Source organism: uncultured Fibrella sp., assembly GCF_964250085.1.
Classification (GTDB): Bacteria; Bacteroidota; Bacteroidia; order Cytophagales; family Spirosomataceae; genus Fibrella.
Genome location: NZ_CAXUEC010000004.1, coordinates 115,119 through 172,789, shown reverse-complemented (window position 1 = coordinate 172,789; position 57,671 = coordinate 115,119). Strand labels below are relative to the sequence as shown.

The following is a 57,671-nucleotide window of genomic DNA, read 5'->3' as shown; positions in this document are numbered from 1 at the left end:
CATAGCCAGTTCCAGACTTGGCTCGTCATTACGAATACTCAGCGTGAACGCAGCAGTGGAATCAAGCAGAATACTTCGTTTAGCAGCGTCAAAGCGGACCTTGAAGTCGGCTGGCAATACGGCTATTTCTTTACTGAATAAGACATCTCCATCGGGGCCAACGCTTCTGATCTTGAATCTGCCCAGCAGACTGCTTGTATCAGCTACGGTTTGCCATGCTTTGTGCTGATAACTTTTGTACTGGATTGTATCTCTGGACGCAAGTGTGAAACCGCCTGACTTGTGCACTCTGCGAATTCGTGGAAACCCCAGGAAGTTATTGGCGTTCAGTTTCTGAAAAAAGGGTAGGCAATGGCCATTCGTCTGTGGGTGAAGAGCCACATAGAAATTGTCGTCGGTTGGTTGTGACAATCGCACTCGGAACAACTGATCGTCTTGCTCATCGCGAAGCATACAGGTAGCCGACAGTTCGTAAACTGTTTGGCTTTCTGAAAAAGCGCCCAGCTTTTTAACGGCTCCTTCGGTAGCATCAACAATAAACGATGCAGGGCACACGACAATCGCCCGGCTCGATGATAACCGGGTACTGCCCACACCTTTCAGCGTAGCCGCACCCTCTTCCTGAGCGGCAAATACCCAAGGCATTGCCGGATCGAGACCGTCGGAGTAGGGCAAATCGATGGATGCCTGGTTGTCTGTCTGACCATCCGCAATAATCAGGCGCCAGGGTTTTGCGTAGATGAGGCCAGGAAGCGTTACGTTGCTCAACCCACTCACCGATACATCGCCGTTGCCATTTTTAAATGCATACCCCAGGAATGTCTCCGTCGTATCGGCCGTGACTTTAATATGCAGCTTTGTAGAAAAACTGGCCAGCGTCGCTTCGTCGACCTGAATGTGGGCTGGTTTATATAGTCCGTTGGGAATGTGGAGGGCTGTCTTAATCATCCAGACATCCTGCACTTGACTAAGCCTATAGCTAACTCCGATTTTAGACACTTCCTGCCTGGAAGCTTTAGCCACATCGACAAGCAGGGAGTCAAGAAAAGCACTGGCCCCATCGTGGTCATCGATGCGGAGGGGCAACGCTTCACGCCAGTTGGGTACGTTCTCGTTCAGGTACGTCAGCGGCTGCTCTCGACTCCCCAATTGGCAGGTTGTCTTGAGGTGAAGTAACGCTTTGATGACCTTATAGATCAAATCAAAAAACGGATCAACGTTCAGCGCATTAGGGAGTTGGTTCGAGCGGGCTAGGTCCCTGATGCAGTCAAACGTATCGGCACGCTCGGTGCTATACGTTTCTAAAAACGAAAACGATTTAGTGATCAATCCTTTGATGTAACTCTCGTTGGTCAGTACGCCAACGGGAATTCCAGACTCGAAAAACAACGTACCCAACAGCGAGTTGTTGCCGTTCTCGTGTTGGAACAACTGCCGCCCCCAATACCGGCAACCACTGTTCATGAGTTGGTTTCGCTTGCTTTGACTGCCCCAGTCTGGCCGCTGAATTTCGTTGAAAACAGGCTCCCATTCCCAGTGGCCACCGTCATAATTACGCCGCCACCATTCAGTAGCAAACAGCATGAAACAGGCCGATGTGGTGTCGGCTGAGGCGGATGCCCGTACCAGGAGCGTTCGTAGCTGTTCATACTCGGTACGACTGATTTTGTAGGTATACAAGGGCATGCCCGTAGGCCGTGTGAGTTGTCTGGTTACCAGGAATTGTTTTAAAAAGTCGGTGCTAGGGAGCGGGACAAGCATAAAGAGGATGGAGTTAGGAATAACAGGTACGTTGCAAGCAGTGTGCCAGCTCAATATATGCCCTTTTAAACCTTATATCCGAAAAAAATAGGTCAAATGTTGATTTTTATATCAATATTTGACCTATAGTTAACGTGCTTATTTATCCGAAAATACTAAGTGTATTTAGTTAACGAAAGAGCTCTTCTATGTGCGTGATAGTGACTTTCGCGTTGCGGTGGTAGCTACGCGAAAGCCATCTGTCGTAATTCTACGTTTCCTCTACCGACAAGCCCAGTTGGCTAGCCCCTTCGATGATTATCTTATACTCTGGCGACGTTTCGGTCAGGGGTTTGGCAGTGGTTGATTTTCCCTTGATTCGAATCTCGATCTCAACGCTATTTTGCGCCAGTGGCATGATGAACGTCGTAAAGACCTGACTGTACTGTGCAATGTCGACCTTACCATGAACGGTGACCGTCTGAATGGGCCGGGGACCCGAAACCTGACCAGGTATGGCGGGAGGGGAGACAATAACAGGCGGCTCGCCTTCGCCCGAACCTGTTGCTCCCGGGAGGTCAGGATTTTCGCCACCACTGGCTGTTGTCGTAGGGGTCGGTTTTGGCTGATGTAGACTCTTGTCTAACAACCAGTAAGTAGGGTCTTGGACGTCGAAAAAAGGTACTTCTTCCTGATAAAAGATCCGCCGGAAGTCTTTTCCATCGCCTGCACCGATGGCATATTCACCAGTGCTACAGTAGCGTAATAGACTGTCTTGTAGCGCTTGAGGACCAACAATCATGTCTTTATCGTCGTAACGCAGAAAGGCTTCGTAAATCTCTTTGGTCTGTACTGCCTGCGTGGCCGTAGGTAGCAGTTGTACTTTTGATAATGTGTTTAAACTAACCCGTTCAAGCAAACAAATGTCGTGGCTACCCTCTTTTAGCAGCGGCACCAACACCGCGTTTATCTGGGCGTCGAACGTGTCGCGGAAGTTGTTAGTGGCTTCTACTTTAGTAATTCCGTTCTTGGCCGAATACTTCACCAACACCGAATACGTTGCTGCCAGGGCTTTGTCAATCTGCTGACTGGCTTCTTCGATTCGTTTTTTCAGATCAATGCGCTGATCGGCGTCTAACTGATTGCCATAGTCGGAACTAACGCGTTGGCTGGCCAGGTACGCCGTGACGCACTCGGTCAACTTACCAATGCCCGCCAGCGAAGGCAGAAGGAACAGCAACGTGTTTCGGTATAGCCGTTCGTTATTGCCGCGTTTGGTGGCCAGTCGTTCAATACGGTCCAGTGCTTTTTTCGATACGCCCTCGGCGTCGTTGGTGGCGGTCTTATCGGGTCCCAACACGATCAGCGTAGGCTTTTGCAGCTCGGGCATATCGTCGGAAGGGTCGATCAGGGTGGTGAACGACTGGATGTTATTTTTCCGTTCGTTGAGCCGTCGCATCATCTCCTGGTAAATGCCCGGCGTTGCGATCTCGTGCCGGGCGTGGTTGACCAGAATGTTCAGGTTTGGTTTGGTGAAAAACCAGTACCGACGCGGGTTGTTGCTGTAATAGAGGTAGTAAGCATTTGCCTCCAGCGCGTCGAGTACGGCGTTTACGTCGTTATGGTTGAATGATTCCGGCTTCATGACGGCCAGTTTCAGTTCGTCAACGCCAATGCCCTGTTTGGGGCCGGTAGACCCGAAACTGTTGAGGAGAATGGTGGTGGCAATGCCCTGGGTGAGGGCGTAGCGGCCAACGTCGGGCCGTTCGCTGTCGAGGCGGCCGGCATTTGACGTGGCCCCCACCACGTCGGCAGGCAGAACTGCGTCGTAGCCATTGCCATACAGCTTTTTCATCTGGCCCGTCAGCGCATCTAGGTTCGCGAAATTGACGTCTGATGGGTGAATGAGCCAGTGGGTGCCGCCCGACAAGGAGCCTTTCCGTTGCCATAAATCTGAAACGATTGACCCCAGCAGGCGTAGTACGCCCCGGGTACGTTGAAAATCGCCGTGACTGGCCCACCGCTTGTGAAACACGTCCATGAGCGTGGGATGGAATGGGTACGCTTGCCGTAATAATGCCCGGTAACTGGCCTGGGTGGCCTGGCTGGGCAGTTCTCCCGCCATTTTCTTGTACTGATTTATGTAGGCCGAGATGACAGCCTCGCGCTGGTCTTCATCCCCCATGCTTTCGAACAGCCGCCGACGAACTACTTCGTAAATCTCGTCATCGGCTACCGGCTTTGTGTCCGCTCCAACGCGGGCCATGCGGGCTTGCAGGCTACCCAGAATTTGAGCGGCATTAGGCGACGAAGCCACCTCGGCCACGCTGGCGGGAAGGGTGGCTACCAATACGCAACGATCCGACGAGGCCACGGCTTCGGTCAGTTCTTGCAAAAAACTGGTTGTCTGGTCAGATAGGGTAAGCGCACCGACCGAAATGCCCGACGCTGAAATGCAATAATCGGCTAGCTCATCGACCAGCAGAAGAGCGGGTTGCGACATGGCCAGTACTTGCTTAAATAACCCTTTGGGTGCGACCCGTTTTTCGTCGTTTTCCCGAATGAGCTCATAACCCGCCCGGCCACCTAACTGATAGGCCAGCTCGCCCCAGATGGTGTGCAGGGTAATGTCTGATTCTACCTTGCGTCCCTGCGTTGGGTCATTGGTAGTGTTGGTGAAGACCGCAATGTTGGCCGATTCGAAGGTGGGAACGCTGAGCTTCTCCAGCAGCGCTTGAGTGGCCTGGTAAGTCGCTGCTTTATTTCCCATCTTAGCCAGATGATACAGGCTGATCAGGGTGTGGGTTTTGCCACCGCCAAAGCCAGTTTGCAGCGAGATAACCCGGTTGTCGGCTGATTGCCCGCCGTTAAGGCCGTTGATAACCCGCCCGGCTACCGTGCGTAAACCAGCGGTTGGGTACGTCTTCTCGAAAAAAAGCAGCGCGTTGCGATACACCTCAGGACCCAGGTCCTGAGCCACGTCGGCCAGGTTGGCGGCGAAAACGGATTCATCGAGGTGACCTTGCCGGATATCCTGGTGCGGAGTGACCACACCAAACCACGGGCCGGGCGTAGGCGTGGCGCGAAAGGTACCCCGCCCTCCGGCGGCGGGTGTGGCTTCGCGCTCCAGGCCCTTCGACAGGCTCAGGGTGACATCAGCGTCAGTTCCTGTCACCCTGAGCCTGTCGAAGGGCCCAGCGTCAGCAACGGACGCGTCAGCAACAGATGCGTTTGCAACATTCTCAGGTACGTTACCGGTCTGCGTTCCGCCAGTTTGCAGGCGTTTCAAGCTCTCTTTCAACTCGCTCATGCCGGTTTTGTCGGCAACACGGGTCATGTTGAAAAAGGCGTTGGTTACCTCGTCGGGCGTTAATTCCGTATTGAAGTGGGCCAGTTTGTTACGAACCGTCGTGATGTCATCCAGCCAGGTGGCCAGGCTGTTTACGTCTTTACCAAAATCGGCTTTCAGTAGGTCTTTACAGCCGAGAGCAAAGCTCTTTATGTTGCCGAAATCAATGAGCTGCTCGGGCGAGGTGCCATTTTTTAGGCCTTTGTCCCAGGCGTCGCGGGGACCCATGCTCAATTTTTTGGCGTATTCGGCGGGCCATTTATCGCCTTCGGTCTGCGACAGGAGGGCGACGGTATAGGCCCTGAATGCGTCGATGAAGAGGCCAAGGGCTTTAAACAGTGATTCGTTATGCGAGGTCATAAAGGTGTATGGAAAGTCGGTTGTTTTTCAATTTGTGATGAGTAATTGCTAGGTACGTTGTTGGATGTGGTATTGCTTCGCGTGCGGGCCCTTCGACAGGCTCAGGGTGACAATGCACATCAGAATCGTAGCCAGAGCCTTGTGTTAGGCTGTCACCCTGAGCCTGTCGAAGGGCACGACTCGCGAAGCAATACACACGCGAAGCATCATTTAAAACCCTAACCCCAACTGATTGACGTTGGTAGTGCCGGGTTGCTGACCGGCGGCGCGGGCTTCGCGGATGAGGCTGTCGCGGCCCGAGAGCAGGCCCTCGGCGGCGCGGTGGTCTTCGGTGCCTCGGGGGAGCAGCTCGAACAGCGAGGCCAATACACGCCAGAAAGGGTCTTCGGGCGTGGGGGCCGTTTGCCCGATGTACTGTACCAGCGACCGACGATCGGGACCAGCCCAGCGGAACATGGCCTGATGCAGCTTGTCGATCATGGGGTCTGCGGTGTCGGCGCCGAGGCGGTTGCCGGAACGGGTGCGGTCGTTGACGGTGGCCAGCGTTTGGCGGTTGCCGTTTTGCATGAGTAGCCGGTGTGCTTCAATATCGGCCACGTTGACGCTAAGGCCTACCTGCACCAGGCGGCGCACGTCGTCGTGGTCGGCTTCGGCAAAGCCGTTGAGTTGCAACCAGGCCAGGTAAAAGCGGGTGTACTCGTCGGTGTTGATGTCGCTGACAATAGCGTTGAAGGCCGACTCGCGGGCCAGTTCGAGCAGTTCGGCCACGGTGACTTCATCGCCGTTGGGTTTCTCAACCAGCCGGTATTGGCCGAATACCGATACCGTTTGCCCAAAGCAGGCCGTGAGCAGATCGGCACCCCGGAAGCCCAGTGCCGTAAGGGTACGTACCTCCTCACGTACCGCCCGTTCAATATCCCGTTTCACCTCCCGAAACTCGCCAATACCAGCCTGCGCCGTTGGCCGACAGGAAACGGTAACGGACGATTCGAGGGCGGCGTTCCCAATGCCTACCATGCGATTGCCCAGTTCGGTATCGATCGCCCAACTGCCGGTAATGTTCATGCGGCTACCCAAAATGGAATTACACAGCGTAGTCCAGGCCTCGGTACTTTGATGAGCAAACATGATGCTAACAACACCTGACGTTTGCTGCTCGATGGCACTGAAAATCTGCTTTAATTTATCGGTGAAGTGCTTTTTTGCAGCCACTGCGCTGCCATTATGGTGGTGTTTGAGTGCAGTGCATTCTTCTGTTTTAGGCGTTTGCGGTAATGCAAACGTCATTGGGTATACGTCACTTAACGAACGTTTGAGCCAAGCGTAGAAGAAATCTGACAAATCAGCGTATGGAATTGCATCGTAGTAGGGTGGATCAGTTATTACAGCGTTGATGTGCTTGGCGTTGAATTGGTTTACATCACCACTGGACGAGTTTTGGCAATTCACAGTAAACAAATTTTCGGACTCTTCCTCTATGTACCTAGTTATCCATTCTAATTGATTTGTAATACTTCCTGTTACTCCACTGAATGAATTTGCTTCAGGATAATCGAAAGTCATTGCTATTGCTTGTCGAGAAAAGGGGTGTTCCAACTTTTCTCCCGAAATGTGCCATCTGCCAAAAGAAGTATTTAACATACTGGCCCGGTCAAGCCATATTCCCAAATACGCGCAAACGGCTTCTTGATAGTCGTTAAGGTTTAGAAACATTCCGGTCCCACCCCATTCTTTTTTGAGTTGGTCTAGTTTCTCAATTAGTGTTTGCAGGGTTAATAATTGACGTTTTGAGAACATATCCCCAACGGCAGTGAAGCCCCAAGGGCAGAGGTCAAACTGTTTGGTGTTTCCAATGGCTAGTTGCTCGGGCAGGGTGAGCGTAGGCGTGGGCAACGTACCTACGAGTGCTTTTTCTGCGTCGGTAGGTAATCGGTACGCCTTGCCGTCGTCACTGCCTTCAATCACGGCAAGCAATCGTTCCGTGTAGGTTTTGGCGAGAAACTGCCGTTTCAGTTCTGCGTTGGTGGTGGTGTTTCCACAAACGGGGCATTTCAGGCTCTTACGGCTTACTACGTAGCCCTCGTCAGAGCAGGAACCAGTACGTACCTGAAAATCAATTTGTTTGCCTGTAATGACTGGCTTTAGATAAACCTGCTTGCCAGGTTTGTTACAGAGGTAAAACTGTTTTAGCAGCGGCACTTCGGCGCGGCAGGAGGGGTTGGCGCACGTACCTACGCGGGTCCAGTAGTAGGCAATGGGTTTGCGGCCGTTTACGGTCGGGTAATATTGCCCTACGGCGGCTTCAGCTTCCTTCAATATCCTCTTTGCATAGAAAGATATGTCATGGCTGAGACGGTTTTTCAGGTGTACGCTGCTATCCTGCATCACCTGTCCCTGCTGCTGCATGGTCAGGTACGTGTCGGCCCCGTAGAGGCGTTCAAACTCGGCGCGGCTGTAGGTGATGGGCTTGCCGTAGCGTTGAGGAAACTCCAGACTGCCCCGCTGAATAAGGTGGGCCACCGGATTAATGTCGTTGCCATAGGTGCGGCAACCCAGCCGGGCCGCTTCGAGCGGTATGGCCCCGCCTCCTGCAAAGGGATCAAACACGCGTGGCATCCGGTCCAGAAAAGCATCGATGGCGGTTTTCAGTCGAGCTTCTTTGGCGTCATTTTCCAACGTACCCAGGTGGCGGTCGGGCGTTTGGTAGAGGTCACGTTCGGCGGTTTTAATGGCAGCGTAATGTTCATCAAATGCCCTCAGCAGCTCCAGGACTGTCCCTGACTACGTCAGGGACAGTCCTGGAGCTGCTGTATAGTGGGCTACCCAGATTAGTTTGCGGGCGATGCCCAGGATGGTTTCGTTGTTTTTGTTGTCCCACTTAATCAGGCTGTGTTCGCTGATTTGCCCGCCCGAGGCGGTTGACTTACCCGCTTTTTCGTTGGCAATAAACGTATCGGAGTATTTGCCAATAAACGTCAGCAGGCGGTTGCGCCGGGTGTCGGGCACGGCTGGGCGGGCGTTCCCGTCAATAGCCGAGGTGTAGGGAATATCCTCGTAGGGTTTATAGGGGTCAACAAGTCGCCCGCCCGTCGTTGTGCTGGGTTGGGGGCCAAGCAGCGTATCAACTGCTTCCTGAAAGAGGGGCGGGCAGTTTGGGTCGTCGGGGTCGGGCACGAGGCTGGCAAACACCACCGCGCGGCAAACGGGCAAAGGTCGCCGTGCCCACCATAGGTGCAACGTGCTGATGTGCCCGTGGCGGATTGATTTGTCGCGCACGCTCTCGGCCGATACCTCGCGCACGGGCATGGCTACTTCAATGAGGTATTTGTATGAATTAGGCATTAGTTGTTGGTTGTTAATGGGTCATTCAGCCCCTGGCGGAGGTGTTGAACCAGATTGAGTACGTGGTCTAGCGGGTCGGCCCGAAACTGTGCCGTCTGCAACTGACGAATGACCACTCCGCCCGGTCCGGCCGCAATGGCCCGATCCAAAATGTCGGTCAGTCGTTCGCGCAGTGGGGGCGAAGTGGCCAGCAAGGGGCTGATGTGGCGACCCAACAGGCGGGCGGCGGTTAGCGCTAGCGAAACAGAGGTTTCGAGCAGGTCATAATGGTGATCATACAAGTCTTCTTCTGCAATATCGAGGTAGTTTTTCAAAATAAAACTAACGTCGGTCAGGTCTTTCAGGCGGTGTTCTGGGCGGTCGTCGTAGGCAATTAGTTTCAGCAATACCATACCGGGCAAGCTGCAAACCCGGAAGGTAAACTGATCATCAAGTGTAACCAATTGGGTGCCAAAGTTGTACACTTCGGTAAAGCCCGTTACAGATAGTCGGGCAACACCTTCACCCCGGTTTAGCATCGGCGTATTGGTCAGTTCCATGCCGCCAAACGGAAGCAAATCCACATCGGTCAGCCCAGCATATTTTAGTGTGAACGGCATGTCTCTTACCTCAGCAAAGTTGCCCTGATCAAGCAGCACGTTCTTCAGGCGTTGGTAATCGGCCTCGTCCGGTATCAGTACGGCCAGGTCCAGATCGCGCGTAACCCGTGTCGACTCAAGTCCATGAATGGCCATAGCAATGTCGCGGGCTACGGCTCCTACCAGGTAGAAGTCAATACCCGTCTGCTGACAGGCCCGTTCAACCTGCTCGAAAATGGGCTTGAAGCGTTCTCGGTGAAAGTCAGTCAAGGAGACGTTGTACATGCGATTCGTATAGTTTTTGCGCTACTTCGCCATTTCGCGGGTCCTGACTCGTCAGTAAATCAGCGTATACCAACAGTGGGTTTACGAACGTACCTGGCTCATCCTGAGGCCAAAACTTTTCATACACCTGAATAGGCCCCTGTTCGGGGTCGGGTAAAAGGCGTAGCTGGTCGGCTACTTCCTTGGCAGACTGGCGCGTGTAGATCGTCCATTCGGCTGGTCGTAACAGCCCGGTTAGGCCATCGGCGGCTGGCTCTCCGCCCCATTGGGTCATCGGCGTATCGAGCAGTTTTGTGGTCCAATCATTCGTCGATGCGCTCTTTAGCTGACGATAGCGCCGAATGAGCAAGCTCGGTTTTAAGCGGGTGGCGTAGGCTTCAATCCATTTATCGATCAGTGTTTTTCGGTTAACCAAGGCCCATTCTTTCTTACGGATCTCCATAATAAAGCCACGCTGTTGCAAGCTGCTTTTAGCCCGGTGTACGGTTTCCAGGCTGGCTCCTGCCTGTTGGGCAATGGTGCGCATCGGTTCGTTGATTTGGTCTGGGTGGGTCAGTAACCAGTACGTGACGCGCAGGCCTGCTTTGGTAAAGGCATGATCGGCCTTTTCTTCAGCCCGTTTAACAGGCTTTCGGCCTTCGATCCAGACCAGGAACGGAGAACCTAGTCCGTCTATCCGTAGGTACGTGTTCCCGGCAGTGTCTATGTAGTTGATTCCATTAGCCCGAAGCTTTTCGCTCAGGATTGGATTTACATAGTCAGTCAACAGCGTCGGGTTCACAGCTCCGCTGAGTTGCTGCTGCAACTGCCCCATCACTAGCCGTTGGGCGCTGATTTTCAGTTCAACCGCTAGTGTTACCGTTTTTTTGCCAAGCTGAATGGTAACGTCAGTATCGTACAACTGCTTGTCCAGCGGCGTCGGCGTTGCATTGATCACGCTGTTCGGTAGCAGTTCAGAAAGCACGTTGAGTCCAGTTTGTAGTAGCTGCTCTGCCATGTTTATGTTCGATATAATATGATGTTTGATAAAAACGAACAAGCTAATATATCGAACAAAAGGCAAAAGATCAATTCATGATTCAGTGAAAAGAGGTGTTAGTTGCCCGGTTTTCTGTTTCCATTCCGCTTCGGGGAGCAAGTATTGAATGCCGCGGGTCTGTTTCTGAAACTGAAGCGTAGCCGCCGGATTCTGGAAAACAAATAGTTGCGGGTTGCTCTTGCAGTGCGTCACAATGTAGAGCCAGGCCGCGTTGCCCAGTTGCGCCAGCCTCGACATTTCGTTGTCAGAAAGCATCACGGCACCATCTACACTTCGCCCTTTCACTTCGATATACCGTTTCAGTCCATCGGTATCCTGACTGCGGATATCGTAGCCTACATTATCGGCCGAGACGTCGACCGGGAAACGGCCCTGTTCCTCTTCAAACTGCATGGTTGTTGTCATGGCAATCTGTTCGGCCTCGTCGTCGCGGCTCATACCAAAATGTCCTTTGAATTCCAGTTGAGTAAGTGGCATCACATAGGCGCAGCCCAGCACCTTTGGCTCTTTCAGGGTAAGGTTCGAAAGCCCATCCAGATCGCTCATACGCTGTTTTTTACGGTCGAGTAACTGATTAATGCGTTCCTGTTTCTTGGCTATTTTTTCCTGCGCCCGGTTGTCGCCCAACGCCCATTTACCCTCTAATTCACTAATATCGGCTGTTAGTTGAATGATCAGGTCCGTAAAGGCTGTTTCCAGATATTGACGGCGTTGTGTGGCGTCTTGCTGAATACGCAGATCGGTTTCTGCCAATTGCGGTTCAGTGATGTGCATAAAACTCCAGTCAATCACAGCTTCGGTCGTGATGCCGGTTGGTGGGTCAATGGGTTTGGCAAACACCGCCGGTGGCAGCAGATCCAGCAGTTTAGCCGCCGAGGTGATCGACAATTCGCCGGCCTCATCTTCACATACCAGCAGCAGGCGCTCGTCGGCTACCTGGGTTGTGTTGGCCTGATTCCCCGCCCGTCGGTGATACGTTACCTGCGACTGCACCAGATAGGCCGCGAATGGAGCCGTGTCTTCGGGCGAAACGAGTAACGTACCCCTGAGTGCATCGGGGCGGCACCGGTGCTGGATAAGTGCGACCAACGCATCGAACAGGGCATTACCCGGATTGACGTAGATCGTTTTGGTAAGGCTACTGGTCTGCCGTTGCTGATCCAGAAAAACGGATTTATCGAAACACAGATAGAGTTTGGTCGGATCGATCAGCAGGTCATACTCCGTGCGCAGCAACGTACCCAGCTCGTCGGGCAGCGTTGTCATTCGGAACAATTGGGTACGTTCCTCGGTCAGCACACCACCCAGAAAGGTAAACGCTTTCTCGAAAAACTGCTGGATATAGATCGGCTGCAACCGTTTCTCGTCCGAGTCCTCTTTCAACTGCCTGGCTTCGCGGTAGTTGATGCCGCTGTAAGCCAGTTGATTCCGCTGGTCGTTGATTCGCTGTGTCACCACCGATTCATTCAATTGCTGCTGAATAACCATATCGAAGGCCGTTTCCTGTCCGTTAAACACAGAGTTGATAATGTCATCGAGCCCTACGTTTTCAAACACGTCGGAGATCACGTCATACACCCGGTCGTTGCCCATCTGGTTACGGATTTCGTCCAGCTTCAGCAGGAGCCGTTCCATCACCGCGCCTTCACGCGTGTTTTGGGCTACCAGGTTAAACACCATTACGTTTTGTTGCTGACCGTAGCGGTGAATCCGCCCCATGCGTTGCTCCAGGCGGTTAGGATTCCAGGGAATATCCCAGTTGATGAGCAGTCGACAGAATTGCAGGTTGATTCCTTCGCCAGCCGCATCAGTAGCTATCAGTATCTGGGCATTGCGGGCAAAATCGATCTGGGCTGTCCGGCGTTCGTCAACGCCCTTTCCTCCATGAATCGTAACTACTGAATAGCCGTTGTTTTGCAGCCGTTTTTCCAGGTAGTCGAGCGTGTCTTTATGCTCGGTGAAAATGACCAGCTTCTCGTTGTTATCTCGAACGCCCTGAGTGCTCAATAGCTCACGCAGCTCAATAAATTTCTGTTCTTCCTGTTCCGACGTATACAAGGCTTCCGCCTGATCGAACAGAATCTTCACCTGGCGGGCTTCTTCCCGAATCTCAGCCGGGCTTTTCGCCGTGGTGAACAGCCGAAACTTGCGCGGATCAGACAGGATATTTTCCAGTCCTTCGCGTTCCTGATCATCGAGTTCATCGTAATCATCAATTGAATCAAGGCCGAGTGTGGCCATTGTTGGGTCAATTCGCTGGCGCTGACTCCACAGATTAGGATTGTTGGTCAGTTCGCTCAGCAGCCCCTGCAATGCCTGATGCCGATGCCCCAGTGTACGTTTAATGGCGTATATGGAGCTGGTTAAGCGGCGTTGCATAACCATCAGCGCCAGATTGACATGCACGTTCCGTTCCTGTTGTGCTTCTTCGCGTTGGCGGGTCAGGTACGTTGTTACGTTGTCATACAGCTCTTTTTCGGCTTTTGTCAGCCGATATTTAACGGTTTTGGTGAAGCGCTCTTTAAACAGGGGTTGATCCTGCCAATCGCGCATGTCTTCTTTCAGCCGCCGGATAAAGAACTTGTTAATGCCATTTTCGCCGGGGCGGCCTCCCGCGAGTTCACGTACCCGTTCGGTCACGAGTGAATCGGTCGAGAAAATGTCTTCGTCCAGTAGTTGAAGTAGATTGCGGAACGTATCGCGGCGGCCTCGGTGTGGTGTGGCCGTCAGCAAGAGCAGGTGTTCACACGATTGTGCGAGTGCCTGAACGGCCTCGTAGCGTTTCGACTTATACTTCCGTTCGCCATAATCAAAAGCAGAGAGTTTGTGTGCTTCATCGACCACAACCAGATCCCAGCGTAGTGATCGTACCACGTTCAGGACATCTTCACCCCGCAGAAAATCAATAGACGTAACAATCCGGTCAGAACTCTGGAAAATCAGCGGATCGGCTGAAAAAGCCGCTCGGTTAGCCAGTTTGAACGGAATGTTGAATTTCAACCCCATTTCATCTTCCTGCCACTGTCGGGTTAGGCCACCCGGCGTAATGATCAGCACCCGCTCGATTAGGTTTCGAGTCATCATCTCCTTGATCAACAGACCGGTCATGATCGTCTTGCCCGCTCCTGTATCATCGGCCAGTAAAAAACGAATATTGGGCAGAGGAAGCAGGTATTTATAGACGGCTTCGACCTGGTGCGGTAGGGGATCGACAACGCTACAATTGACTGCAAACAGTGGGTCGAATTGGTAGGCAGAAAAGATGCGTTCGGCTTCGGCAAATAGCGTGAAGCCGGTTGGGTTGCCCGTAAATGAAAACGATCCTTCTTCGGCTAGTACGGTCAGTTCACCAGCTCGTTGTTGGGTAATGACCATTGTGCTGGCCAGGCCCGTATGCTTACCGGTGTAGTGTACCGAAATTCGCTGCCCCCGTGGTTGAACGCTGGTTAATAAAACTGGCTCACCGGGAATAAGATTACTGATAATCTGACCTGGCTTTACTGGTTGTGGATCAAGAAAAGACATAAGGGGGGCGTAAGTTAATCGATAAGTTGAATAAGGTGCGTTATTACTCACTGCTTACAGAGCAAACTCATGAACGGCATAGCTTCACACTTTAAGCTCCACGCCCCGGGCCCTTCGACAGGCTCAGGGTGACAATCTAACTCAAGTTTATTGGCTGACGTACCTTAGTAGATTGTCACCCTGAGCCTGTCGAAGGACGAAGGGCCTACAGCGCGAAGCAGCTACGCCGTCCATGCGTTTGCCCTGCTTCGTCCTTCAATCCTGCTCAAAGTAATTGCTTTCTGCGTCTTTGATCGACTGCCCTTTGCTACGCTTATCATAGAAAGCCGTGCGCCCTTTGCGTTCTCGCTCAAATAGCTGCTTCATATCCTGCTCATTTGTCTGGAAGGTGATTGATTGTTCAATGGAAAGCGAGAACGCCATTTTCTGAACAGCATGGTTGGCACCCATGTAGGTGAATGACCAGTTACGCCGCTTAAGCCGATCAATCATCGCCTGAATTTGAAGGCCGGTAAACTCCTTCGACGCGTTTTCTTCGCCATCAGTCAGAATGCTGACTAATACTGTATAGTCTGTCTCTTTCTCCGTTAGCCACTCCAGTCGAAGTAGGCTGCGACCCATAGCGTCGTACAGCGGTGTGCTGGCGTTGGGTTTGAAAAGCTCATTGGTCAATAACGTTAGTCGTTCAGCAGGTTGATTATCGATACGGGTGGTGATACCCAGCCCGTTGAACGTAACCAGTGTTACAGTATGTAGTTGCTCAGGGAAAAGTTGGCTGGCTCCCTGTATGGTCTGGACAACCTCATTGAATCCGGTAAGAGTCGCTGCTTTAATCGCTTCCATCGAACCGCTTTCGTCGAGGATAATCAGGTTGAAAATCTTGTGCGTGGTCATGCTTGCTGTTATTGATAGTATGTATGCGTTGATCGATTGTATCAGAGTTTGCTAGTTGTCAATGAAGCGGATACGTAGAGATGATTGCAAGTGCTGTGCCAAAGCTCTATTGCTGGATTATGACTACTATTTTACGTTATTTGTATCAAAATTTACATTATATATCAATATTTGACCTATGAAATTATTGATCTCCTGGTACGCCTATACACATGACTTCATCAAAAAGGAGGGAGTACATGTAGATGAAAATGGCCCGACGGTGCAGTTCTACGACTGCTTTTATGAAAATGCGAGTTATGATAAGCATGTGCTTCTAACGACAGCCCGTGAAGCTGACGGCGACCCAGCCATAGAGATGCTGGCAGCGTTTCTACGAAGGAAGTACCCAAAGCGGGTTGTTGAACCGGTCTATGTGGATGTCAACGACCCTATTAACCTGCTGTTGATCAAGAATAAGGTTGAGGCTATATTATTAGAATACCGCGAGTACGAGATTGATATATTCTTTTCACCAGGCACTTCGGCGATGCAGTTGAGCTGGTATATATGCCACACCTCGCTTGGGCTTAAAACAAGGTTGCTGCAGAGTAAAGCAGCCAAGTTTACGACAAGTAAGAAACCAGAGCTGTTGGAAATTCAGGTTGAGACGTCGACCATTCCGTATTCGGCGGTCATAGCAGAACAGAAACTGCAACGTCGGTCGTCAAATACAGATTACCTGCTTACGGAAAGCCTCATACCGATCTACGAACGCGCTCGTCTTGTGGCCAAGGCAGAGGGAGTAACCTGCCTGATTAGCGGCGAAAGTGGAACAGGCAAAGAGCACTTGGCCCGGTACGTTCATCAGCAGAGTGCACGAGCTACCGGAAAGTTTGTATCCGTCAACTGTTCAGCGCTAGGGGATTCCTTACTGGAATCACGCTTGTTTGGGTACGTGAAAGGAGCGTTTACCGATGCAAAGGAAGACCGTAAGGGCTATTTTGACGAAGCCGATGGCGGCACCCTATTTCTGGATGAGATCGGTGATATTTCTCCATACATGCAGCAGTTACTGCTGCGTGTGTTACAGGAAGGCGAAATTATTCCGGTTGGAGCCACCAAAACCCGCAAAGTGAATGTTCGCGTGATAGCAGCCACCCATCGTGATGTAGAGTCGATGTGTGAAGCTGGTACCTTTCGTTGGGATCTATATTATCGGCTGGCTGTGGTGGAATTAAACCTGATGCCGTTACGCCAGCGAGGTGAGAAAGACAAAAAAGCGTTGATTGATTTCTTTCTGAAAAAAGCTCGGAAGGAATTTACGAAGCCTGATCTACGACTAAGTCAGAAAGCACAGGAAGCGATACTACACTACCCTTTTCCCGGCAATGTGCGGGAGTTAGAAAACCTGATTACAAACGTTGCTGTGTTTACGGATGGAGAAATACAGACTACCAGTTTGCCTTCCCGCTTAACTCGCCTGACCAGCCAGAAAAACACATCGTTGAATTGGGCGATAGTAGAAAAAGACTTACTCGAACGCGCTTTACAACACTACAAGGGAAATCAGAGCCAGGCTTGTAAAGCGGTGGGCTACAAGGCGATAAACACATTTCGAAGCAAGCTGAAGCAGTATGGAATTGAACCGTAAGAATGATCGAATTACTGAAGATCAGTACTTGGCGGGGGAACTGGTAAAAGTTGCCGGGATCATACAGATAGATATACGAATAAAATGAAACAGGAACGGGACCAGTGTTGGCTGGTCCCGTTTCGTTTGTAGGCTTTACAGCCTCACTTTCTCTGGTAAATATTTTGCGATCAGGTCTTCGTAGTAGGGGCGAAGCTCGCTGACAACGGGTGTTTTCGGGCTCTTCGAATACAGGTCATACGGGTTGAACTTGTCGACCCATTTGAACATGGCCCGGTCGTGGTCGTTGAGCAGGTGATCGTACGCTTTTTCGCGATGCTGCGAATAAAACGAGTGATACCGGATCATGTACAACGCCGGTTCGGGCAGGTAATCTTTCGTGATGTGGTACAGGTATTCGTCATGGCCCCACGACATCGTTACGTTGTCGAGCCCGCACTGATGGCTGTATATCCCGTATTTCGTGTTGAACTGCTCGTTCTGGCTGTCGGGGTTTTGCGCGAAAAATTCGGGATACACAATCTTGTCTGAATGCTGGCAACCTACCGGGAAGGTGTCGCCCACAACGGCCCACTGCGGCTCACCGAACAGACACAGTACCTTGCCCATATCGTGCAGAAAACCGGTGAGCACGAACCAGTCGGGGTGGCCGTCGGCGCGGATGGCTTCAGCGGTTTGCAGCAGGTGTTGCAGTTGATCCAGCTCAATATCGGGGTCCGAATCATCGACCAGTGTATTCAGGAATTCCATGGCACCCCAAACCGACATTTCTTTTTTGTTGAACGCCAGATAGTCGGCCCGCTTCTGTTGTACGAAGTCGTAGGTCTGATACTGGTGGTTCAGCCGGTAGAATTCCCGAACGCTGTCGCGGGCGGGGGCTTCGTAGTTGCGGAACTCGTCTTTGGTCTTGTGTTCCGGCTGTACATCGGCCGGGTCAGGGTAGCGGACAAGGAGGTCGTCTTCCCACTCGTCGAGTGAGGCTAATGGATTGATTTCCTGAGCGGTCAGTGTCGATTGCTGATTCATAGGATTCCTACGGCTATTGCTTGGCTAAATGTAAGAATTTATTGCACATGTTTTATAAGACTGTAAGCGGGTAACTTACTTACTGATGGCAAAACCCGGACCGCGATACTGGTTTAACCCACTATTTTACCAATAACTAATCTGTGAGACGTACCTGCTCTTAAATCCCCGCTACCGGATGCGGCTGATAGGCGGCTTCCAGTTGCTTGATTTCATCAATTGTCAGCGTTACGTCGAGCGCGCCAACGGCGTCTTCCAGATGGCCGGGTTTGCTGGCTCCGATGATGGGCGCCGTGATAACGGGTTTAGAAAACAGCCAGGCCAGGGCAATCTGAGTAGGAGGGACACCCCGCGCTTCGCCTAGTTTGGTGACCAGATCGGCAATGGCGAAATCGTCATCGCGGGTGTAGAGCGATTTACCGAAGGCATCGGTTTTGGCCCGCTCGGTTTCATTCCGCTTCCTGCTTCGCTTGCCCGTGAGTAATCCCCGGGCCAGCGGCGACCAGGGAATAACGGCGATGTTCTGATCCTGGCAGAAAGGCAGCATTTCGCGCTCTTCTTCCCGATACACCAGGTTATACTGCGGCTGCATCGACGCAAAGCGCGTCCAGCCGTGCCGGTCGGCGGTATATTGCGCTTTGGCAAATTGCCAGGCATACATAGACGACGCCCCGATGTAACGCGCCTTGCCAGCTTTCACCACATCATGTAGTGCTTCCATTGTTTCCTCAATGGGCGTGTTAGCATCCCAGCGGTGAATCTGGTAGAGGTCAACGTAATCCGTGCCGAGTCGTTTCAGGCTGGCGTCGATGGCGCTCATGATGTGCTTCCGCGACAGCCCTTTGGCGTTGGGGCCAGGTCCCATCGGGTTGAATACTTTGGTCGCCAGTACGATTTCATCGCGGGTAGCAAAGTCACGCAACGCCCGGCCGACCACCTCTTCACTGGCTCCCGCCGTGTAGACGTCGGCCGTATCGAAAAAGTTAATGCCCATGTCGAGGGCTTTCTGGATGAACGGGCGGCTTTGTTCTTCGTCAAGTGCCCAGGGCCAACGCTCTGTTGGGCGGCCATAGGTCATGCAACCCAGGCAAAGTTTAGAGACCATCAGGCCGGTGTTGCCAAATCGAACGTATTTCATATAATCGTTTTTACATTGTAACACGGACTTCAGTCCGTTTTTGTTTAGCAAAAAAACGGACTGAAGTCCGTGTTACGCTTTTATGGCGTGGTCGGCTTTGACGTCCTGGCCGGACCAGATTTTTTTGGCGGTCCAGTCTTCGGCGGGGGCGGTCCAGAAGGCATTGTCGGCGGGAAGGCCCAGGGGTAGAAACGCTTCCGAACACAAATACAGACTACCGGTAGAAATATAGGTTTCGCCGATGGCCGGTTGATGACCGCACAAGCCGATCTGTAGCCAACCTTTGGCGTCGAACGTACCTGGGGCATCCATCGTGCGGTGAATAACGGCGGTCAACGCACTACGTACCTGAGCGGCTGTCAATTCGGGCGGCAACTGATTATGCAGGGCTATCTGGGCCAGCAACTGAAAAGCCCCGCACCGGTAAGCCAGCGACCGGCCAAAGGCAGCAAATGAGCCGTCGGGACCAATCAGTCGTTCCTGAATGAGGGCATATCGCTGCGCACGAACCAACAACGAATCGTACAGCGACTGTTCCGCTTTTCTGGCCGTCACCAATGCCTGAACCACGTCGAGCAACATCGGCTGAATCACGTAGCTGTTGTAATAATCCCAGTGAAAGTCGGGGCCATCGCCGTAGGCTCCGTCGCCTTTATACCAGTTTTGGTGTTGTTTGATGGCATAATCCATCCGCATTTCGTCGCCTTCGCCGGTGAATGTTAATAGTGCCGCCTCGATCATGGCACTGAATAACAGCCAGTTGCTATAGCCCGGCTTAATACTCCGGCTCGATTTGAAAGCGGCCACCAACCGGGTCTGTGTTTCTTTATCCAGTTGGTGCCAAAGCTGGTTCGGGGCCCGCAACAGGGCATGCGCCAGAAACGCCGCATCGACCAGTGGTTGCCCGCCCCGCGTAAAATTCAGGTAATCGGGCGATTGTGGATTTACACCGTTTGTTATGGCTTGCCGGGCCAGTGTCGCATAGGTCTGCTGTTGGGCTTTCTCGGCACCCAACGCTGCATGTTCCAGCCAGGGAGCCAGTCCCGCCAGCGTACGGCCGAGGGCTTCCAGGTACGTTACGTTCCGCCGCCCTGCTTCCTGACCGGGTGCCGCTTCAACCGGCATAGTGGCTTTTAGTTGACCTTTCGCGAGCGCAGTCAATACCGGATCGGCTACTTTCAGGAGCGTCTGAAGCCAGTAAGTCCGGTCAGTTTCGGCTAGCAGTGGTACAACCGGGGTTGTAAGCGATTTGGTTTGAGCTGCCTGAAGCGGGGCAACAGAAGCGAGAGGAAGTGCCGAAAACAGGCGAGTGAAGTGGCGTCGGTTCATACAGTAGTCAGGCGGGTGGCTGTGAGCACAGTGGTAGCCCGCAAGCATGTAAGCAGTTTACGGGCTTAACATAATCATGTCAGCGCGTGTAACTAGCTTGATACCGACGATAAGCAAACTACTCCAGCGTAAGCAACCTGCAACGTGGCAGCAATTCACCATACTAACTACGCGAAACCAGTCTGCTGGCTATCTGCTCTATAACTCGCCTTATTCCAGCGAAGCAATTGTTTGACTGGCAGCTAGTTGCGTGTCAATGGCTGTTGCCGCCGGTGATGACTCTTTCACCCGTTGGTTAACGAGTACATAGATACGGTAGACGAAGAAAATACAGGCAATGAAAGCCGCCGAAACAACGTACCCAAGCACCTTGTAATTCGCCAGCGGCCCATCATGACCGTTCTGCGTAACAATCATACCCGCCCCAACGGCGGCTACTCCACCCGCCATTTGTTGCAGCGAAGCCGTGATGCTCATGTATGCACCCCGGTCTTTCATATCGGGTAGGCCGGTGCTGAGAATATTGGCGGGAATCATCCGGCTCATGATGCCCATGAACATGATCACGTTGATCACCATCACCTCCCAGACCGGAACGGGCGGTAGGCTGGTGTAAATAAGCACCATCACAATGGCCAGCAACGACCCGCCCGTAAACAGCCAGAACTTGTCGATTCGGTCGCTCAGCCGCCCCACAATAGGCATGATAATGATGGACGACAGGCCGGTGACCAGAAAAATCATGGGTAACTGGGCTTGCGTCAAGTGAATGTTATTGATCAGATAAGCGCTGCCAAATGGCATCAGCATGAAGCCGCCAATGGATAGGAAAGCAACCGCCAGAAATCCGGTCTGGTAGGTTTTGTTGGATAGCGCATGCCACAAATGCTGAAACGCATTATCGGTCGATTGAAGGGCTAGGTGCTTGTCGACAGGCTTCATTTTCAGCAAAACGGCTACTCCGATCAGAATGGCCAGTAGCACGATCATAAGAAAGACGGCATGCCAGCCCCACAGATTGGCAAAATAAAGCCCGATAGGAATGCCCAGTACCTGACTGGCCGCAAAGGCCATCTGGATGAACCCCATCACGCGGCCGCGCTGGTTGATGGCGAATAGATCGGCCACGATGGCCATCGAAATTGACCCGATAACGCCGCCAAACAAACCGGTTATGATCCGGGCCGCCAGCAGCATCTCGAAACTGTTGGCCACGGCGCAAAACAACGTACCTGCAATAAAACCGACGTAGAAAAACAGCAGGAGCGTTTTGCGGTCATATTTATCGGCAAAACCAGCCGCCAGAATACCCGACGCCCCCGCGCTGAAGGCATACGAGGAAACAACCAGCCCAAAGTTGGACGGTGTCATGTTGAGGGTTTTCATCAAAATATCGCCCAGTGGCGAGAGCACCATGAAATCGAGAATGACGGTGAACTGGAGTAGGGCCAGCACGGCGATCAGGAATTTCTGGTAAGCAGTAAAAGCAAGTACAGGTTGTTGTTCCATCGTAATTGTTGTGTTTAGTCCAGTTCAGCACAATCGTAGCCGTGCCGGCTGATCAGGTGAATAATTGTTGCGGGCGTCAGGGTAGCCGAGATAACGCGCAAAACACAATCGACATCCTGAAGGTCGATGGTCCACGTTTGTATCTCGGCCTGCGCATCCAATGTTGCCTTAACGCAATCGGGCAACGTTTGAAGAGAGGTCTTGAAAACCAGGATATGAGCTAATGGAACCGTCATAAAATCAGGCCGTTAATGCACTGAGTGAATAAGTTAAGGCTTCAGGGCTTTCAAAACCATCTGAAGAGCGTCTTCCATAACGTGGTCGGAAAACTGAAACGGGTTACCACCCAGCCCCTGCCCCTGGCTATGAAAGCGAAGCAACGTGTATAAAGGCCCATAGGCCACACTCCAGAATACTTCAGGCGTTACCTGTTTCAACTCGCCGTTATCGATTGCGTTGCGAAGAAACAGCGACATCACCTCCTTGAATGTCTTTACCGTCTCTCTGAGAATGGTGTCGCCAAACGGCGAGAACCGGATCATCTCATGATAAGCCACTTCGTTTGGGTACGTTAGCGAGAAGCGGGCTCTGTTTTGCCACTGTATTCTGAGCCCGTCGGCAAAAGACATGTTGGGCGAAAAGTCACTGAACGTAGAGGCCAGAAAGTTTTGCGAAATCTCCGCGCCTATCTTCTGTATCAGGTCGTCCTTATCCTGATAATAGATGTAGAGCGTCGCCACGGAAATACCGCAGTCTTTCGCCAGCTTGTTCATGCTGAACCCGTCAAATCCGTGCTTGACAAGCATATCAATCGCTTTGTTCTTGACCAGCAGTTCTTTATCCGTATTCCTCGTTCGCATACCATCGAGCTTCGCTACAAAACTAAACAAGCAATATAAATAAGCGTTCACTCATTTATAAATTTCATCAATCCTTAACACTACATGGTTTTGCAGCGGCTTATGCGAACAGGATCGAAGCAATAAATTCGCAGCGAATCAGCGGTTTATAGAGTAATAGATAGCGGGGAGATTACTTTTTAACAGAACTATTCCTCGAACAACATGACTATTTATAAGGTGATCCTGAGTCTGGCAGCACTTTGCCTGCTCGTCGCGCTCTATTTTGGGCTTACAGGTTCGCTCGATCAGGCCGGACCGTTTCTAATCACTTTTTTCCTGGCCCTGGCAGTTGGCTTTAGGGGCTATGACCAATGGAAAGGGTTTTCCTACACCGTTGTCATCTTCGCTTCGGTCACGATGGCCCTGTATTATCCATCTTACTTTGTCGAGGTTAACGGCTACAAGCTATCCGGCCTGATCACACCGCTGATCCAACTAATCATGTTCGGCATGGGTACGTCCATGAGCGCGCAGGATTTTGTTGGCGTCGTGAAAATGCCCAAAGGTGTATTCATTGGCGTGTTCAGCCACTTTTTGATCATGCCACTGCTGGGTTTTACCCTGGCCAACCTGAGCGGCTTACAGCCCGAGATTGCCGCCGGTATCGTGCTCATCGGTTGTTCGCCCAACGGTATGGCGTCGAACGTAATTTCTTACCTTGCCAAAGCTAATCTGGCCCTTTCCATCACCATAACGGCCATTTCAACCACGATCTCTCCGTTTGTCACGCCCCTGTTGATGAAGCTGCTGGCCGGTGCTTTCGTTGAAATAGACATGCTGCATATGATGTGGGACATTGTCAAGATGGTGATTCTGCCTATCGGTGCCGGGTTGCTGTTCAACAAGTTTCTGAGCGGAAAAGCAAAATGGCTCGACGACGCCATGCCGCTGGTTTCCATGTTCGGCATCGCGTTTATTATTGTCGTAATAACGGCCGCTGGTCGGGCCAGTCTGCTCACAATCGGCCCCACGCTGATTGGCCTGGTGTTGATTCATAACCTGTGTGGCTACATCCTTGGCTACTGGTCGGCCCGCCTGTTCCGCATGAATGAACGCGACTGCCGCACCATTGCCATCGAGGTAGGGATGCAAAATGGTGGCCTTGCCTCTGGTATTGCCAAAGAAATGGGTAAGATGGCTACTGTCGGACTGGCCCCCGCCATTTTTGGTCCGCTGATGAACATAACTGGTTCCATGCTGGCGTCGTGGTGGCATCGCAAGCCTGTATCCGATGAGATCATCACCCCGGGAATTGTGGCTAAAGCGGTGAATGGTTGATTGGTTATTGCTGCCGCGTGGCCCGTCGACCAATAACCAATTAACCTTAATCTTTCCGAATGATCAGGTTGGCTGGCGGTTGCCAGACTCCGTCTTGCCAGGTAAATTCAAACGATTCGAGTGAAATCCCCCACATCGACCATTTGCCAGCGTTGATCGTCTGGCTCACGTTCTGCCGGTACTGCATGGCCGTTATTGGCATTGAAATGGCCTTTTGTTCTGCTGTTCCTGAAGTGGGTAAACTGGAAACCGCCATGTTATAAGCGTCTTTACTGACAATGTATTCGGTATGTGAATCCTGGCGAGCCATGATGGTAATTTGTTTAGGACTAAACCCGAAGGTCAGTGATAGTGTTAGTGGGCCGTTGTTTTCCCGGCAAGTAAGCACTAAAAAATTCGCCCTGAACAGCCCTCTATTAAATTGGAGCCATTCAGGGCGGAAGCAATCAAGACGCGTAATGTACTGTTAGCGAAGCCGCACAATGCTAACTGGTGAGCAGACTTTCGGTGGGCAGGTTGGGCAGTCGGTCGGTGGCGTTATGGCGCGGGTAATCGAGCAATTCGTTATCGCATCGCGAATCACTACCGAGAAACTACCGGTGTTCCCTTCAATTGTTCTGGCCGTTCCGTAAGCAAATGGCCCTACTTCAGCACCTGTGCCTACCGTGAGGAAGTAGTTTGTGCCAGCACCAGAGGTGGTTGGGTTAACTACGAAGTTATACGTATTGCTGCCGGTTGGTCCGCAGACAGCGACGAGTGCCGCCTGAACAGGGAGCGGATTCACAACAACCGTGAAGGTTGTTACATCTGAACAGCCAGCCGCGCTTGTTGCCGAAACGCTATACACGGTCGTTACGTTGGGCGTCACCGTCAGCGTTGTTCCTGTTGTTCCGTCGTTCCATACGTACGTTGCGCCAGCAATGACGTTGCTAACCGATAGAACGCTGCTGGTTCCTGCGCAGACAACCGACGCACTGGCGACGATGACAGCCGTTGGCAGCGGATCGACGATGATAATGACTGGGCAGCAGTTACCCGAGGCGCAACCCGTATTGCCTACGGCCGTATAGGTATAGTTACCGGTAAGTGATGCCGAGAACGTAGCGGTTGTTGCCACAGATGTAGTTGTGCCGTTGAACGTTCGGAACCATTCTACACCCGACGAGAACGTGGCGGGGGCTGTCAACTGCAATCGTTCACCCTCGCATAGACGAACGGGTACGCTTACGCAGGCACTGGCAATGTCATCTTCGGCCGTGTTGCCGTTGCCCGGCGTTGAGTTCGGGTCTGTCTCGTTACTGCGAATTACTTCCGCCACGTTTGAACTGACGCCTTCGACGTTTACTGTGGCCGTCACAATGAGGCTTACGGATGTGGTTGGCCCTGCCAGTGCGCTACCAATGGTCCAGCGGCCGGTGACGGGGTCGTACACGGTACCCGGCGAAACGGTATGCGAGACGTACGTTAAGCCGGCAGGCAGCGTATCCCGCACCACAACGCCCGTGGCATCATACTGCGCTGTACGGGATGCTACAACCGTGAAAGTGACTGAGCTGCCAACGGTGGCGGTCGCGCTGCTGACCGATTTGGTGACCGATAGATTGGCTATATTCTGGTCGCAACCATCGGGAGTGCCGTCGCCATCAGAATCGAGCAGATCGTTACCGGCTGGGCAGCGGTCCATGCAGTTGGCAATACCGTCATTGTCGCTATCGGCTACTACATAGGCATTATATACGCGTAGATCCACAGCCACGCTCACACCCGTTAGTGAAATGCGGATGCTGTTGAATGGCTGTGCTGCCTTAAAGCCAACCTGGAAGGGGGTAGTAGCACCTAATACACCGGCGGTTAACAGCGAGGTGCCACTGAATGACTCAACAGGGCTATTATTCAGGTACGTCTGCACCGTAATTCCTCCCAGCACATTAAGGTTGATCAGTCCGTTTCCGTTGGCAATAACGAAGCCTGCTTCATAACCTGCCGGGTATGTGGTTGATGAACGTACCTGAATGTAACGGGTACATTGCAGTCCGATAAGCGCAGAAATCGTGGCGTAGTTGGTGGTTGAATCGCTATCGATCACGTTGGCTGTATTCGTAATGCCGCCCAATGCGCAACCGCCAAGGACCAGCGCTGTTTGGCCACTGGTTACCGTTGCCGATTCGCCGGGGGTAAGCAGCGCATTGACGCAACTCTGGCGGCAGTTGGCCGGGCCTTCAAAGGCATTGTAGACATCGACTGCGTTGCCTGCCGTAACCACACCCGTGTAAACCAGTTCAACCTCGTCGAAATCCTGTGTCGTTACAAAGCTCAGGATTTGCTTTCCCTGCCCACTGGCGTTCAGCGCATTGGCCTTCAACAGGCCACCGCCACTGGAAAAGGTAGCCGTTTGTGCCAGAGTACCCGAACGGTAGGTGTTAATAGTGAACTGATTCAATAAAGAAGCGTCGATCAGGCCAAGTAGCCCATTCTGACGAAATCGAATCACAAAACCGACTTCATTGCCGCCGGGATAATACTGGAGCGAATCGCGCACCGAAATCCGGTAGCCACCAGCGGCGGATACGCCCAGATCTATTGTCGAAAAATTGGCCAGGTTACCATCTGCCACTGCGGTTGTGCTGCTGCCAGAGCAGGCTACGCAAATACCCGATGTACGGGCACTATTGATATATGGCCCGCGACCGGGGCCCACGATGGGGTCCATACAGACCTGATTATTCTCGCGTGTTTGCGGTGTCGCTTGTCCGATAGCCACGGACATGGTGAGGACCAAAGAAACCAGCAGGCCGGTCACTTTGAGTAGAAGATTTGTCATAATTGAGAAGGAAGTTGTAAAAATGTTGAGATGATGATCTCACGGTTGAGTAGCGGTAGAAGCAATTCGCTTCCTGAACGTTAGCGCATAGCGATGCCAGCCAAGCCCATTGAGAGGGCTTACGAAAAAAGTTCTGAACCGGTAAACTAGAGAGGGATATTACTTGAAGGCAGAAACTGCACGACGGAAGGAGAGCGACATTTTCCTGTTGATTTTGAGTAAATCAGAAGTTACTATATGATCACAATCGCTGCCTGTACAAATTGTATACCAAATCTGTGGGTTGGCGTCTTGTACCTACAATTGTAAGTATAAGTATATAAAAAATTGATTGCTAGATACTTATTTGTTTATTGACTATTTAATTGATAGTCAATGGGTTATAGGTATAAGGTTTCTTCTACGTATCGGGGGGCTCTGGTTTGATTTTTTTTACAAGGTTCACGTGAACAGTGCTCTGGTATTATTATGGATTTATAAAGGCTACTTAGAATTTATTGGTAGATAATATGATCATTCATATTTCATCCGGCACGACTTGTCAGCTAGCTGCTCAAAGAGGCTTGTCAATCGTCATAAGCCATAGCCACGGCCTCACATAGCAAGATGAATGCCTGCCTTCTGGCTTCATTTAGGGTAAAATGAGCAGGTGAGATGGGTATTGCCTGTTGAAGTCCCAACTGCTGGATTTGTGTCGGCGTCAGGTCAAGCCGACCACAGAAAGCAACTACTGGCTTGTTGGCCGCCCGTGCCAGGTCGGCAATACCCCGAATAGCCTTGCCATGCAGGGTTTGCGCGTCTAACTTCCCTTCCCCCGTAATGATCAGGTCGGCTTGTTCAATGGCTTCGCTCAGGCGGGTATACTGCGCTACCACTGCAAAACCGGGTTCTAACCGGGCTCTCAAAAAGACGCGTGCGCCAAAACCTACGCCACCAGCCGCTCCGCTACCCGGCTCCTGAGCGGCTGATAGATTCCATTCGTGTTCAATAAGTGAAGCAAGGTGGCGTAGGCCGTCATCTAGTTTTCGCTGGTCCTGTACGTTTGCTCCCTTCTGAGCCGCGTACACATAGGCTGCGCCCGTTGGTCCATACAGCGGATTTGTAACATCGCAGGCTACCCGGATACGTACCTGATGCAAGGCGGGAAGTACGTTGCTCCGGTCGATGCGGGCAATGCGTACCAGATTGTTACCAATCGGTAGCACAGGTACGTCGTGTGCGTCGAAAAACTGGAAGCCCAGGGCCGTTGCAATGCCAATACCGGCGTCGTTGGTCGCGCTGCCACCAATGCAGAGTACGATTTCCGTAACCCCGGTTTCCAGCGCATCGAGAATGAGTTTGCCACTTCCAAATGTGCTGGTATTGAGTGGGTTGCGTTCGTTTGGGGCCAGTAAATTCAGACCCGATGCTTCGGCGAGTTCAACAAAAGCCGTTTGCCCGTCGCCCGAAACGCCATACCGGGCCGTAACCGGGCGCCCCAGCGGATCGGCCACGGTGCAGGACCTGATCGTTCCCTGAGTTGCCTTCGTCAGCAGATCGGCGGTGCCCTCGCCACCATCGGCGATGGGCTGACTGGCCACCGTCCAGTCGGGATGGTGGCGGTGTAACCCCATTTTTATGGCGTCTGCTGCTTGTTGGGCCGTCAGCGATCCTCTGAATTTATCGGGAATGACCAGAACATGCATGCCAGGAAGGGTTTTCGGATTATTGGGCTGGTGCAGGCGTGGGTACTTTGGGAATGGGCCGACCGAAGTTGGGCGAGCCATCGGCGTTCCAGCTAAACGTTTGAATATGAGGTGCCCGCTTATTGCCGCAACCGTCGTTGGCACCGGGATTAGCGTGGTAGATCATCCAGTTTTGCCCTTTCGCGTCTTCGAAAAAACCACCGTGCCCCGGCGCATACACTCCATTTTCGGCCGATTCGGTGAAAACAGGCTGTGGCGATTTGGTCCAGTTGCCGGGCTTCAACAAACTACCTTTGCCGCGATAGGTGAGCAGGCCAAGGCAGTAATCGAGCCAGCAGGCGTTGGCCGAAAAAGCGATGAATAACTGGCCGTTATGCTGCAGGGCTTCCGGCCCCTCGTTGACGTATATTTTGGGCACTTCGCCATTTTTCTGCCAGGCCGCAGGTACGTCGCCATGCTTCTCCCAGTCGAACTGGGGGGATGAAATTTTGGCGCGCTTTCCCTTTTTCAACGTCCACGGATTGGTCATTTCGCTAATGAATATATCCTGTTGCCCATTCCTTCGCCCGTCCCATCCCGACCAGATGGCATACCGCTTACCCCGAAAATCGAACACCGACATGTCGATGGCCCAGTGGTCGTTGCGGTCACCGATTTTACCCCGTACTACCCATTCGCCCGTAAATGGGTCGGCGGCACTGTTTTCAAGTACCCAAACGCGGTGGCTGATGTTGGTAGCCGAGTCGGCCGAGAAGTAGACATACCATTTGTTATCGAAGAAGTGAATTTCGGGGGCCCATAACTCTCTTGAGTAGCCCGTTTTGGCCGGTGGATTAAAGATGACTTTCCGTTCGGCCGTGCTGAGGTCGGCCAGATGTTGGGTGCGCCAGAGAGTCAGGTTACTGCCTGTGGTGTTCATATAATAATACCAGCCTCCTTTCTGCAACACCCAGGGGTCGGGGCCCGATGGCTTGATGGGATTGGTAAACGTTGTGGACTGGGCCAGCAGTGCCGCGCCGGTCAAACACCAGAACAGCAAAATAAGAAGACTGTTTTTCATGAGTAAAGAAGTGAACAACATGTAACACGGACTTCAGTCGGGGACGCCTAGTCCGTTTTTCAGACAGTAAAAACGGACTAGGCGTCCCCGACTGAAGTCCGTGTTACGTTAGCAATATGCTATAAATTGCAAGTCGGGCTTTTCTTACTACTCGTTTACCTTTGCCGTCATGAAATACATTACCTGCTTGTTTTGTATATGGCTAACTGGTTGCACATCGCTGGAGACGAAGACGACTGCCAAGACAGAGGTGGTGCAGCCTGTTAAACTGGTAACCAGCCCGTTGTACGATTCGCTGGGTCTGGATTCGCTGGGGCTAAACCCGGCGGTGTTTGATCTGGCCTGGCGGGGCATGCAACTGGTGCCCAGAAAAAAGCCTTTTCTGCTGATTGCCGACATGACTCAACCCTCGTCGGCGAAGCGGCTATATGTGCTCGACCTGGCGAAGAAGACGGTTTTACTACGTACCTACGTTGCCCACGGCCGTAAGTCGGGCGGGCTGATGGCTACGCAATTTTCGAATCAGACCAACTCTAATCAGACCAGCCTCGGATTCTACCGGGTTATGGGCCGCTACCACGGTAAACATGGTCTGTCGCTAAAATTGAAAGGGCTTGAAAAGGGGTTCAACGACAATGTATTTGCCCGTAATATTGTGCTGCACGGTGCTGATTACGTGTGCGAAGACACCGTCAGACTGACCGGGCAACTAGGGCATAGTGAAGGGTGCCCGGCTATTCCGAATGCCAGCACAAAACTGATTCTCGAGAAGGTGGAAGGCGGGGCGTGCCTATTTGTCTACTACCCCGATCCAACGTACCTGGCGGCATCGTCATTCGTAAACGCACGCCAGACCAACTGAGCGTGGGCGCTGAAAATCCGGTTAAAAGAACGTACCTGAATCGATTTAGTGAATCAAAATAGTAGACTATCCGTTTTCTGAGGACCGAGACCTAAACAAGCCCCGTGTCTGCATGAAACAAGCCTTGATCGTTGCTTTCTCGTTACTGTCTATTACCCTGCCGGGATCAGAAAAGACCATGAGTCCCGCAGAAAAGCCGCCCAAAACCGTTTCCGCTAGTCTTCCTGCTCCGTCTACGTTTCAACTACTCTATGATGAGTTGAATCTGGCTGCCTCCGGCTTGAACCGCGATGCTTACACCATCGCGTTGCGGGGCATGCAGCACATCGTGGGGGCTAAACCCCTGCTGTCGATCGTTGACATGAGCCAGCCATCGAGCAAAAAACGGCTGTATGTTATCGATTTAGTGAAGCGTAAACTGCTGTTCAATACCTACGTAGCCCACGGCCGCAACTCGGGCGAACTACAGGCAAAACGCTTCTCCAACACAAACTCGTCGTTTCAGTCTAGCCTCGGTTTCTACAAAACGCTGGGCCTGTATCAGGGGAAACACGGTCTGTCTATGCAGTTGCAGGGCCTGGAAAAGGGCATAAACGACAACGCCTTTTCGCGGGCTATTGTCATGCACGGTGCCGATTATGTGTGTGAAGATGTTATCCGTCGCACCGGTCGGCTGGGGCGTAGTCAGGGTTGCCCCGCCGTGTCGACCACCGAGTGTTCGCCCATTGTGCGCACTATTTCGGGCGGCTCCTGCCTGTTTATTTATTACCCCGACGATACGTACCTGAAAAAGTCGATGTTCGTAAAAGCTTAAATCAGACTTACAGCTTCGCCACTTTTTCCGGCTTTTTGCCGTATACGTCTTTGTAGTAGACGAGTTGCCCCTGTTCGTCAATATCGGCCAGGTTATAGGTGACGAAAAGCGGGTAGGGTTTGGGTAGTTTGAACGTCGATGGCGTCTGGTCGGTCAGGCAGCGGTTATAAAAACCTTCATCGAATTTAGGCGCGCCCAGCACGAAGTTGGCCAGTTCAACCGGCTTCTCAACGCGCACACAGCCGTGGCTCCGCCAGTGGTCGGTTGTTTTATCAAACAGTTCGCGGGCGTTGGTATCGTGCAGATAAATGGCCGGTGGTCCATTCAGCACAAACTTGATCAGACCCAGGGAGTTATTGCAGCCTGACCGTTGCCGGAACCGGTACGGGAAATTCGACGCTGATACGCTCGCCCAGTCAATGGATTCCGGGTCTACGGGTTTATCACGCTTATCCAGCACATCCATATTCTGGCTGTCCAAAAAGCTTGGGTTCGCCTGTACTTTGGGCACAATTTCTTTCAGCGCAATGCCCGCAGGTACGTTCCAGTAGGGGTAGGCCACTACCTCCGTGATGTAGCAGTTGAAGCGGGGCGTTGCTTTGGCGGCTTTCCCAACGATCACGTCCATTGGCAGTTCGCGTTGGCCGCTTTTATCGAAAACGGCCAACCGGGCGGCCGGGATGTTCACGACGACGAACTTCTCGGTGTCAAACCGATTCAAATACCGGTAAAAATTCAGCGTCTGTCTGATTTCCTGAATCTGCGTGGGCGACGCCGTTTTCCTGACTTCGTTGTATTTCGCCAGCAGCGCCTTATACGGGCCGAAACGAGCGGCCTCCGCTTTGAGGGCGGCACTGATGTCTTTGGCGCGAATCAAGTTGCCGATCACCGCCGTATCGACTTTCTCCGTCAGCTTAACAAACGATTGGTCGGTCGGGGCGTGGCCATACTTGATCTCCGTGATCAGCTTTTCGAGCGTGGCGCGCGATTCGACCGGGTTTGCCTGGGGCAATGCCGTGGCAACTTGCGTGGTGTCGATACCTACCGAGTCGGCAAAGTGGCGCGTGACCTGTAGCTGCCGACCAATTTCGTTGGTGTGATCGTCCTTTTTACAACTTGATAAGGCGGCTGAAACGGCGAGAAAAGCGCCAACGGTGCGTAGCAGTGAGGTGCGTTGAGTCATACTATAAAGACGAACGATGTCGATAAAATGTTATCATTCGACAAGCAACGGCCCAATGCCAGGTACGTTACAAGGCTTGATCCCGTTTACGCATGGCGTACCAAAAACAGACCAGCGCCAGCGCAATCAGGTAGTGATACGCATCGAGGGGGTGCAGGGGCAGCACCACGTTTTGCACCTTTGTAGCGAAGGCCATGAGCATGACTGCCACGACGATCCAGACCGCCCAGTGTTGTTTTCGCAGGAGGGCCAGCACGGCCAGCAGCATCACAAGGAGGATACCCAGGGCGGCCACGACGGGCGCAAAAACGGCCACTTCGGGCAGGTAGAGCAGAATGAACAGGATCATGCCAATGCCAAGCGAAACCCCGAAACTTACGGGAGAGAGCCGTCGATCGAGCACCGTAGCATAAGTTGCCACCACCACGGCGACCACACCCAGGCTGCCCGCCAGCACCGTCAGCGAACTGTGGAGCGGTTCCAGGGCCGTGAGGCCGGCGAAGGTAATCACGCCCGCTAAAGCTGCCAGAGAGATGGTTAAAAAAAAGAAGCCCCAAAGAAGGCGAGCGTAAAAAGAAACCCGTCCGAATGCCGTGCTGAATACCCAGACACCCGTTGCGGCCAGTACCGCGTCGGAGATCATATGCGAAAGAATCATTGCGGAAGATACCGTTTTTCGGTCTACTTTTGCGCCATTATCTGCAATATAGACGTCAACGCACGAGGCACCGCCTACGACCCACGAACAGCATGAGCGTATTAGTAAACAAGCACTCGAAAGTGATAGTGCAGGGCTTCACCGGCTCTGAAGGGAGTTTCCACGCCCAGCAAATGATTGACTATGGTACAGACCTGGTCGGAGGAGTTACACCCGGAAAAGGAGGTCAGACCCACCTTGGCAAGCCTGTGTTCAATACGGTCTACGAAGCCGTGTTGACTGCTGGTGCCGATACGTCGATTATTTTTGTACCGCCCGCTTTTGCCGCCGATGCCATTATGGAAGCCGCCGATGCCGGTATCAAGGTGATCATCTGCATCACGGAAGGGATTCCGACCGAAGACATGGTGGCCGTGAAGGCGTATTTGAAAGGAAAAGAAACCCGCCTGATCGGTCCTAACTGTCCGGGTGTTATGACGGCCGGTGAGTGTAAAGTAGGCATCATGCCTGCGTTCATCTTTCAGAAAGGGAAAGTCGGTATCGTATCAAAATCAGGTACGTTGACCTACGAAGCGGTTGACCAACTTACTAAAGCTGGCCTTGGCCAGACAACGGCGATCGGTATTGGTGGGGACCCAATTATTGGCACCACAACCAAAGAGGCTGTTGAACTGCTAATGAACGACCCCGAAACGGAAGCCATCGTGATGATTGGCGAGATCGGAGGAGGTATGGAAGCCGAAGCAGCCCGCTGGATCAAAGCAGACGGCAATCGTAAGCCCGTAGTTGGCTTTATTGCTGGCCAGACTGCGCCGAAAGGTCGCCGGATGGGCCACGCAGGGGCTATTGTGGGTGGTGCTGACGACACGGCTGCTGCTAAAATGGCCATCATGCGTGAGTGTGGTATCCACGTAGTGGAATCACCTGCTATGATTGGTGATACGATGCTTAAAGCACTGGGATTATAATAGATAGAGCGAAAGGACGAAAGAGTGAAAGAGCGTTTGAGTGGCCTTATTTTGATGACTAACCGGTGTTACAGGGTGGTCATTCGGTTGAGGCTACCGAGGCTACTGGTCACTCTTTCGCTCATTTACTCGTTTACTCATTCGCTTCTAGCACAGGGGCGACAGGATGGAGTGGGGCCAAACCAGGCTTACTTTCCCGTTCATGACTTCCAGCAGGAATTTGTGATTTATGATGAGGCGTTCAAGGCCTACGTGCCCTTCATTGTTGAACAGCATAGTACCGAAAATGCACTGAGCGCTTCAGTAGACATCGAGAGCAATCGGCATTACAAATTACTCATCGCCAGTAAACAGGAAGGCTTCTTATTTATAGACGCCGCCTTACGACAAAAGTGCCCGGCTGGCCAGTGGCTTGTACTGGACATTGATAGCTTATATCGCTTATATCGGAGACCGCGCCTCTTCCTAACGCTTTACGGCCCCCCTTCGCCCGGCAACTGGCAGCTATTTATTGGCTATCCGCGTGCCGCCGCCAGCCAGACAATCCGGCTCAACGATGATTTATTGAGCGTTCGGCCCAGGAATATATCACCATACGGTAACTTCTTTAGCGTTGGTCTACTTTTTCTGCTGGCTGCTCATGCGTTCTTATACACGTTTTTCCGGCGCGCTTTTCTGCTTTTCTACAATCCTGTCAATCTATTCAGGCTTGCTTCGCCCGACGAGTCGTTCATCATCAACAGGCCGCTAAGCCGAACGTCGATGGCCTTCACGCTAAACCTCAGCCTGGTACTGGCCTTTTTGTTTATGTATGTTCAGCACCGAAATGTGTTTCTGTTCGGGTCGGGAGGCTTGCTTCCTCAGCAACAGACATTCTTTTGGTTGCTAATGAGTTATGTCATACTAAGTCTGGTAATCTTTCTGCTACTTATTGGTAAATACCTGTTGATTGCGGCCGTAGGAAGCCTGTATAAATTTGATGCCCTGGTAAACCTGCATTACTTCAAAGTGCTCCAGGCTTCGCTCTTGTTTACCACGGCATTAGCTATGCTGGTGGCGGCAATCAGTCCGTATGTTTCTTTTATAGAAACTCCGGTGAGTTATGTACTTATACCGTTTATAAGTTTCTATCTGGGGCGGCTGGCCTGGCTGTATCTGACCTTTGTGCGGCTGATGCCGGTCAAAAATCTCTATTTATTTTCCTACCTTTGCATCGTGGAATTAATCCCGCTTGTTGTCGGTATCCGGTTTGCCGTTTAACAGACGTGGTCTTTTCTTCAGCGAGCCAACCCACACCGTGCAGCCGCCGGAATGCGTAACATAGAGGTAGATTCAATGAGCCATACCAACACACAGCCCACCGAGGAACGTCAGACGAAAGTCAGCCATGTGTTAGTGACCCAATCCAAGCCCGCCGACGATAAATCTCCTTACTTCGATCTGGCTGATAAGTACAACATTACCATCGACTTTCGGCCATTCATCCAGATACAGGGTGTATCGTATAAGGAGTTTCGTAAGCAGAAGATCAATATTCTGGAGCATACGGCAATCATTTTCACCAGCCGAAATGCTATCGATCACTTCTTTCGTATCTGTCTGGAAGCACGTATCGACGTACCTGCCGACATGAAATACTTCTGTATTTCGGAGCAGACAGCCAATTACCTTCAGAAGTACATTGTCATCAGGAAACGGAAGATATTTTCGGGCACTAAAACGGCACGCGAACTTTTTGATCTGATCAGGAAGCATAAAACAGAGAAATTCCTGTTTCCCTGCTCGAACATCCGAAGCAACGATATTCCCGATTTCATGGATACCGGTGGTTTGCACCTGTCAGAAGCGGTGATGTATGAAACGGTAGCCACCGACCTGTCGGATCTGGATGTTACTAATTTCGATTTAATTGCCTTCTTTAGTCCGTCGGGTGTGTCTTCGCTGATGACAAACTTCCCTGACTTTAAACAGAACGGCATTCGATTGGCGGCATTTGGCCCTACCACCGCCAAGGCAATCATGGAAGCTGGCCTGACACTCGACATCGAAGCGCCCCTGCCCAATGCACCCTCAATGACAGGTGCCCTGGACCTGTACATTCGGAAAGCTAACAATATATAGGCCTTACACGTTAGAGAAAGGTCGATGCCCGCATAAAAAGCAGGTATCGACCTTTTTTTCGGTCAATATTTTGTGTTTACGGGCGTTAATCAGGTAATTGACCAGGGTAATGACCGCCCGGATTTTCTTCGTCTATGCTTCGCAAACTCTACGTGTCTATTGGTGGCTGGCTGCTCGCGCTTACTGCGTTCGGACAGCAGGACCCTCAGTTTAGTTTTTTTCCGTTCGCGCCAACCTTCTACAATCCGGCTGCGGCTGGTTCTGAAGGGCTTACGCGGGTACAGCTCATCTACCGAACGCAGTGGGCGGGCTACCAGACGTCGGGCGGAGCGGGTGGCGCACCAACAACGCAACTGCTGACGGCCAACCTTCCGCTTACCCGGCTGAACAGTGGCGTGGGTATTTACGCCTTCAACGATGCCATTGGCCCGCAAAGCAACCAATCCGTACAGGTAGCCTACGCATATCGGCTACCGCTGAAATCAGGTACGTTGTCAGTTGGCCTTCAGGGGGGCGTTTACAACAAATCGATCGATTACAGCGATGTCATTGTTCGTGACCCCGGCGATCCGCTCATTGGTACCGGCAAGGTTTCTCAAGTACAACCAGACGTTAGTGCAGGCATTCATTACAATACCGTCGATTACTGGGTGGGTGTCAGCTTATTTCACCTCAATGCCGCCAGTTACAAACTTGGCACGGCAACGGGCATTAATCCGCTGTCGCGAACGGCATATCTGTCGGCCGGGTATCGGTTGGGAGTAAGCTATGCACTGGACATACAACCGTCTATTTTATACAAGTACAGTACAGAGCCAGGGCCACAGGCTTCGTCGCTGGATCTGAATATCCTGGGTACGTATAATAATCAGTATTTTGGTGGGGTTGCCTACCGCACCGGGGATGCGGTCACGGTCATGGCTGGTACAAACCTGTTAGCCAATAACGCCCTGCGTTTGGGCTTATCTTATGATTTCACCATTGCTGGCGTAACGGCCAAACGGCCGGGGTCATATGAAGTACTGTTAAGCTATGCGCTGCCCGCTCCGAACACGAATAAAAAACCCATTATTCGCACGCCCCGATTCCGATACTAACCTCACTTTTTCGTCGTTTTGAGACAAACCGGTAGGTAAAGTCGTCAAATTGGCGTTATTGTTGTTAGGCTGTTTGGGGCCACGCGTTTAATTTTGACTGTTTCGCTCATTCTAGCCATTCTACGCAGTTACTGCTTTGATCTGGCATTCAAAGTTTACATACAATAAGCGTGAGGATTTTCGTTCTTACGTCAGTCTTGCACAAGTTTTATGCAGTTTATACATATGAAATCGAACCGAATGCCGGCATATACACTCCGGGGCGTATTGGTTGTGGCGACAGTGCTGGTTTTGCAGAGTTGCGGCTTTTTTAAGTCTAAATTTGGGGGCGGTAAAGCTGGAGATGTCGGCGTGAACAACGGGGAGATTGTAGCTAAATCGCGGCCCGGCTATCGCCAAACGACACCCTACGGCATGGTCCTTATCCCGTCGGGCTCATTTATCATGGGTCAGGCTGATGAAGATATCGCGGCTACCCAGATCAACATGAACCGCCGGGTAACGATCAGCTCATTCTACATGGATGATACGGAGATCACTAACCACGAGTATCGTCAGTACGTGAATGCGATGCTGGCCGACTCTGCCGCCTCGATTGGCGAGGAAGAGATCATGGCCAAGTATTATCCCGACACGACTGTCTGGAAAAATGACTTCACCTACCACAATGGTGACCCGATGCTTGAGTACTACTACGGCCACCCAGCCTTTGATACGTACCCAGTAGTTGGTGTCAATTGGAAAGCTGCCCAGCACTTCTGCCAGTGGCGTACTAACCTATATAACGATTACCGTACTAAAGAGAACCTGGTTAACTCGCCTCGTTTCCGGTTACCCTCTGAAGCGGAGTGGGAATGGGCTGCCCGCGGTGGCAAACAGGGCGCCAAATATCCCTGGGGTAACCCCTATGTTGCTAACGGGAAAGGTTGCTACCTGGCAAACTTTAAACCACAGCGCGGTAATTTCGACGCCGACGGCTACCCCTACACAGCGCCTGCTAACCAGTACAACGCTAACGAATACGGCCTGTACAACATGGCTGGTAACGTGGCCGAATGGTGCCGCGATGCCTACGCTGAAAATGCCAACGCCATTGTTTGGGATATGAACCCAGACAACCAGAACGCCGACGAGCCCCGGAAGGTGGTGCGTGGCGGTTCATGGAAAGACATTGCCTACTACCTGGAATCGGGTACACGTACCTATGAAGACGAGAATGCCCGCCGGTCGTATATTGGTTTCCGTTGTGTAATGGATAACCTCGAAGGCCGTACTGCATCGGCACGCGGTGGCCGTTCATCAAGCCGGTCGTCATCAAAGACATCCAAAGCGCCCAAAGCCGACAAAGGCATGAAAGGCAGCAAAGCTTAACCCTTTTACTTCCACTTTTTTTAATAATCATCTGTAAACCAACTCATGGCAGCAGGAAAAGTAAATTTCTTTTGGGACCGTCTCGTTCCTACTATTTATAGTGCCGGGGCCGCCGTCGTTATCTTCGGAGCCTGGGCAAAAATTACCCACAACGAACAATTCGGCTTCATGCTGACGGTGGGCTTGCTGACAGAGGTAGTAATCTTCGCGTTGTATGCTATTCAAAGTTTCACGCAGCCGGTTGCAACGGGCGATGACTACGAATGGGAGCGCGTTTATCCTGAACTGGCCCCCGACTACAAGGGTGAAGTTCGCAAAGCGGTAGCTACCCCTCAAGCCAACGGCCTGACTGCCAACATGGATCAAATGCTTGCACAGGCTAAAATAACGCCTGATGTATTTGAAAAACTTGGATCGGGCTTCCAGAACCTGAACAGTACGGTATCTAAATTGACCGACCTCACTGACGCCACTGTAGCCACCAACGACTACGCCCGCAACGTGAAATCAGCGTCTGGCTCAATTTCTGAAATGAACAAGTCATATGGTACGGCTATCACCGCCATGAACTCGATGGCCGATGCAACCACCGATGCCAAAGATTACCGTGATCAGTTCCAGAAGGTAACCAAGAACATGGGCGCGCTGAATGCCGTTTATGAACTGGAATTACAGGACACGAACAAGCACCTGAAAGCCATGAATGCCTTCTACGGCAACCTGACTTCGGCTATGCAGAATATGGCCGATGCCAGCAAAGACACACAGCAGTTCAAATCAGAACTGTCGAAATTGACGGGCAATCTTGCTTCGCTCAATAATGTCTATGGCAGCATGCTGACAGCCATGCGCGGCAACAACCAGTAAAAAATCAAATCAACGTTATATGGCGGTCCGCCGCCGCGGTCCATCGCCTTGCCAAATGCTCCGCCGTGAGCATTCGGTACAGGTGGGGCTTTGTACGTTGTTCGTTAACCTCAAACAGTACTAAATCACTACCAACTAATGGCAGGTGGAAAAGAAACACCCCGTCAGAAAATGATCGGGATGATGTATCTGGTGTTGACCGCGTTGCTTGCCTTGCAGGTGACATCGGCCATTCTGGAAAAATTCGTCCTGCTGAACAATTCGTTAGAGCAATCAACGGGGTCAGCCAATCGGGTCAATCAGGAGACACTGGAAAAAATTCGGGCCGCAGTCAGTAAAACGGGTAACCGTCCTGCCGATGCAGCCGTATTACAACAAGCCGATCTTGTTCGCAAGAAAACGGCTGATATGATTAGCCAAATCGATGCCCTGAAAACGCAGCTTGTAGCGGCGGGTGGTGGCACTGATGAAGAAGGTAACATTAAAAACCTGAGTGAAGAAGAGAAAGTAGCGCAGCTTCTGGTAGGTAACAACCGGAACGGAGAAGCGTACAAACTGCAAACTACGCTGAACCAGTTTACCGACGAACTGTCGAAAATAGGGAACGCCAAGTTTGCACCTTTAGCCCTCGACGGCAAAGACGACCCAATCGCCAAACGCTCATCAGAACAGCGGACAAAGGATTTTCCAACGCTAAATTTCGCCCAGACACCTGTACCGGCAGCCCTGGCCGTGTTGAGCCAGAAACAAGCCGATGTTCGCCGGATTGAGGGGGAGACACTGGATTACCTGGCCTCGAAAGTAGGTGCGCAGGACGTTAAGTTCGACCGGATTACGGGTATGCTCAGCATGCAGTCCAACGTGGTTGTGGCTGGTACGAAGTTCAGAGGTGAGATGTTCCTGGCGGCTTCGTCATCGGGCATTCAGCCCCGTATGAGCCTCAGCGGTGGGCCGATTCGCATGGATAATGGCCGGGGTATTATTGAATTCACCGCACAAGGTGGTTCGTACGATAGCCAGGGTTTATCAAAACGCGTACTATCAGGAACGATCTCCTACAACGCACCAGACGGAACGGTGAAAACGGTCCCTGTACGGGCCGAATACGCAGTCGCTAAGCCTACCTATCAGGTTGAGACCGGAACAATGCCGCCGTTATACCTGGGTTGCGAAAACAAGTTGAGCATCCAAAGCCCACAACTCGGCGCACTCTGGAACCCGAACTTTTCGGCCAACGGTGCAGTCGTATTACCATCGGGCGGGAAAGGGAAGATTACTGTTGTGCCAAACGCAGCAACTGTAGCCTTAAATGTTAGTAATGCAGGGAATCTTCTTGGCACTGAGAATTTCAAAGTGAACCGTGTGCCTCGTCCGACCATCGAGTATCTGGTTGGCGGCCGTCCAGCTACCGATCCACGTGGTGTACCAGTAGGATCAGCCCGTAGCATTAGCGTGCGAGCCGTAGCTGATCCAAGCTTTGCGGCCTACGCACCAAACGACGCCAATTTCCGGGTGACAGGCATCACAGTCAACCTAGCACGGGGCACCCGGCGTGTTGCTGGTCCATTATCGCTCGGTGCCGGTGGTGGTTCTCTTGGCGGTATGGCTTCTGAAATGGAGCCTGGTGATCGGTTAACGATAACAATTGATGGGGTTCAGCGGAAGAATTTCCGGGGCGATATTAGCGATGTTCCGGTTAGTAGCGTTCCACAGGTAATATCCTTATATTAACTATACTAAAGCGGCTTACGGGCCGTTTTTAGTGCGTAGACAGGTAAAGAACACAGGCTATGAAGCAAGTGACAATGATACGGACGATTGCCCTAACGGCTACAGCTACCCTTTCGCTTTTGGGTGTTGGTGCTATGGCGCAGGAACGCGATAACAGCAAATATAACTCGATGTCAGTTCGTCCAATCGACGACAGTGACATTATGATGAAGAAGACCCTTTGGCGTCGAATTGACTTGAAGGAGACTCAGAATCGGAGTATGTTCGCCAAAGGCAACGAGATTACAAAGTATCTTATGGATGCTGTCAAAGCAGGGTTGCTTGATGCATACGAAGATGACTCGTGCACAAAAAAGATTTCACCTGAAAAGTTCCACGAGCGACTGCTGGTCCCAAGCCAGGAAGCTAGTCTGTCGAAAGAAGAGATAGAAGCCGGTTTTGGCAAGCCGACCGATACAAAAGCGGATGATTGGGGCGACACTAAAAAGCAGGACCCAACCAAGGCAACTGCCAAAACGAAGCCTGCTGATGATGGCTGGGGTGCGCCAGCACCGAAGACCACTGCTAAGGCTGATGATGGCTGGGGTGCGCCTGCGCCAAAGAAAACGGCTAAAAACGCAAAAGGTAAAAAAGGCAAAGCCACTCAGCCTGTTGCACCTGTCGTACCGAAAGATACAGTAGCCGTGGCTAAAGCTGCCCCTGCACTTACCGGCGACGAATATTTCCCCAAAGAACTCAGCGTTCTGGAAGTAAAAGAAGACTGGATTTTTGATAAGAAACGGTCACGGCTGTACTACGACATCCAGACAATCAAGATGTTGTTGCCTGCCGATAAGAACGCCGCCGGATTTGAGTTGCCGGTAGCTACGTTCAAATACAAAGATCTGGATAAGCTGTTCCGGTCTGACCCAAAGAAGTTTGTCTGGTACAACACGCAGAACCAGGCGCAGCACAAGAACCTTGCCGACGCGTTTGACCTGCGTCTGTTCTACGGTCGGATCACGAAAGTGGCCAACCCGGAAGATAAAGAACTGGTTGGTATCTATGGTGACAAAGAGGGCCTAATGAAATCGTATCAGACAGAGTACGATCTGATGGAAATTGAGCACGGTCTCTGGGAATACTAAGAAACTTACGTTTATGAAAAGAGCCTCTGCTGGTTAGCAGAGGCTCTTTTCGTTTGGTCGTCGGAAGGTCAGGTACGTTGCTGATTCGGTATTGTGTGCCGGAGCAGGATACGTTCTTTTTCGGCCTGACCTGTTACGGTTTTTCGGGGCTCATGCAGTTTTAGGCGGGCTTCCCGGCCGGTCTGAACAATGTCGACGATAGGAGCGGGGTAATCAATGCCAACGTGGAAACGGGCCATGTCCTGTTCAAGCGGCGGCATGGTCCACGGCTCGTGAATGTATGCAACGGGGCAATTGACCAGTTCGGGAATCCACTGTCGGATGAATAGACCATCCGGGTCGTGGTCCTGCGATTGCTTCACCGGGTTGTAAATTCGGACGGTGTTGGTGCCCGTCATACCCGACTGCATCTGAATCTGCGCGTAATGAATACCGGGCTCAAAATCGGTGTAAATACGGGCCATGTGAAGGGCACCTTCTTTCCAGTGTTGAAGCAAATGGTGGCTCAGAAACGACATCAGCATGGCCCGCATCCTGAAGTTGATGTAGCCGGTGGCGATCAAACAGCGCATACAGGCGTCGATGAGCGGGTAGCCCGTTTGTCCGTCGCGCCAGGCGGCATATTGCGTCGGGTTATGCTGTTTCTCCAGCGTATCGAATGCCCGGTTGACGTTCTCGAATTCGATGCGGTCTTCCGATTCAAACTTCTGAATAAAATGGCAATGCCAGCGTAGGCGCGAGGCAAAGGCGCTGAACTGACGCCCCAAACCCGGCATCACCGGTTGTTTAGTGGCCTGCAACTGGGCCTGGAACACCTGCCTGATGCTCAGGCAACCCCAGGCGATGTAGGGCGACAGCCGGCTACACCCCCGCCGACTGGCGAGCGGTTTTGAGATCGATTTGGCGTACAGCGTAATCCGATCGGTAAGAAAACTGTTCAGGTACCGAAAGGCGTTTTGCTCGCCACCGGGCTGAAACAGGGGGTCAGGTACGTGCCAGGCGGCTGGCAGGTCAGGGCCACGTTCGGTTTCGTACCACTGGCCAGGTACGTTGGCGGGCATCCAGCGCGCAAGGTCAGGGTGCTGCTGGGGCGCGCGCATGGTTTTCTGCCATTCGTCGGTCCAGGTGTCGCGATTTTTCAGGCGGCGGATCACCCCGTTGGATTGAAATTCCCGCCAGTCAACGCCCTGTTCACGGCAGAACCGGGCCACGGCTTTATCCCGGTCGTAGGTGACTTTGAGGCCTGTTTCTTCATACGAAAAGAGCGTGTCGATGGTGAACTGCTGGTGTAACGTACCCAGCACATCGACCACCTCGCGCTGAAAAATCCAGACTATGGGCAGACCCGCATCAGGTACGTTGCCGGTAACTGGCTCATCATCAAACACGAACGGAAGCCATTCGTGGGCACGCCACTCCGGCGGGGCAGTTGCCACCTGAACGGCTGGCGAGGTAGTTGCAAGCCTGACCAGTTGCCGGTTCAGGTCGGCGAGGCACTCTGTTACGAACCGCCAGTGACGGAGATCGTAGTTCGGATCAGCTATAACCGACGGCTCAAAACAGTAGAGCAACAGCAACGGTTTGCCCGTCGCCACCGCCGCCTGTAGAGGCATGTGGTCGCGCAGGCGCAAATCGCGTTTGAACCACAAAATGTTGATCGTCGGCCGGTAAGGCATAAATCAGCTACATCGTACTGTGTCTTGTTGTTATTGATTTGCGAGCCAGTAACAACAAGACACAACACACGTATCACTTGTTCTTACTCCGCTTGTTTACCTCTATTTTCCAGGTTCGTCTTTCCCAGAAAATCGGGCTTTTCCATGCCGTCTGATTCGTCTTCTACCTCGCTGGCATCGACGTCTGTGTCGTCATCTTCCGATTTTAGAAAATGGCCGGGTGGCGGGCCATGCGGCACCGTCGATTGGGCAATTGGCGATTCACCCGCCGCTGGATCTGGTTGTTCAGTCATGTTATTTAGTTTGTTAGATAGCTCTAAAACTCGCCATTGGCTTTATAAAGCGATTAATTCAAGGCAACGGCTATAACTATCCGGCCCGGATTAGAGTAGTTGCAGTAAGAACTACTCATAAACACTATTTTCAAACGAGATGGCAGATAAAAAACTTTCGGGTCAAACCGCACTGGTGACCGGGGCCAATTCAGGAATCGGGGCTGGCGTGGCCAAATCGCTGGGTCAGGCGGGGGCCAACGTCGTGGTTAATTTCGTGTCGAAACCCGACGATGCCGAAGCCGTTGTGGCCGAACTGAAAGGCTACGGGGTGGATGCACTCGCTATTCAGGCCGACGTGTCGAAAGAAGATCAGGTGCAGGCGATGTTCAAACAGGCCGTGGATCACTTCGGAACGATCGACATTCTGATCAACAACGCGGGCCTTCAGCGCGACGCGAAATTCGACGAAATGACCCTGGCCCAATGGCAACTGGTGATCGACGTGAACCTGACCGGGCAGTTCCTTTGCGCCCGCGAAGCCATTCGCGAGTTTCTGCGGCGCGGGCCACGGCCGGCTGTGTCGCGGGCGACGGGTAAAATTATCTGCATGAGTTCGGTTCATGAGATCATTCCGTGGGCGGGCCACGTCAATTATGCGTCCTCGAAAGGGGCGATCCGCATGCTGATGCAATCGCTGGCACAGGAATACGGCGACCGGCAGATCCGCGTGAACAGCATCTGTCCGGGGGCCATTCAGACGCCCATCAACACGGGTGCCTGGAGTACGCCGCAGGCCCTGAATTCACTGATGACGCTGATTCCATACAACCGCATTGGCCAGCCCGAAGACATTGGTAATCTGGCCGTTTTTCTCTCGTCCGATGATTCCGATTACATCACGGGAGCCAGCATTTTCATCGACGGCGGCATGACCGTCTTCGAAGGTTTCGCCACGGGAGGATGAGACAGTTAACAATAATCAATTAACAATGAACAATTATCAGTTATTAACGATCGGTTGCCGCCTGACAGGTTCCATATTGGAGTCTACTGCTGATTGATAACTGTTCATTGCTGATTGATCACCGCTAATTGTTTATTGCTAATTGTTCATTGTTGTATGAAGAATCCCGAATTAGATCGCCTTCAGGAAAATGCCAAAAAAGCCGTTCCGCTCGAAAAGTGGGGTCCTTATCTGGCTGACCGTCAGTGGGGTACTGTGCGCGAAGATTATTCCGCCAATGGCGATGCCTGGAACTCGTTTACGCACGATCAGGCGCGGAGCCGGGTGTACCGCTGGGGCGAAGATGGCCTGATGGGCATTGCCGACCGGCGCATGAACGTCTGCTTTGGCCTGGCGCTCTGGAACGGCAACGACGGCCTGCTGAAAGAACGGCTCTTTGGCCTGACAAACAACGAGGGCAATCATGGCGAAGATGTGAAGGAGTTGTATTACTACCTCGACAACACGCCCACGCATTCGTACATGAAAGGCCTTTACAAATACCCACAGGCCGCTTTCCCCTACGAATGGCTCATTCAGGAGAACGGCCGACGTACCCGTAACGATTCCGAATTTGAGATTCTACAAACGGGCGTTTTTGAAGAAGGTCGCTACTTCGACGTAGTGGTCGAGTACGCCAAAAACAATTCCGATGACGTCTGTATTCGCATCTCGGCGACCAACCGGGGGCCTGCTTCTGCACCGTTGACAGTTCTGCCCACGCTCTGGTGCCGGAACCGCTGGGGGTTCGATCCTGATTTTCAGAAGCCGACCATCAGCCGTCGCCCCGACATGCCAACGGCCGGTAATGTGTTCCTGTCGCACTTTCGGGCCGGGAACTATTACCTCTATTATCAGCCGGTGGAAATCAGCCTGATGACGGATAATGAATCGAATACCAAGCGATTATACGGTATTCCGAATGGGTCACCTTTTGTGAAAGACGCGTTTCATGAAGCGGTTGCCGGGCATAACGATTACCTCTGCGACTTGCTGCGCGAGAACGAAACAGGAACCAAGTTTGCGCCGGTCTACAAGAAAGAGATTGCTCCCGGAGAAACCTGGACCATCGCGCTTCGGCTCTGCAAAACCATTCAGACCCAGCCCTTCGACGCCGCTTTCGATCAGGTATTTATTGACCGAAAAACCGACGCCGATGCCTTTTATGAACCGCTGGTTCCGGTTGGGGCTAGTGATGACCTGAAGCGTATTCAACGGCAGGCGCTGGCCGGACTGCTCTGGACGAAGCAGTATTACCACTACGACATTCCGCACTGGCTGCGGGGCGATCCGGGTAATCCGCCGCCGCCGCCCGAACGCTGGCACGGGCGTAACCACAACTGGAAGCACCTCAACAACGAAGACGTGATGAGCATGCCCGACAAGTGGGAATACCCCTGGTATGCAGCCTGGGATCTGGCGTTTCATACTATTCCGCTGGCGATGGTAGACCCGGTCTTCGCCAAAAACCAGTTGATCCTGCTTATGCGCGAATGGTACATGAGCCCCACAGGACAGATACCGGCTTACGAGTGGAAATTCTCGGACGTGAACCCGCCGGTGCATGCCTGGGCGGCACTGTCGGTGTATCGGCTCGAACGGGCAATCTACAAAAATGAAGATGTGCCGTTTCTGAAACGGGTGTTTCAGAAGTTGCTGATCAACTTCACCTGGTGGGCCAACCACCTTGATCCTGAAGAAGATAACGTATTTGCCGGGGGCTTCCTCGGGCTGGACAACATCGGTGTAATTGACCGCAGTAATCTGCCGCCAGGTACGTTGCTGGAACAGGCCGATGCTACGGCCTGGATGGCGATGTACGCCCTGAACATGATGGACATTGCGCTGGAGATCAGTCGCCATGATCCGTCGTTTGAAGATGTAGCGACCAAGTTTTACGAGCAATTTGTGCTTATCTCCGAATCGTTGAACGACGCGCTGTGGGATGAGGACGACCATTTCTACTACGACCGGATTTACTCGCCTACAGTACCGCCAAGGGTGCTTCGGGTACGTTCCATCGTGGGGCTGTCGGTGCTCTTCGCCGTCTCGATCGTGAAGCGACACAAGAGCGAACCACTGTCGGATTTTCTGAAGCGGGTCCGCTTTTTTCAGGGCTACCGCACGAGCCTGAACCTGCCCATGCCCGATCAGCGGGTTACGCCCGACGGTGATATTTTGCTCTCGCTCGTATCAAAGCAGCGACTCGAAAAACTGCTGAGCGTACTGCTCGACGAGGCTGAGTTTCTGTCGCCGGGCGGCATTCGGGCGGTGTCTAAATACCATGAAGCCAACCCGTATACGGTGCAGATCGACGGGCAATCGCATTCGATCAGGTACGTTCCCGGCGATTCTGATTCGGGTCTGTTCGGTGGCAATTCCAACTGGCGCGGACCCGTCTGGATGCCGATCAATTACCTGTTTATCAAATCGCTGAAAAAATACCATCAGTTCTACGGCGACACCCTCACGGTTGAGTACCCCACTGGGTCGGGCAACCGGTTGAACCTCGAACAGGTATCCGGTCAGTTGGCCAAACGGATCGTATCGACGTTCGAGGCCGATGCGTCGGGTCATCGGGCGATACACGGGCCGTTCAGTCCATTTTATCAACGCCCCGAGAATGCGGATTTGCTGTTGTTCTACGAGTATTTCCACGGCGACACGGCGCAGGGCATTGGAGCCAGCCACCAAACCGGCTGGACAGCCGTACTGGCTGAACTCATCAACGACGATGCCTGGGAGTGGGAGTAACCCAGGTACGTTACCGAATTCGCCAGTCGAGGCGGGCGCAATCATCTTCACCGTTGCTGACCCCGTTGCCGGGCGTACTGTCTGCATCGGTAGGTACGTTCGGCCCCGGCGATCCCACCGACCAGATTTGGGCGGACGTGCTGAGGGGGCCTTTAGCAGTTGACAGCACGGTGAAAACCAGCGTTGCCGACTGCATGGGTGCCAGGGTAGCGATGCTGGCTTCGATTACACTGTAGCCTGCGCCCATCGCGATCAGGTTCATTGCCGATGGCGTACTGAGGGTGAGATCGTTGCCCAGTGTGTCGCGGACGATAATGGTGTTGGCTGGCAGACTGCCCGTGTTGGTCACTGTCAGGGTGATGGTCAACGGCTCGTTGACGATAGCCGTATGTTTGTCGGCCTGCATACTCACACTCAAGTCTACCCGGTTTGCTGCCGGGCCGGGCTGGTTAGAAGCCACCGGGGGTAGTGGCTGCTGGTTGGGGTTGGGCGACATACGTACCGTTGTCGCTTCTGGAATCGTTCGCAGATCGACCTGAGCCATGTCATCTTCCCCGTCGCCGGTACCTGATCCCGGCCGACTGTCGGGGTCGAAAGCAGGCGAGGCGCTCACTTCGGCACTCTGAACGTAAACACCCGGCGCCGTGGGCTGAACAAGCAGTTCCAGGGTTTGGCTACTTCCATAGGCAAGGGAAGCAATGGTGCCTGATACAACGCCGCTTTGGTAAACCAGTGATGGACTGCTGATGAATAGTAGCCCGGCTGGCAGGCGGCTTGTCAACGCCACATTGGTTGCTTCGTCGGGGCCATCATTGGTCACTGTAAGGAATAAGGATAGCGGCGAGTTTAGCGTAGGGACCCTGTTGCTGAACGCCATTGAGAGGGAAAGATCAGCTATGGGCGATAGTGAGTTGACCACCCAAAAGTTCTGTTCAACGGTTTGAGCAGGCTGGAAGGTATCATTGCCGCTTTGTACAGCCCGAAGCGTGACCAAACCAGGGTTACCTGTCAAGCGAACCCTGTTACCGTCCATGTAGGCTGGCCCGGTTAGTCTGTATATGGTAACGGGGAGCCCCGAACTGCTCCAGGCCGTTGGCTGGAAGGGAGCGTCGGTTACCTGGTGCCTGGTGGGGGCAAGAAACGTGATCGTTTGGGCGGTGCCCCCACAGTTCGGATATAGGTCCCGGTAAACGGTGGTGCTTATTCCTGCCGCGTCGGTTACAGTGAGGATGATCCGGTACCAGTACGTTTCAAGTCCGCTACACGTGCCCAGTGGTGCCAGCGTAACCGAAGCCGTTGAGGTCGTAAAAGCATCTTCGGGGTGGGCATGGTCATTGTGCATGTGAAATACCTGCCACTGGTACGTCAGTTGGGTGCTGGTATGTTCCAGATCCGTTACAACGGCCGAGAGCGTAACCGGAACGGCGGTGCCGGCGCTAATCAGGGTCAGGTTATCCAGGCTGGTGCTTTGCACAACGGGCGGGGTGTTGTTGACCGAAATAAGTTTGGTTTTTTGCGTCGATGCGCCTCCCGCGTCGGTGACCGTGAGCGTGGCCGTGTAAGCCTGTATGCCGCTAACGGTGTACGTATGCGTCGGGCTGACATCGGTTGATAGGGCCGACCCATCGCCAAAGTTCCAGGCGTAGGTCAGGTACGTTCCTTCGGGGTCTACGGACGCACTGCCGTCAAACTGGATCTGGAGCGGACTGCCACCATATGTTTTATCTGTTTGCAGGCTTGCCGTTGGGGGCTGATTGTCGGTATAGCTTAACTGAAACACGTCGATGTTGAACCAGTAGAGCAGATATGGTTTAGAATCGTTGGGGTTAATCGCCAGATCGACCAGCCCATTGAACTCCTGGGCAAAGTGGTTGATTGCGCCCGGCTGATCTTCGTTGTCGAATTCAGCGTAGGCAATCCATTCCCGAACGTAATCGCCAAAAAAGTATTTGTTCTGGTACTCGGCTGGTAGGTTATTGCTGTACGACGACCAACCTCCATCAATGATCGCGCTGGCTCCCAGCGATATATTGTTGTAAGGCAGATTTAAGTTAGGTAGGTAATGCTGCACACCATGCTGCAAATAGCTGGCTCCCTGTGACTGATGGCCGATCGCGATTTCCGGTTTGGAGAATAGCGCCAGCGAATCGTTTGGATCTGGCAGGCGGTTGTAATAAATATTCTGCGTCGAATCGGTCGGGTTGTTGATTCTGTTGGCAGGAATCGGGTAGAATTCAGAACGCCCTTCGACAAAGCTCATTCCTTCGTAATACGGCCAGCCAAAATTCTGGTCCGGGCGTTTCATGATATGCAGTTCTTCGTACCGGTTCCAGCCAACATCACCAATATAGAGCGACCCCGGATTGGCGTCGGCCGGGTTGGTACTGCCCGTTCCCGGCCGGATGCTGATGCGGTACGGATTACGCAGCCCACGGGCAAACATACGGGAACGGGCCGAACGGGGCTTGGTGGGGTCGTAATGCGGATTAGAGGGTAACCCATCGCCGGTAGCCGCGTCGAGACGCAGAATCTTGCCATTGAACGAATCCAGGTATTGACTTCGGTAGGCGCCTACGTTTTCCCAGAAGGAGATAATGCCATCCTGTAGAGCCTGTTGCCAGTAGAGTGAGCCGTAGCCTGGGCTACCATCGCCGCCCACATCTTTGCCATTCAGTCCTGCACCATCGCCAGTCGATACCAGCAGCGAGCCATCGGCACCGAAGGCCAGATCACCGCCAGAGTGGGAGCCGTCGAGCAAGGCTTCACTCGTGCCCACCGCTTCGCCAAGCAGTATTTTCCGGCTACCAGCTACCAGGCTCATGTTGTTCGGATTAGTGGCCGTCAGGCTGGCCGGGCTGACGGTGTATCGGGTTACCCGCAGGATGGTTGCCCCCGTTTCCGAGGCCGTAGCATTGTAGCCAGAGGTACCGTAACACAGCAGGTGGTGGCGATCCACTACATAACTTACGTATAGAAAACCATTCCGGGCAAAATCCGGGTCGATAGCCACACCCAGCAGACCACGATCTGAGAAATTATCCACCTCCTCTGAAATGGTAAGCAGGGCGTTTGTGCTCCGTATTCCGTTGATAGTCACCCACACCTGGCCCGATTTTTCGCCAATGTACATCCGGTCGTTCGAGTCGAAGACAATCTTGATGCTTGTACCTGGAAAGCGCTGGCCATATTGAGCAGTAGTGAAACCCGGAGGGCCTTGCTGAGCAAGGGCGAACGAACCGGTTAAATACAGAAAAACCAACAAGCAGCAGCTTGCTGTGAAGCGGAGTGACACGCTATAATTCATTACGTGAGAGTGGATAAAGGCAACTATTAGTTAATAATTACGGGGTATTATATAACCTATCTTTTATTTTGTAGGCATATAACGTATTTAATTATATTAAAAAGATATGCAAAGGTAAGTGTATTACTTACTGATATGTTTAGTAATATGCATGAGTTTATTAAGTTAAATGTGTAAACGGCAAATAAGTTTTTTTATAGATTTAATAGGATTGTAAGACACGCATTAGTCGTTACTGTTGAACGTACATTTACACAGGTGATTGAAGAATCGGTGATTTTTGCCGCCTGGTTGATAGCCATTAGCGGCACAGGTGCGTTTATGTTGTTAAAGCTCCCCAGATAAACGTTGAGATGGGCACACCGACGATTCTGATTACTACCCCAACCGGGAATGTGGGTTACGAAACCCTCAAAGCATTGAGACGGCTTCCGCAGCGGCCAGCCATTCAGGTAGTAGCTGCCGTTCGGGACCTGACTAAAAAGACCGATGCGCTGGATGCACTGGTAGATACCAAAGTGCAGTTCGATTTTGCTGATCCAGGTACGTTCGAAACTGCGTTGGCAGGCATATCGCAGGTGTTGCTGGTGCGACCACCTCAACTGGCCGACGTAGACCTTTATTTCAGGCCGTTTGTAGAGGCGATGCGCCGGGCCGAAGTGCAACAGGTTGTATTCCTGTCGCTACAGGGCGTAGAGAACAACACGGTGACGCCACATTATAAGATCGAGAAGCTGCTGATGGAATCAGGACTGGCGTTTACGTTTCTGCGGCCCAGCTTTTTCATGCAGAACCTAAGCACCACGCACCGCGACGAGATAGCCAGTCGGGATGAACTGTATATGCCGGCAGGAGACGGCCGTACCAGTTTTATCGACGTAGTCGACATTGGCGAAGTGGCGGCGCTGACACTGACCGATCTGACCGGTAAATACCGCAATCAGGCCTACGAACTGACTGGCGACGAAGCCCTGACCTACCGGGAAGTAGCGACTCAGTTGTCCTATGTGCTGAATCGGCCCATTAAGTACCGAAATCCGTCGGTGCTGGCGTTTATCTGGCGGAAGTGGATCGGCGAGAAGATGCCCCTGTCGTTTGTGCTGGTTATGGTAGCGCTTTATACCGTGGCCAAGCTGGGGAAAGCCGCCGCGCTGACCCCTGTCTTTCGGGAGGTGACTGGCCACGCCCCGCGCACGTTTCGCCAGTTTGCCGAAGCGAACCGGGCGGTCTGGGAGAAGCGGTAAGCCGCCTGAGGGTGCTATCTTCGCCGTTCAGTTACGCAGGTACGTCATGAATCTCCCCGCTTTTATTGCCCGTCGGTATTTTTTCTCCCGTCGAAAACGCAGCTTCATCAGTTGGCTGTCGCTACTGGCCATGTTGGGCGTGGGCGTGGGCACGATGGCGCTGGTCGTTGTGCAGTCGGTTTTCAATGGGATGGAAGAAATAAACCGGACGATCTTTAAATCCGTTGAGGCCGACCTGACTATTTTGCCCCTGCGAGGCAAGCGGTTCGAGCTTAAACCTGCCCTGATCAGCCAGCTCCGGCAACTGCCCGGCGTGCGGGTACTCACGGGCGTGGCAACCGATAACGCACTGGCGCGCTACGACGATAGCCAGACGGTGGTGCGCGTGAAGGGCGTCGACAGTACGTATATGCAGCGTCACCAGCTCGATTCGGCGATGGTAGAAGGCCGACAGGTGCTGACGCACAACGGGATCAACTTCGCTATTGTGGCGGAAGGCGTTCGGAACAACCTGACCATCTCGCCCGAAGATCCGCTAACGCCACTCGAATTGTTGTTTCCCGACCGGAACCGCAAGCTGTCGTCGCTTTCACCCGAAGCGTTCCGGCAGCAGCAACTAAATGTGTCGGGCGTATTTTTTATCGAAGCCAACAACTACGATGATCTGGTGCTGATTCCGCTGCCGGTGGCCCGCGAGTTGCTTGGTTACGGCCCCAACGAGTACGCCAGCCTTGAGATTCAGTTGACCCCCGGTACCGACGAATTCGGCGCACAGGCGGCGATACAAAAGCTGGTTGGCAACACGCTACAGGTACGTACCCGCGACGAGTTGAACCCCGACCTGTTTCGGGCCATTCGGATCGAGAAATTGTTTGTCACGCTGACCCTGGTCTTCATTATGCTGGTGGCCAGTATCAATACGTTCTTCTCCCTGTCGATGCTGGTTATCGAGAAGAAGGCCGACATCGGCATTATGGGCGCTATGGGGGCCAATCCGGGACTGGTCCGGCGCATCTTCCTGCTCGAAGGAGCGATCATATCGTTTACGGGCGCGGCGGTTGGTCTGGTAGCAGGTTTGGCCCTGTGTTACGCGCAGGAACGCTATGGCCTGGTCGGCTTTGGCACTACGTCGGCCATTGTGGACGCGTATCCCGTAAAAGTTCGCGCCAACGATCTTATTTTGACTGTATTTGTTGTGCTGCTGGTAACGGCGGTTACATCTCTGTTTCCGGCGCAACGTGCTGCCCAACAGTTGGTTGCGGCTAGAAAATAATTTATTAATCGGCGTTACTATTGGCTAGTATAGTCGTCTTATGGGGAAATTGGCTGGTAGTTTGGCTGGTTATCTTTATCCAACGGCTGTCTTCGACGAATGTCTACGATAAATTATCAGTAAAGCTCGACCGGATATATTGCAAACTCTGTTACTTCTATGGATATTTGTAATACCTACCGAGATGACACCGTAAGTTATGAATTTAGACCAATTTGTTTTGCTGTCGTCCATGTTGGGCGATGAGTTGTACCGCAATGATGGCAAGCGGTCGAGTGCTGCGAGCCTGACTGTTGAGAAGCAATTTCAGCTTCTGGCTAACAAGCCTATTGGTGCCTACATGACCAGTGGTTTGCCAACCTTCTGGCCACGTAAAAAGACAGTACCCCGTTTTTTCTGAGTGGTTCCGAGTTCACCGTAACGATGATTGCCAGTTTCCGTAACTAGTAAAAAAGGAAGAGTGCCACGTAACAAAAAGAAGAGTACCAAACCAAACAAACGTACCGTAACTTGATCTTGAAACCCCGCTCACCAGGCGGGGTTTTCGTTTTTACAACAGTCGCTGGCTGCGCTGTCATTCAGTGGTCATTATGCTGCGCCTGTCATTGATAGTCATTTATCACGTTTACAAGTAATGATTACTAATGACAGCGCAGCGTAATGACTACCTAATGACAGTTAGTTAAAAGGATAAATACGGGGTGAGCTGTTCAATGGTGCGGGCATTGAGGACCCGCAGCGATTTCAAGGACTCGGGCGATGCATAGGCACCGTGCTGATTTCGGTAGTTGACGATTACCTCGGCCTGCCGCCGCGACAAATATGGCAGCCGGTCCAGATCAGCCGCCGAGGCCGTGTTGATGGGCGTCTTGCGCACGGGCGACTGCACTTTCGCGTAGAGCGTCAACTCGGCCAGATTGATCGAATCCAGGCCGTAGATCTCGGTGAACTGATCGGCGGACAGGAACCCGCCCAGCCCATCGCGATATTGCACAATGCGTGCCGCCAGCTTACTGCCAATGCCTTTCAGGGCGATCAACTGCGTGGTATCGGCCGTATTGATATCGAATGGCTGAATAACGGGTTTCACGTATCGCTCGCGGGCTGATGCCGGGTTGGGTAGGGGAGACGTACCCGCGGGAGCAGCGTTGTCTGACCGGGCTGTGCCCGTAGCGCCGTACGCAGCGTTGGGCGCATTGTCGGGCAGTTTAATGTAGGGTTCAAGGGTTTCGTACGTATCGGCCGGAAAGTCGTAGATCTTGAGCAGGTCTTCTTTCCGGCGGAATTTACCGCCCTTGCTCCGGTATTTGTCGATCCGCTCGGCCATCCACCGGGGCAGGCCCAGTTGCTGCCATCCCGCCACACTGACGGTATTTGGGTCGAACGGGAATGGCTTTATTTCCTGAAACCGTTCTGATGTTTGGCGCTCATCGTCAGGTCGTTGGTTGCCGTACGGTTTCCCTTTATCACCGTAACGCGCCTTGTCGTCGGCCGCTCCATCCAGTTGCATTTTAGCCAGCAGGCTATCCAGTTTACGCTGGTCGCTGGCGCTGGTATCCTGGGTACGTGTGGGCCGGACAACCTTGTAGATCAACGGCGAAAGTAGGAACAGAATGATCAGGATTATCAGGGCCAAAACCCCTTTTGCTTCACTATGGCCAATAGCGAAGGTGTCGGCTATAAAAGCACGTATTTGTTTCCACATAAAGTCGTTACGGTTTGTAGTACTATCTACAAAGTAAGTGATTTACGTGAAATCGAACAGCTACTCAATGAGGATTCTCTTCAAGTCAGCCCGTTCTCGTAGTCAATCTCTTCAGGCCGAGATACCGCACAGGCTTTCACGCCTTCATGCATTGGATGACTGTTAACCGCGTTTCGAAAGGCTTCGTCAATAATGATAGCCATCTTCCTGTTCGATAACAGAATGGCTTTGACATGCCAGTAATCTTTTTTAAGTCGCTGACATTTCTGCTCTATCTTCTTTGGAAACGTTAGTGCCTTAAGGTCGTCATTCGATAAGCTCACTAGCCGACCATCGATTGTCAACTTATTGATAATTGTGATAATACTCTGACCGAAATTTCCTTGGTTGCTGGCGTGGTACTCAGCCATTAATTTAGATGTAACAACCAAATGGCCTTCTGTGAAAAGCCACTTCATCAACTTCTGGTACTCAGGATCGGCCGGATTCTTAAAATTTTTAGCAACGTTATTATCAACGAATAAGTCTTTAATCATTTGATCGCCTCCATAGCAATATTCATCACATCAATTCCATATGTATCAAAGAAACTTTCCGGTGCTCCCTTAACCGATCCATTAGTGGCGAATTCGATGTTGTGATTTGTACTTTTCATACCATCGTTTTCAAAGTAAAGTACGCACACATCTTCTGGTTTTAATTCGCCGGTTACAAGCAATAAACGAATTCGATTTAGAAGGTATTCGCTATGAGTTTCAATTATGTATTGTTTGTTCGTAGTGTTAATTTGTTTAGCTAAGTAATTGGCAAAGGCCGCTTGGATTTTAGGATGCAAATGAAGTTCTGGTTGTGATACAGCTAGAAGGGATTCGTCACTTAATTGCAGGTCGGCTACTATTATTGGTAAAAATTGACTTACACCAAAGCCAATGTCTGCCAAGGATGCGTCTTTGGAGTTATTTTTAGTCTTTATGCGTAGTTCGAAACGCCCACCCCTCATTCTGTTAGCTGATATAGAGTCTACAAGTTCCAATTCTCGCATGAAGTCTATCAACTGTTTGATCGTATCTGGTTGTGTTTCATCCCACTCTATTATTTGATCTATATATCCGTCACCAGCAACATTTACTCTGTCTGCAGCCTTAGGCTTTTGATAGTAGGTGCGTTCGGGGGGTAATCTAAATGATCCTAAGTAATTTATAGAAGGTTTTATGCCTGATTCGCGGAAAGAAGGCTCAAATAAATAGGTTTTAATCTTTTCCACTAACTGTTCTAAGCTTTCGAATTTACTATTGGTGATGCTAATATTATTTGTTAACAAGTAGTCTTCACTAGGCGTAATCTTTACATTCTCAAACTCTCTCTTTATGAAATCTCCGGAATGGTCATCCTGCAAAGAACTAAAAAAATCTTTTATTACACACGAGAATGAGTATGAACTGTCTTTCTTTTTTTTAACGTGCCATGTACAACCTAGCTGTGCTGATTTGAACTCTATGAGCTTAGGTAAATTATTTTTTGTGTCTTCTCTCCAAGTTGTTTGGAAAAAAGAATATCCAGATTCTGTACCGCTATCATTAAGTGCAATATTTATTTCTATATCCAACTTTTTGCTATTTGTGGTCCACCGGGCCATTTCCTCAAAACTCCCCATGTTCACATATTTGCCATTCGGCGAAAGATAGAATGGAAATCCCTCCGTCTGCAATACGGCAAGTATGGCATTAATCAACGAGCTTTTGCCGCTGCTGTTGGCACCGGTTAGGAGGGTGATGGGGGCGAACTTGACGTCGAGTTCCTCGAAACACTTGAAATTCTTGAGGCCGAGCGAGTTAATCAGCATGGTATTTATACAGGGAAGGCACTGGTTAAAGATAACGGATTTCGGTGGTATTGGCGGCAAAAGCTATCTTTGCGGCCATTATGACAACCAATACGTCGGCCGAAGGATCGGCCCCTGCCGCTCCGGCTACTTCGCTTCAGGATATTATCGCGCATGCGAAAGAATATGGCTTCGTGTTTCCGTCGTCGGAAATATATGATGGCCTGCAGGCTGTGTATGACTACGGTCAGAACGGCGTTGAACTGAAAAACAACCTCAAAGCCGTCTGGTGGAAAGCCATGACCCAGCTTCACGATGAGGTG

The 57,671-nt window shown here is 52.1% G+C and carries 44 protein-coding genes (2 of these 44 cut by a window edge); 18 read left to right on the top strand and 26 right to left on the bottom strand.

Annotated features, from left to right (window positions below; genetic code table 11):
* From ACFE8Q_RS14355 to ACFE8Q_RS14320, 8 genes are all read right to left on the bottom strand, one after another.
* Positions 1–1,761, bottom strand: partial view of an STY4851/ECs_5259 family protein gene (locus tag ACFE8Q_RS14355; RefSeq protein ID WP_375446102.1) — the 5' portion only. The gene continues 1,593 nt to the left of window position 1, outside the view; only the first 1,761 of its 3,354 coding nucleotides appear in the window; it begins with the start codon at positions 1,759–1,761; the stop codon falls past the left edge of the window.
* 250 nt (positions 1,762–2,011) lie between these two features.
* The gene (locus tag ACFE8Q_RS14350; RefSeq protein ID WP_375446101.1) at positions 2,012–5,449 is read right to left on the bottom strand and encodes a DUF499 domain-containing protein; all 3,438 of its coding nucleotides are present in this window, start codon (positions 5,447–5,449) and stop codon (positions 2,012–2,014) included.
* A 210-nt stretch (positions 5,450–5,659) separates the two neighbouring features.
* A complete protein-coding gene (locus tag ACFE8Q_RS14345) occupies positions 5,660–8,125 on the bottom strand; it encodes a DUF1156 domain-containing protein (RefSeq protein ID WP_375446100.1) in 2,466 nt (821 codons plus the stop codon).
* A gap of 105 nt (positions 8,126–8,230) precedes the next feature.
* On the bottom strand, positions 8,231–8,791 hold the full coding sequence (locus ACFE8Q_RS14340) for a DUF1156 domain-containing protein (RefSeq protein ID WP_375446099.1): 561 nt from the start codon (positions 8,789–8,791) through the stop codon (positions 8,231–8,233).
* A complete protein-coding gene (locus tag ACFE8Q_RS14335; RefSeq protein WP_375446098.1) occupies positions 8,791–9,654 on the bottom strand; it encodes a nucleotidyl transferase AbiEii/AbiGii toxin family protein in 864 nt (287 codons plus the stop codon). The genes ACFE8Q_RS14340 and ACFE8Q_RS14335 overlap by 1 nt, the downstream gene beginning before the upstream one ends.
* Positions 9,632–10,651, bottom strand: a complete 1,020-nt coding sequence (locus ACFE8Q_RS14330) for a type IV toxin-antitoxin system AbiEi family antitoxin (RefSeq protein WP_375446097.1) — start codon at positions 10,649–10,651, stop codon at positions 9,632–9,634. The genes ACFE8Q_RS14335 and ACFE8Q_RS14330 overlap by 23 nt, the downstream gene beginning before the upstream one ends.
* A gap of 75 nt (positions 10,652–10,726) precedes the next feature.
* Entirely contained in the window at positions 10,727–14,218 is a 3,492-nt protein-coding gene (locus ACFE8Q_RS14325) for a helicase-related protein (RefSeq protein ID WP_375446096.1), read from the bottom strand.
* Positions 14,219–14,473: 255 nt separating this feature from the next.
* Entirely contained in the window at positions 14,474–15,112 is a 639-nt protein-coding gene (locus ACFE8Q_RS14320) for a VWA domain-containing protein (RefSeq protein ID WP_375446095.1), read from the bottom strand.
* Between the two features lie 178 nt (positions 15,113–15,290).
* On the opposite strand from ACFE8Q_RS14320, the gene ACFE8Q_RS14315 reads away from it, so the two are divergent.
* Positions 15,291–16,745, top strand: a complete 1,455-nt coding sequence (locus ACFE8Q_RS14315) for a sigma-54 interaction domain-containing protein (RefSeq protein WP_375446094.1) — start codon at positions 15,291–15,293, stop codon at positions 16,743–16,745.
* A gap of 135 nt (positions 16,746–16,880) precedes the next feature.
* Here ACFE8Q_RS14315 and ACFE8Q_RS14310 read toward each other — a convergent pair whose 3' ends face one another.
* The 6 genes from ACFE8Q_RS14310 to ACFE8Q_RS14285 all read right to left on the bottom strand — a co-directional run bounded on the left by ACFE8Q_RS14310 (position 16,881) and on the right by ACFE8Q_RS14285 (position 22,607).
* Positions 16,881–17,771 (bottom strand): inositol oxygenase family protein, encoded by an 891-nt coding sequence (locus ACFE8Q_RS14310; RefSeq protein ID WP_375446093.1) that lies wholly within the window; start codon positions 17,769–17,771, stop codon positions 16,881–16,883.
* Between the two features lie 160 nt (positions 17,772–17,931).
* On the bottom strand, positions 17,932–18,909 hold the full coding sequence (locus tag ACFE8Q_RS14305) for an aldo/keto reductase (RefSeq protein WP_375446092.1): 978 nt from the start codon (positions 18,907–18,909) through the stop codon (positions 17,932–17,934).
* A 72-nt stretch (positions 18,910–18,981) separates the two neighbouring features.
* Positions 18,982–20,238, bottom strand: a complete 1,257-nt coding sequence (locus tag ACFE8Q_RS14300) for a DUF2264 domain-containing protein (protein ID WP_375446091.1) — start codon at positions 20,236–20,238, stop codon at positions 18,982–18,984.
* A gap of 210 nt (positions 20,239–20,448) precedes the next feature.
* Positions 20,449–21,747 (bottom strand): MFS transporter, encoded by a 1,299-nt coding sequence (locus ACFE8Q_RS14295; protein WP_375446090.1) that lies wholly within the window; start codon positions 21,745–21,747, stop codon positions 20,449–20,451.
* Between the two features lie 14 nt (positions 21,748–21,761).
* On the bottom strand, positions 21,762–21,983 hold the full coding sequence (locus ACFE8Q_RS14290) for a hypothetical protein (protein WP_375446089.1): 222 nt from the start codon (positions 21,981–21,983) through the stop codon (positions 21,762–21,764).
* 33 nt (positions 21,984–22,016) lie between these two features.
* Positions 22,017–22,607, bottom strand: a complete 591-nt coding sequence (locus tag ACFE8Q_RS14285; RefSeq protein ID WP_375446088.1) for a TetR/AcrR family transcriptional regulator — start codon at positions 22,605–22,607, stop codon at positions 22,017–22,019.
* Between the two features lie 204 nt (positions 22,608–22,811).
* On the opposite strand from ACFE8Q_RS14285, the gene ACFE8Q_RS14280 reads away from it, so the two are divergent.
* A complete protein-coding gene (locus ACFE8Q_RS14280) occupies positions 22,812–23,927 on the top strand; it encodes a bile acid:sodium symporter family protein (RefSeq protein ID WP_375446087.1) in 1,116 nt (371 codons plus the stop codon).
* A gap of 46 nt (positions 23,928–23,973) precedes the next feature.
* Here the strand turns inward: ACFE8Q_RS14280 and ACFE8Q_RS14275 are convergent, their stop codons facing one another.
* From ACFE8Q_RS14275 to ACFE8Q_RS14260, 4 genes are all read right to left on the bottom strand, one after another.
* Positions 23,974–24,237 carry a hypothetical protein gene (locus tag ACFE8Q_RS14275; protein WP_375446086.1) on the bottom strand — a complete coding sequence of 88 codons (264 nt, stop codon included), beginning with the start codon at positions 24,235–24,237 and terminating at the stop codon, positions 23,974–23,976.
* A gap of 156 nt (positions 24,238–24,393) precedes the next feature.
* The gene (locus ACFE8Q_RS14270; RefSeq protein ID WP_375446085.1) at positions 24,394–26,748 is read right to left on the bottom strand and encodes a hypothetical protein; all 2,355 of its coding nucleotides are present in this window, start codon (positions 26,746–26,748) and stop codon (positions 24,394–24,396) included.
* A gap of 566 nt (positions 26,749–27,314) precedes the next feature.
* The gene (locus ACFE8Q_RS14265) at positions 27,315–28,514 is read right to left on the bottom strand and encodes a glycerate kinase (RefSeq protein ID WP_375446084.1); all 1,200 of its coding nucleotides are present in this window, start codon (positions 28,512–28,514) and stop codon (positions 27,315–27,317) included.
* Positions 28,453–29,493, bottom strand: coding sequence for a family 43 glycosylhydrolase (locus ACFE8Q_RS14260; protein WP_375446083.1), 1,041 nt, complete (start codon positions 29,491–29,493; stop codon positions 28,453–28,455). Before ACFE8Q_RS14260 ends, ACFE8Q_RS14265 begins: the two co-directional genes overlap by 62 nt.
* A gap of 169 nt (positions 29,494–29,662) precedes the next feature.
* Between ACFE8Q_RS14260 and ACFE8Q_RS14255 the strand changes: the two genes are divergently transcribed.
* Complete coding sequence (locus ACFE8Q_RS14255) at positions 29,663–30,355, top strand: murein L,D-transpeptidase catalytic domain family protein (protein WP_375446082.1); 693 nt, start codon at positions 29,663–29,665, stop codon at positions 30,353–30,355.
* A 112-nt stretch (positions 30,356–30,467) separates the two neighbouring features.
* Positions 30,468–31,169, top strand: a complete 702-nt coding sequence (locus ACFE8Q_RS14250; RefSeq protein WP_375446081.1) for a murein L,D-transpeptidase catalytic domain family protein — start codon at positions 30,468–30,470, stop codon at positions 31,167–31,169.
* 7 nt (positions 31,170–31,176) lie between these two features.
* Here the strand turns inward: ACFE8Q_RS14250 and ACFE8Q_RS14245 are convergent, their stop codons facing one another.
* On the bottom strand, positions 31,177–32,352 hold the full coding sequence (locus tag ACFE8Q_RS14245; protein ID WP_375446080.1) for a L,D-transpeptidase family protein: 1,176 nt from the start codon (positions 32,350–32,352) through the stop codon (positions 31,177–31,179).
* 67 nt (positions 32,353–32,419) lie between these two features.
* Positions 32,420–33,010, bottom strand: coding sequence for a DUF6962 family protein (locus tag ACFE8Q_RS14240; protein ID WP_375446079.1), 591 nt, complete (start codon positions 33,008–33,010; stop codon positions 32,420–32,422).
* Between the two features lie 92 nt (positions 33,011–33,102).
* Between ACFE8Q_RS14240 and sucD the strand changes: the two genes are divergently transcribed.
* The 8 genes from sucD to gldN all read left to right on the top strand — a co-directional run bounded on the left by sucD (position 33,103) and on the right by gldN (position 42,292).
* Positions 33,103–33,978 (top strand): succinate--CoA ligase subunit alpha, encoded by an 876-nt coding sequence (gene sucD, locus ACFE8Q_RS14235; RefSeq protein ID WP_375446078.1) that lies wholly within the window; start codon positions 33,103–33,105, stop codon positions 33,976–33,978.
* A gap of 54 nt (positions 33,979–34,032) precedes the next feature.
* A complete protein-coding gene (locus ACFE8Q_RS14230) occupies positions 34,033–35,238 on the top strand; it encodes a DUF4271 domain-containing protein (protein WP_375446077.1) in 1,206 nt (401 codons plus the stop codon).
* Between the two features lie 75 nt (positions 35,239–35,313).
* Positions 35,314–36,099 carry a uroporphyrinogen-III synthase gene (locus tag ACFE8Q_RS14225; protein ID WP_375446076.1) on the top strand — a complete coding sequence of 262 codons (786 nt, stop codon included), beginning with the start codon at positions 35,314–35,316 and terminating at the stop codon, positions 36,097–36,099.
* 134 nt (positions 36,100–36,233) lie between these two features.
* A complete protein-coding gene (locus tag ACFE8Q_RS14220; protein WP_375446075.1) occupies positions 36,234–37,196 on the top strand; it encodes a type IX secretion system membrane protein PorP/SprF in 963 nt (320 codons plus the stop codon).
* Positions 37,197–37,421: 225 nt separating this feature from the next.
* Positions 37,422–38,567: an SUMF1/EgtB/PvdO family nonheme iron enzyme gene (locus ACFE8Q_RS14215; RefSeq protein WP_375446074.1), complete on the top strand. Its 1,146-nt coding sequence runs from the start codon at positions 37,422–37,424 to the stop codon at positions 38,565–38,567.
* Positions 38,568–38,612: 45 nt separating this feature from the next.
* On the top strand, positions 38,613–39,434 hold the full coding sequence (gene gldL / locus ACFE8Q_RS14210; RefSeq protein WP_375446073.1) for a gliding motility protein GldL: 822 nt from the start codon (positions 38,613–38,615) through the stop codon (positions 39,432–39,434).
* A 138-nt stretch (positions 39,435–39,572) separates the two neighbouring features.
* Entirely contained in the window at positions 39,573–41,165 is a 1,593-nt protein-coding gene (gene gldM / locus ACFE8Q_RS14205; RefSeq protein ID WP_375446072.1) for a gliding motility protein GldM, read from the top strand.
* Between the two features lie 59 nt (positions 41,166–41,224).
* A complete protein-coding gene (gene gldN, locus ACFE8Q_RS14200; RefSeq protein WP_375446071.1) occupies positions 41,225–42,292 on the top strand; it encodes a gliding motility protein GldN in 1,068 nt (355 codons plus the stop codon).
* 68 nt (positions 42,293–42,360) lie between these two features.
* Here the strand turns inward: gldN and ACFE8Q_RS14195 are convergent, their stop codons facing one another.
* Together ACFE8Q_RS14195 and ACFE8Q_RS14190 are read right to left on the bottom strand one after the other, a co-directional pair.
* The gene (locus ACFE8Q_RS14195; RefSeq protein WP_375446070.1) at positions 42,361–43,968 is read right to left on the bottom strand and encodes a deoxyribodipyrimidine photo-lyase/cryptochrome family protein; all 1,608 of its coding nucleotides are present in this window, start codon (positions 43,966–43,968) and stop codon (positions 42,361–42,363) included.
* Between the two features lie 83 nt (positions 43,969–44,051).
* The gene (locus ACFE8Q_RS14190) at positions 44,052–44,261 is read right to left on the bottom strand and encodes a hypothetical protein (RefSeq protein ID WP_375446069.1); all 210 of its coding nucleotides are present in this window, start codon (positions 44,259–44,261) and stop codon (positions 44,052–44,054) included.
* Positions 44,262–44,400: 139 nt separating this feature from the next.
* Between ACFE8Q_RS14190 and ACFE8Q_RS14185 the strand changes: the two genes are divergently transcribed.
* Entirely contained in the window at positions 44,401–45,207 is an 807-nt protein-coding gene (locus tag ACFE8Q_RS14185) for an SDR family oxidoreductase (RefSeq protein WP_375446068.1), read from the top strand.
* Between the two features lie 156 nt (positions 45,208–45,363).
* Complete coding sequence (locus ACFE8Q_RS14180) at positions 45,364–48,000, top strand: glucosidase (RefSeq protein WP_375446067.1); 2,637 nt, start codon at positions 45,364–45,366, stop codon at positions 47,998–48,000.
* Positions 48,001–48,010: 10 nt separating this feature from the next.
* Here ACFE8Q_RS14180 and ACFE8Q_RS14175 read toward each other — a convergent pair whose 3' ends face one another.
* On the bottom strand, positions 48,011–51,304 hold the full coding sequence (locus ACFE8Q_RS14175) for a PKD domain-containing protein (protein WP_375446066.1): 3,294 nt from the start codon (positions 51,302–51,304) through the stop codon (positions 48,011–48,013).
* Between the two features lie 353 nt (positions 51,305–51,657).
* Between ACFE8Q_RS14175 and ACFE8Q_RS14170 the strand changes: the two genes are divergently transcribed.
* From ACFE8Q_RS14170 to ACFE8Q_RS14160, 3 genes are all read left to right on the top strand, one after another.
* Positions 51,658–52,548, top strand: coding sequence for an SDR family oxidoreductase (locus ACFE8Q_RS14170; protein WP_375446065.1), 891 nt, complete (start codon positions 51,658–51,660; stop codon positions 52,546–52,548).
* A gap of 46 nt (positions 52,549–52,594) precedes the next feature.
* Positions 52,595–53,821, top strand: a complete 1,227-nt coding sequence (locus ACFE8Q_RS14165; protein WP_375446064.1) for an ABC transporter permease — start codon at positions 52,595–52,597, stop codon at positions 53,819–53,821.
* A gap of 199 nt (positions 53,822–54,020) precedes the next feature.
* Complete coding sequence (locus ACFE8Q_RS14160; RefSeq protein ID WP_375446063.1) at positions 54,021–54,221, top strand: hypothetical protein; 201 nt, start codon at positions 54,021–54,023, stop codon at positions 54,219–54,221.
* A 282-nt stretch (positions 54,222–54,503) separates the two neighbouring features.
* Here the strand turns inward: ACFE8Q_RS14160 and ACFE8Q_RS14155 are convergent, their stop codons facing one another.
* From ACFE8Q_RS14155 to ACFE8Q_RS14145, 3 genes are all read right to left on the bottom strand, one after another.
* Complete coding sequence (locus ACFE8Q_RS14155) at positions 54,504–55,526, bottom strand: helix-hairpin-helix domain-containing protein (RefSeq protein WP_375446062.1); 1,023 nt, start codon at positions 55,524–55,526, stop codon at positions 54,504–54,506.
* An 80-nt stretch (positions 55,527–55,606) separates the two neighbouring features.
* Entirely contained in the window at positions 55,607–56,062 is a 456-nt protein-coding gene (locus tag ACFE8Q_RS14150) for a hypothetical protein (protein WP_375446061.1), read from the bottom strand.
* A complete protein-coding gene (locus ACFE8Q_RS14145; RefSeq protein WP_375446060.1) occupies positions 56,059–57,369 on the bottom strand; it encodes a DUF3696 domain-containing protein in 1,311 nt (436 codons plus the stop codon). Before ACFE8Q_RS14145 ends, ACFE8Q_RS14150 begins: the two co-directional genes overlap by 4 nt.
* Positions 57,370–57,449: 80 nt before the next feature.
* Here ACFE8Q_RS14145 and ACFE8Q_RS14140 point away from each other — a divergent pair, with 80 nt between their 5' ends.
* Positions 57,450–57,671 carry the beginning of a glycine--tRNA ligase gene (locus ACFE8Q_RS14140; RefSeq protein WP_375446059.1) on the top strand. Its footprint extends 1,296 nt past the window's final position, so 222 of the gene's 1,518 nt are visible here — the first part of the coding sequence; the start codon lies at positions 57,450–57,452; its stop codon lies off the right edge, out of view.

Excerpts from the sequence above, each read along its gene's own strand:
- ACFE8Q_RS14350 (WP_375446101.1), bottom strand. The coding sequence starts at position 5,449 with ATGACCTCGCATAACGAATCACTGTTTAAAGCCCTTGGCCTCTTCATC.
- ACFE8Q_RS14340 (WP_375446099.1), bottom strand. The coding sequence starts at position 8,791 with ATGCCTAATTCATACAAATACCTCATTGAAGTAGCCATGCCCGTGCGC.
- ACFE8Q_RS14335 (WP_375446098.1), bottom strand. The coding sequence starts at position 9,654 with ATGTACAACGTCTCCTTGACTGACTTTCACCGAGAACGCTTCAAGCCC.
- ACFE8Q_RS14330 (WP_375446097.1), bottom strand. The coding sequence starts at position 10,651 with ATGGCAGAGCAGCTACTACAAACTGGACTCAACGTGCTTTCTGAACTG.
- ACFE8Q_RS14325 (WP_375446096.1), bottom strand. The coding sequence starts at position 14,218 with ATGTCTTTTCTTGATCCACAACCAGTAAAGCCAGGTCAGATTATCAGT.
- ACFE8Q_RS14320 (WP_375446095.1), bottom strand. The coding sequence starts at position 15,112 with ATGACCACGCACAAGATTTTCAACCTGATTATCCTCGACGAAAGCGGT.
- ACFE8Q_RS14315 (WP_375446094.1), top strand. The coding sequence starts at position 15,291 with ATGAAATTATTGATCTCCTGGTACGCCTATACACATGACTTCATCAAA.
- ACFE8Q_RS14310 (WP_375446093.1), bottom strand. The coding sequence starts at position 17,771 with ATGAATCAGCAATCGACACTGACCGCTCAGGAAATCAATCCATTAGCC.
- ACFE8Q_RS14305 (WP_375446092.1), bottom strand. The coding sequence starts at position 18,909 with ATGAAATACGTTCGATTTGGCAACACCGGCCTGATGGTCTCTAAACTT.
- ACFE8Q_RS14300 (WP_375446091.1), bottom strand. The coding sequence starts at position 20,238 with ATGAACCGACGCCACTTCACTCGCCTGTTTTCGGCACTTCCTCTCGCT.
- ACFE8Q_RS14295 (WP_375446090.1), bottom strand. The coding sequence starts at position 21,747 with ATGGAACAACAACCTGTACTTGCTTTTACTGCTTACCAGAAATTCCTG.
- ACFE8Q_RS14290 (WP_375446089.1), bottom strand. The coding sequence starts at position 21,983 with ATGACGGTTCCATTAGCTCATATCCTGGTTTTCAAGACCTCTCTTCAA.
- ACFE8Q_RS14285 (WP_375446088.1), bottom strand. The coding sequence starts at position 22,607 with ATGCGAACGAGGAATACGGATAAAGAACTGCTGGTCAAGAACAAAGCG.
- ACFE8Q_RS14280 (WP_375446087.1), top strand. The coding sequence starts at position 22,812 with ATGACTATTTATAAGGTGATCCTGAGTCTGGCAGCACTTTGCCTGCTC.
- ACFE8Q_RS14275 (WP_375446086.1), bottom strand. The coding sequence starts at position 24,237 with ATGGCTCGCCAGGATTCACATACCGAATACATTGTCAGTAAAGACGCT.
- ACFE8Q_RS14270 (WP_375446085.1), bottom strand. The coding sequence starts at position 26,748 with ATGACAAATCTTCTACTCAAAGTGACCGGCCTGCTGGTTTCTTTGGTC.
- ACFE8Q_RS14265 (WP_375446084.1), bottom strand. The coding sequence starts at position 28,514 with ATGGCTCGCCCAACTTCGGTCGGCCCATTCCCAAAGTACCCACGCCTG.
- ACFE8Q_RS14260 (WP_375446083.1), bottom strand. The coding sequence starts at position 29,493 with ATGAAAAACAGTCTTCTTATTTTGCTGTTCTGGTGTTTGACCGGCGCG.
- ACFE8Q_RS14255 (WP_375446082.1), top strand. The coding sequence starts at position 29,663 with ATGAAATACATTACCTGCTTGTTTTGTATATGGCTAACTGGTTGCACA.
- ACFE8Q_RS14250 (WP_375446081.1), top strand. The coding sequence starts at position 30,468 with ATGAAACAAGCCTTGATCGTTGCTTTCTCGTTACTGTCTATTACCCTG.
- ACFE8Q_RS14245 (WP_375446080.1), bottom strand. The coding sequence starts at position 32,352 with ATGACTCAACGCACCTCACTGCTACGCACCGTTGGCGCTTTTCTCGCC.
- ACFE8Q_RS14240 (WP_375446079.1), bottom strand. The coding sequence starts at position 33,010 with ATGATTCTTTCGCATATGATCTCCGACGCGGTACTGGCCGCAACGGGT.
- sucD (WP_375446078.1), top strand. The coding sequence starts at position 33,103 with ATGAGCGTATTAGTAAACAAGCACTCGAAAGTGATAGTGCAGGGCTTC.
- ACFE8Q_RS14230 (WP_375446077.1), top strand. The coding sequence starts at position 34,033 with ATGACTAACCGGTGTTACAGGGTGGTCATTCGGTTGAGGCTACCGAGG.
- ACFE8Q_RS14225 (WP_375446076.1), top strand. The coding sequence starts at position 35,314 with ATGAGCCATACCAACACACAGCCCACCGAGGAACGTCAGACGAAAGTC.
- ACFE8Q_RS14220 (WP_375446075.1), top strand. The coding sequence starts at position 36,234 with ATGCTTCGCAAACTCTACGTGTCTATTGGTGGCTGGCTGCTCGCGCTT.
- ACFE8Q_RS14215 (WP_375446074.1), top strand. The coding sequence starts at position 37,422 with ATGAAATCGAACCGAATGCCGGCATATACACTCCGGGGCGTATTGGTT.
- gldL (WP_375446073.1), top strand. The coding sequence starts at position 38,613 with ATGGCAGCAGGAAAAGTAAATTTCTTTTGGGACCGTCTCGTTCCTACT.
- gldM (WP_375446072.1), top strand. The coding sequence starts at position 39,573 with ATGGCAGGTGGAAAAGAAACACCCCGTCAGAAAATGATCGGGATGATG.
- gldN (WP_375446071.1), top strand. The coding sequence starts at position 41,225 with ATGAAGCAAGTGACAATGATACGGACGATTGCCCTAACGGCTACAGCT.
- ACFE8Q_RS14195 (WP_375446070.1), bottom strand. The coding sequence starts at position 43,968 with ATGCCTTACCGGCCGACGATCAACATTTTGTGGTTCAAACGCGATTTG.
- ACFE8Q_RS14190 (WP_375446069.1), bottom strand. The coding sequence starts at position 44,261 with ATGACTGAACAACCAGATCCAGCGGCGGGTGAATCGCCAATTGCCCAA.
- ACFE8Q_RS14185 (WP_375446068.1), top strand. The coding sequence starts at position 44,401 with ATGGCAGATAAAAAACTTTCGGGTCAAACCGCACTGGTGACCGGGGCC.
- ACFE8Q_RS14180 (WP_375446067.1), top strand. The coding sequence starts at position 45,364 with ATGAAGAATCCCGAATTAGATCGCCTTCAGGAAAATGCCAAAAAAGCC.
- ACFE8Q_RS14175 (WP_375446066.1), bottom strand. The coding sequence starts at position 51,304 with ATGAATTATAGCGTGTCACTCCGCTTCACAGCAAGCTGCTGCTTGTTG.
- ACFE8Q_RS14170 (WP_375446065.1), top strand. The coding sequence starts at position 51,658 with ATGGGCACACCGACGATTCTGATTACTACCCCAACCGGGAATGTGGGT.
- ACFE8Q_RS14165 (WP_375446064.1), top strand. The coding sequence starts at position 52,595 with ATGAATCTCCCCGCTTTTATTGCCCGTCGGTATTTTTTCTCCCGTCGA.
- ACFE8Q_RS14160 (WP_375446063.1), top strand. The coding sequence starts at position 54,021 with ATGAATTTAGACCAATTTGTTTTGCTGTCGTCCATGTTGGGCGATGAG.
- ACFE8Q_RS14155 (WP_375446062.1), bottom strand. The coding sequence starts at position 55,526 with ATGTGGAAACAAATACGTGCTTTTATAGCCGACACCTTCGCTATTGGC.
- ACFE8Q_RS14150 (WP_375446061.1), bottom strand. The coding sequence starts at position 56,062 with ATGATTAAAGACTTATTCGTTGATAATAACGTTGCTAAAAATTTTAAG.
- ACFE8Q_RS14145 (WP_375446060.1), bottom strand. The coding sequence starts at position 57,369 with ATGCTGATTAACTCGCTCGGCCTCAAGAATTTCAAGTGTTTCGAGGAA.